Raw genomic sequence first — 57178 nt, forward strand, 5'->3', positions numbered from 1 at the left:
CGCGCGGCGGGGGGCCGGGCGGGGGGCCGCCGTATGGGTAATTGATCCGTTATGCCGGAATTGGGGCCATGGTCCCGACGATCTCACTTCACCTCGCGTTTACGTTAAGTAAGGCATTAGGCAATGAAGTGCCCCGTATGGTCGTACTTTCTGGCGTACATCCGTGACCGTTTCGCCAGATGTACGGAGGTGCGCAACCCATGGGACGGCCGGAGAGACCTCTGGACCCGGCGGACGGTCCTGTCCAGAAGCTCGCTCAGGAGCTGCGCGAGCTGCGCAGAACGGTCGGCAGCCCCTCGTACCGCACCATGGCGAAGGACGCGGGATTCTCCGTGACCACGCTGTCGCAGGCCGCGGCGGGCGAGCGCCTGCCGTCCCTGGCCGTCCTCCAGGCGTACGCGCGGGCCTGCGGTGCCGACCCGGCGGAATGGGAGCGGCGCTGGAAAGAGGCCGACGCGGACCTGGCGGACGCGACGTGCGAGGAGACCGGGGAGACGCCGCCCTACCGGGGCCTCGCCCGGTACGAGGCGGACGACCAGGAGCTGTTCTTCGGCCGGGACCGCGTGGTCGAGCAACTCGGGAAACTGGTCTGCGACCACCGCATCGCCGTCCTCTGCGGCCCGTCCGGCAGCGGGAAGTCCTCCCTGCTGCGGGCCGGCCTGATCCCCCGGCTGCGCGAGGAGATCGCGGCGCACGGACATCCGGCGGTGCTGCGCATCCTCACCCCCGGACCACGGCCCGCCACGACCTACGGCCATCTGCTGACCCCCGCCGAGAACGAGCCCGCGAGCTGGGTCGTCGTCGACCAGTTCGAGGAGGTCTTCACCCTCTGCCGGGACCCCGAGGAACGCTCGCGCTTCATGGACCTGCTGCTGGCGGCCCGGGACCCGGCCGCCCGGCTGCGGGTCCTCATCGCCGTACGGGCCGATTTCTACGTACGCTGCGCCGAGCACCGCGGCATGGCCGACGCCCTGTCGGGTGCCGGACTGCTGCTCGGGCCGATGACGGCGGACGAACTGCGCGAGGCGGTGACCGGACCCGCCCAGGCCGCCGGGCTGCTGGTGGAGCGGGAGCTGACCGCCCGCCTGGTGGACGAGATGCTCGACGAGCCCGGCGGACTGCCGATGCTCTCGCACGCCCTGCTGGAGACCTGGCGCCGCCGCCGGGGCCGGATGCTGACCCTGGCCGGCTACGAAGCCGCGGGCGGGGTACGGGGTGCGATCGCCGCCAGCGCGGACACGACGTACGAGAGTCTCGACGCGGAGCAGGCGCGCGCGGCCCGGCTGCTGCTGCTGCGGATGGTCGAGCCCGGCCAGGGCACCTCCGACACGCGCCGCCCGCTCACCCGCCCCCAACTCGCCGAGTGGGCGCACCCCCATGTCCCGGTCGTGATGGAGCGGCTGGCCCGCGCAAGACTGCTGACCGTGGACGAGGACGGCGCGCAGTTCGCCCACGAGGCCCTGCTCACCTGCTGGCCCCGGCTGCACGGCTGGATCGAGGAGGACCGGGAACGGCTGCGCCACCACCGAAGCCTGACCGAGGCCACCCAGGTCTGGCTGGACCACGACCGCTGCCCCGGCACCCTCTACCGGGGCACCCGCCTCGCGCGCGCCGAGGAACTCTTCCCCGATCCGGAGCTGGATCCGGCGCTGACGGCGACGGAGCGGGCCTTCCTGCTCGCCGCGCTGGACGCCCGCGACGCCGAGGAGCGCACCGTCGTCCACACCAGGCGCCGCTCCCGGATACTGGCCGGCGCCATGTCGGTGCTGCTCATGATGGCGCTGGTGGTCGGCCTGGCCGCCTGGCAGCAGTACGACTACTCCCAGCGCGGCCACATCGAGGACTCGGCCCGCCGCACCGCCGACGTCGCCGACTCGCTGCGCACCACCGACCCGCGCGCCGCCCTCCTGCTCGGTGTCGCCGGCTGGCGCACCGCCAAGCTCCCCGAGACCCACCGGGCCCTGCTCGGCTCGCTCGTGCAGTCCGAGTCGGACGCCTTCACCGATCCCGCGCCCGGCACCCCGGTCCGCTTCCTGGCGAACGCCGGCCGCACGCTGGTCAGCGTGGACAACGGCACCTGGCGCACCTGGGACGTGCGCTCCCATCACCGCGTGGCCACGGGCCGGCTTCCGGCCGATGCCGTGACCGAGTCCGTCGCCCCCGACGCCCGCACCCTCGTCCTGCGCACCGCGACCGGCATCCGGCTGTGGGACATGTCCGCCGGCCACTGGACCGGCGCCGGGGCCCCGCTGCCGATCGTCGCCCAGGTCTCCTTCGCCGGCGACGGCCACACGTACCTCGCCGAGGACGACGACCGGGTGGAGCTGCGCGCGGTCGCCGACGGCAGGGTGCTGTTCCGGATCCGGGCGACCGGCCTGACCGCCCCCGTCGCGAGCACCGGCAACCGCCTGCTCGCCGTCTGTCCCGCCCGAGGGGGCCCGCAGGTGTGGGACACCGGCACCGGACGCGCCGTCCACGGTCCGTGGGAGCGGAGCGACGGTGTCTGCGACAGTGACCACTCCCAGCTGCTGCTGTTCGGCCCCGGCGACCGGCTCGCCACGATCACCGACACCCGGGTCACCGTGTGGGACGTCCGCGCCGGCCGGCAACTGGCCGCCGTCGACGACGAGGCCGTGACCTACGCCTCGTTCAGCGGTGACGGAACGTTTCTGGCGACGGCCGACGCCACCGAGATCCGTATCCGGCGGCTCACCCGGCCGGATGCCCCCGTGTTCCGGCACGCCCTGCACAACCAGTACGTGTACGGCGGCCCGGCCTGGGACGCCGGCGGGCGGGCCCTGCGCTATCTGGAGGGCGGTACCGTCCACACCGTCGATGTCGGCCTCGCGGTCACCCCGGCCTGGCGCGACACCCCCCTCGACGACGTGCGCCTCAGCCCCGACGGCCGCGCCTACGTCACGGCCAGACGGTCCGGCGGCCGGTACCTCTTCCAGATCCGGGCCACCGCCGACGGCCGTCCACTCGGGCACCTGCCCCCGGTGGACGTGCCCGGCTCCCGGGCCTCGGATCTCCCCCCGGACACCTTCCCGCTGACGGCGTTCAGCCCGGACGGCACGGCACTCGCGTACGGCGTCTCAGCCCCCGGACCGCAGACCGTCGGGCAGACGTTCACCGTGTGGGACACGGCTCGCCGCCGGGTCCGCGGCACGCTCGACCTGACCGGGGATCCGGTGCTGAAGCTCGCCCTCGGGCCGGGCGGACGCGCCCTGTACGCAGCCCGCAACGGGGTCCGGGATCCGTATGACGAAGCGTGGGACACCGCGGCCCACCACCGCACGGCCGTACTGCCGGGACTGCCCGGCGATCTCCTGACCGCCCGCCCCGGCGGCGGCCTGCTGATCGGCGACGGACGGCTCGCCGCGCTGCCGTCGGGCCGAGGCGTCGACCACGACCTGGCGCAGGGCGCGCAGATCGCCGCGGCGGCCTTCTCGGCCGACGGCTCGCTGCTCGCGGTCGGCGACGGGTCGGGCCGGGTCACCCTGTGGGACGGGGCCGTGAGCCGGCGCGCCGGAGTGCTCCGCAACGTCTTCCCGGCACCGCTCGGCCCCACCCCGGAGGCGGTGAGCGCGGTGGCCGTCAGTTCCGACGGCCGGATGCTGGCGGTGGGCGGAAGCGACGGCGGTCTCCAGTTGTGGGACGTCGAGACCCGCCAGCCTCTCGGCACCCCGCTGGCCACGCCCGGCGACGGCATCGAGTCGCTGGCCTTCTCGCCGGACGGCACGACCCTGTACGCGGGCAGCCCGCACGTCCCGCTCCAGCGGTATGCGCTCGACCCCGAGCGGGCCGTCGACCGGATCTGCGCCCGGGCGGGCACCGGCCTGACGCGAGGGGAGTGGCGGACGTACGTGCCGAGCGCGCCCTACCGGCAGGTCTGTGGAATCAGCCCGCGAGACGGGGTGTGATCCGCCGGGCCAGCGTGACGAGCCCGTCGGCGCCGTCCTTCGCCCCTGCGGGCTGCGCGAGGGTGAGCACCCAGACGCGGGAGCCGGCCTTCCACACCACGAAGTCGACGCTCTGCGGGGGCTGCAGCACTTCGGTGGTCTCACTGAAAGCTGCCTGTCCCAGGCCGGTGACCTCGGTGACCTTCACGTCGCGCATGCCCGCGGACGCGGGGTCGCCGACCAGGCTGCGCGAGGCGGCGCGTTCGGCGTCGTAGGAGCGGGTGGAGGGGCTGAGCGTCAGCAGGGCCGTCCGGTCGCCGGAGGCGTAGCTGCACGAGTCGGGAGCGGTGCCCTTGCCGGGTGCGACACGAGGGGCCGGGAGGGGATCGGTCAGCACCAGGCGGGCGGCGGCCTCGTCGAGGACGGCGCACAGCCGGGAGGGCGGCAGGGTCCTGACCGAGGCGGCGGCGCTGGGTGCGGCGGAGGGCGAGACGGTCGTCACCTGACCGGCGGTGCTCGTGGCGGTGCTCGGGGAGGCGGTCGGTGAGGTGACGGCCGCCGGGGAAGTACTGCTACCGCTGCCGGAGCAGGAGGCCAGCAGACCGCACAGGACAGCCGTGGCCGCGGGCAGCGCGGCACGGGAAAGGCGGCGCGGAATCATGACGGTATTCCTTGCGGGTCGGTGCGGGGAGGGGCCTGGCCCCCGAGGCGGGGAGGGGGATGAGGAGCCGCCGCAGGGGCCAGGCGGATCAGGTGACTCAGCCGGTCACAGGAACGTCACTTGTAGACGTTGTAGGTCCCGTAGTCCTTCACCCTGAGGTTGGCCGTCCACGTGCCGAACTCGTAGTTGCCGTCCCACCAGTACCGCTCCTGGCCACCGCCACAGCTGGAGTGGTCGGTGCGGAACGCTCCGACGAAGGTGCCCTTCGTCCAGCGGCGCAGCACCAACTGGATCGGCTGGGCATACTGCCCCGGGCTCAGGTTCACGGTATTGGTGAAGGTGGTCGACGTGGACCCGTTGCGCCCGTAGCTGGGGGTGACGCTGGGGAGAATCTTGTTGAGGTAGGGGATCGGGTTGTTGACGGTGACGTTGACATTCCACTGCCAACCCGTCGTCTTCGTCTCGCCCCAGGCGTAGGAGCAGCCGGGGACGTTCGTGGGGCAGCGGAAGGTGGGTCCCCGAAACACCCAGTCCTCCCAGGTGCTCGCGGCCTGGGTCTGCGACTTCGCCCAGGTGGTGTCGCCCTTGCGCATGTCGTAGCCGTCCGGCTTCCAGCACCAGGTGTCCGCCGAGGCGGAACCCGCCGAGGCCAGCAGGACGAGCGGGGTGAGGGCCACGCCCATGGCCGACGCCAGCCGGCGGCGGTTCTTCTTCTTGTTCACTGGGGCTCCTTGCGGGGAGAGGGACAACGGGAACGGGGGTGAGAGAGGGACCGGTGGTGCGAGCGGCGCACTACCGTCAGTGACGGTTGACGACGATCATGTGGTACTGGTCCTGGGTCGTGCTCCAGTCGCCCCACCAGTTGTCGTTCCTGCTCCATCCCTCGCAGCTCCTGCCGCGGTAGGCCACCAGCGAGGCCTTGTCGCTGCTGGAGAACCACACGTTCGTCCAGTAGCTCGTCTTGTGGGGCTCGTTGCCCTGGAGGCACCGCTCCCACCTGTGGCCGTTGGGCTGGGTGACACTGATCCGCCAGCTGTACGCGTCCACGCTCTGGTTGACGATCTTGACGCAGGCGGTGAAGAGGGGAGAGTTGCAGTCGGGGGAGGGGTAGGCAGTGGCACTGGCCCCACCGGCGGCCAGGGTCAGCGACCCACCCACCATGGTGGCGACAGCCAGGGCGCCGGCGAGCTTCTTGCGCAGTGAACGGGACATGGCCCCGCTCCTTTCTCTCTGGGGTGGGGCTACGACACCACCGACTTTCCAGGAGAGAAGGGTTGTTCAGCGATCTGAATCAAAGGTCCAAACAACTCTGGACCTGGCAGAACAAGGCCTGCTGGCGCTACCGAAGATCCGGGGTGGGCTCCGGGCGGCCCACGACGCCCCGCACCACCCCCAGCTCCACCAGGTCCTGTGGCCGGATCCGGAGCTGGTCCGCCGTCGCCTCCACCTCGCTCTCCGGACGCTTGAGGATGGCCGCCGCGAGCTCCGGCGCGATGACGGAGAAGTAGCTGTCCGGCGTGGCCCAGGTGCTGCCGGGAGCGGCGAGGGCCAGGGCGCCGCCCGAGCCGCCCTCGCCGATCAGCAGCGTGGTGACCGGCGTGCGCGCGGCGGCGACCGCGCCGAACAGGTCCGCGATCGCGGCGCCCGCACCCTGCCGCTCGGCGGCGGCGTCGTTGGCGGCGCCCGGGGTGTCCACCAGGGTCAGCACCGGGATGCCGAGCCGGTCCGCGAGGCGGATCAGCCGGGCGGCGGTGCGATAGCCGGCGGGGCGGGTGGCCGTGCCGAGCTGCGCCGCGTACGCGACGGTCCGCCCGTCCTGTGCCCGCTCACCGAACCCGCACGCCATCCCGCCGTCGGTGCCCCCGCAGCGGTCGCCGCTGATCGAGGCACGCCGGGCGAAGTACGCGTCCAGGTAGGCCCCGGCGCGTGGGCGCCCGGGGGCGCGGGTGCGCTGGACGGCGTCCCAGCCGGTGGCGGGGAGGGAGGCGGGACCGGCGGAAGGCGGTGACGGTGGTGTTGAAGGCGGTGACGCGGCGGTCTCCGCCGTGCCGGCGGGGGAGTCGGCGGTGGTGGTGTCGGTGGAATCGGCGTTCGGCTGGGTCGGGGGCAGGGTGGCCTGCGGGGGGCCGGTGTCGATGGCAGCGGTGGCGCCGGTGTCCAACAGGGCCGGGGGCACGGCGGCCTCCACCGGCCCCGGCCCGATCGCACCGGCGCTCAGCAGGCGCAGCCACAGGGCCAGCGTCTCCCGGAGCGCCTCCGGACGTACGACCGCGTCGGCCGCGCCCGCCGCCACCTGCGCCTCGGCCGTGTACGCCGCCGGGTCCGCGTCGGCCGGCCGGACCCGGGAACCCGCGAAGCCGACCTGGGCACCGGTCAGCGCCAGTACGACATCGGCGCCCGCACCCAGGGTCGCCCAGCCGCCGCCGGTCGTCGGATCCCGGAGCACCGCGATCTGCGGCAGGCCCGCCTCGCGGGTCAGCGCCGACTGCCGCGCCACGCGCTGGAGCTGGGTCAGCGCGAGCATGCCCTCCTGCATCCGGCTGCCGCCCGTCGCGACCAGCGGTACGACGGGCAGGCGGTGGGCCCGCGCGTACTCGTACGCCGACTCCAGGCGGTCTCCGGTGCGTTCGCCGAGTGAGCCGCCGAGGAAACCGAACTCGAAGGCGATCAGTACGGCCGGGGTGCCGCCGACGCGAGCGGTGCCGCACACGACGGACTCCTCCTCGCCGGTGCGGGCGGCGGCGCGGGCGCGCGAGGCGTCGTAACCCCGCCAGGCGAGGGGGCCGTCGGGCTGGAAATCCCGCGTGGGGTAAGGGAGTTCGCGGAAGCCCTCGTGGGAGCCGTCGGCGAGCAGGGCGATGATCTCGCGGGCGGAGTGGCGCCCGGGGGTCCGGTCGGTCGTCGGCCCGGCCGCTCGGTCAGTCACCGGGCAGCGCCCGCTTCATGATCTTCCCCATGTCGTTGCGCGGGAGGGCGTCCAGGTAGCGCACGACCCGGGGGCGCTTGTGCGGGGCGAGACGGGCGGCGACATGGTTCGCCAGCTCGTCGGCGTCCGGCGGGGACTGCGGATCGGCGGGGACGATCCAGGCGACGATCCGTTCGCCCAGGTCGGCGTCCGGTTCCCCGGTGACGGCCGCCTCGCTGACGCCCGCGTGCTCCAGCAGCGCGTTCTCGATCTCGCCCGCGCCGATCTTGTAACCGCCGCTCTTGATCAGGTCGGTGGCCTTGCGCCCGACGATCCGTACATAGCCGTCGGGATCCCGCACCGCCATGTCCCCGGTGCGGAACCAGCCGTCGGCGGTGAAGGCGGCCTCGGTGGCGTCGGGCCGGTTCAGGTACTCGGTGAACAGGTTCGCCCCGTGCACCTGGATCTCGCCCACGGTCTCGCCGTCGTACGCCGTGATGGGCGCCCCGTCCTCCTCGACGAGCCGCAGCTCGACGCCCGGCAGCGGTAGGCCGACCGTGCCCGCGCGCGGCTCCCCGTCCGCGCGGACGCTGGTGTTCATCAGCGTCTCGGTCATGCCGTACCGCTCCACGACCCGGCGGCCGGTCGCCGCCGTGATCCGCTCGTGGTCGTGCACGGGCAGCGCGGCGGAACCCGAGACGAGCAGCCGCGCCCGGCCGAGCGCCCCGGCGAGTTCCGGGTCGCCAGGGAGCGCCTCCGCGATCCGGTGGTACATCGTCGGAACGCCGAACAACATCGTCGCCCCGTCGTTCAGCTCCCGGGTCACGCCCTCCGTCCCGAACCGCCCGAGGTGCCGCACCGAGCCGCCGCGTCGCAACGGCCCGAGGATGCCGAGAATCAGACCGTGCACATGAAAGAGCGGAAGCCCGTGCACCAGCACGTCCTCACCGGTCCACTGCCAGGCGTCGGCGAGCGCGTCCAGGGTGGCGGCGATGGCCCGGCGCGGAATGACGGCGCCCTTGGGCGGGCCGGTGGTGCCGGAGGTGTAGACGATCAGGGCGGGGGCTTCGGGGGTGGGCTCGTACGCCGCCGCGCCAGCCGCTGACCCGGTGGACGTACGTACGTCGACGTCGACATCGACGCGATCCAACGCGCCGAAGGCAGCGGGGAGTTGGTCGCCGGGGGCGGCGAGTACGAGCGTGGGTGAGCTGTCCTTGAGGATGTGCCCCAACTCGCTCTCCCCCGACTTCGGGTTCAGTGGCACCGCCGGAACCCCGGCCAGCAGCGCGGCCACGACACCGACAGCCGTCTCCAGCGTCGGCGTCGCCCAGACGGCGACCCGGCCGCCTGCCCCGGAGATCCGGTCGGCGAGGGCGTCGGCCGAGGCGGCGAGCTCGGCGTACGTCAGCGAGCGCTCGCCGAAGCGCAGGGCGGGGTGCCGGTCCGGGGCTCCGGTCGGGCCACCGGTCAACCTGGGGAAGAGAGAGGACACGGGTCGTACTCCTTAACTCGTCACGGCGGTAACTCGTCACAGTGGTCGCAACCATCGCGGGAACAACTTGTCTCCCGATCCCTCCGTACACCATCGGCGGCCGGAAGAAACCCGTTCACGATCACCTCCGGCCGCCCACCGCACCCCTGTCAGTCGTCGCCGCCGGCCAGAACCACCTCGGCCACCACACAACTCACGTTGTCCGGGCCTCCGTTGGCGTTCGCCGCCTCAATGAGGGCGAGCGTGGTCGCGTCCGGGTCGGGGATCGTGGTGAGGAGGTGCCGGATGGTGCCCTCCGGTACGGCCCTGGTCAGGCCGTCGGAGCACAGGAGGTAGCGGTCGCCGGGCCGGGCGTCGTGCAGGCGCAGGTCGGGGGAGGCGGGGGCGCGTGTCAACGCCTTGACGAGCAGGTTGGTTTGGGGGTGGGCGGCGGCCTCCTCGGGGGTCAGCCGACCCTCGTCGATCATCGACTGGACCAGCGTGTGGTCGTGGGTGATCTGGAAGAGTTCACCGTCACGCAGAAGGTACGCGCGGCTGTCTCCGATGTGTACGAGGGCGAGGCGCGACCCGGTCCACACCATCGCGGTGAGGGTGGTGCCGACGTCGTCCGTCCGCTCGTCCCCTGTCGTGGGGTGCTCGGTCTCGGCGACGTCCCGGACCGCCTGGGCGGCGCCCTGGACCGCGTCCTCCAGGAGGTTCAGGACGCTGCCGGCGGTGAGCGGTTCGGCGTCCAGGAACTTCAGGGCCTCGACGGCGGCGGCGCCGGCCGGTGCGCCACCGGGTCCGAAGCCGTCGGCGACAGCCAGGACGCGCGCACCGGCGTACGCCGTGTCCTGGTTGGCCGCGCGGACCAGACCGATGTCGGTGCGGGCGGCGTAGCGGAGTTCGAGAAGATTGCTGCTTGCCATGGGACGGGTGTCCTTCCTCGGCGGTGTCGAGAGATGGTCGACGAGGAACGTGGCGAGATCCCGGCGGGCCGCGGTCTCCGCCTCGACCCGTGCCCAGAAGGCGCGGATCTCCTGGGCGGCGGCCGGCGGCTCCATGGCCCTGACCTGCCGGATACGGGCCAACGGCATCCCCAGCCGGCGCAGCCAGGCCACCAGCCGGGCCTGCTCCAACTGCTCGGGCGCGTAGTAGCGGTATCCGGTGTCGGGGTCGACGCGGGCAGGGCGGAGCAGGTCCAGTTCGTCGTAGAGCCGCAGCGCCTTCGGCGACAGCCGGCTCGCCTTGGCGAACGCCCCGATGGTCAGCGTCTCCGGCTTCGTCATGGAGCACCCCGTTTCCTGGTCCCGTGTCCTGGTTCCCGTGCATCGTCCCGTGCGTGGTCCCGTTGCATCGTGCATGGTTCCGTGCCCGGTTCTCTGAATCCCGGCTTCCCGCCGGTTCCTCGTCCCGTCACCGATGCTGGGGCTTCACCAAAGGTGAAGGTCAAGCGCTTGTTAACCTTCACTCGGTGCCGCCATCAGTGGTGAACCAGCCGTACGCGCCTTACCGCACACCTCGCCGAGGGAGTCCCCGTGGTCCGCATCGCGATCGTCACCTACGACCCCCGTCCGGAGCCCAGCAAGGACCGGGACTTCCCGCTCCTCGTACGGGAGTTGGTGGCGGCCGGGGCCGACGCGGTCGCCGTCCACTGGGACGATCCCGACGTCGACTGGGCCTCCTTCGACCTCGCGGTGGTCCGGTCCACCTGGGACTACTCCTGGCGCGCGGAGGAGTTCGCGGGCTGGCTGGAGCGGTGCGAGAAGCTCACGCGGGTCGCGAATCCGGTCGGTGTCCTGCGCTGGAACATGGACAAGCGGTACCTCGGCGAGCTGGCCGCGGCCGGCGTCCCCACGGTCCCCACCAGCTATCTCGCGCCCGGCGAGGCGCCCGGTGACACCCCCGACCTGCCCGACGACCGCGAGTACGTCATCAAGCCCACCTCCGGCGCCGGCGCCCGCTACGCCGCCCGCTACACACCCGAGGACCGGGAGACGGCCGTACGGCATCTCGCGCGCATGCACGCCGAGGGGTTCACCGCGATGGTGCAGCCCTACGTGGGGAGCGTCGACGTCTTCGGGGAGCGTGCCCTGCAGTTCTTCGGCGGTCGTTTCCTGCACGCCAGCCGCAAGGGGGCCGTGCTGACTCCCAAGGCGGCGTACGACGACGACAAGGTCGCCCATCCCGACCTCGAGGTATGGACCCCGACCCCGGCCGAACTCGCCGTAGCCGAGCGGGCGTTGGCCGCCGTACCGGACAACTCCGGGCTCCTGTACGCCCGTGTCGACCTCGTTCTCGGGGACGACGGTGAACCCCGGGTCATGGAACTGGAGTTGATCGAGCCGAACCTGTTCCTCGATCTGCATCCGGACTCGGTACCGGTGGTCGTGCAGGCCATCCTGCGGGCCGCCGTCGGCCGCCGTCGGCCGCCGGTGACCGTGTGACCCCGTGCCCGTCATGACTGCCCGGCCCGTCAGTCCCTGACCACCACCCGCTGCAACAGCCCCCAGGTGAACTCCGCCGCGCACTCCCGCCGTACCCCTGACCCGTCCGGCGCCGTGAACGCCAGGCCCCAGCGAGTGGGGGCCGTGCCCTCCAGAGGGCGCGCGGGGGCGAACGCGCGGGCGACCTCGTCGACCGTGCAGGACCAGGGGCGCAGATCGTCCGACGTGCGGAGTGCGGGGGAGGGGGCGCCCGGAGCCCGTACCAGCCATTCGTTCCAGGCCACGCCGTTCGGGGCCACGAGCAACTCGAAGCGCAGGTCGGGCCAGAGGGGGACCGGCCAGAGCCACGCCTCGCACTCCAGGTCGCCGATGGTGCGGGGCGTCACCGACTCGGGGGTGCCGAGGACCGAGCGGTACCGGGAGGCGGCGGCGCGGGCGCGCGGGGAGCGGAGCATCGCCTGCCAGCGTTTGTTGGCCTCGCGCATGTCCGCGATCGACACGCCCAGCTCATGGCGGGCGTCCTCCACCAGATCAGGGTTGTGGTCGGCCATGCGGCGCAGCAGCACCAGCTGGAAGTCGGTCACCGTGAACATACGGACCATCGTCGCGTACCGGCCGGAAGACGAGGGTGGTCGGACGAGGGCGGTCACGGACGGCAACGAAGCCATTGCACGCCCATTGCCCGGCGCGGTCCCTTGTAGCTAGCCTGTCATCTGTTCGTCATGCCGATCGTCTGTTGAAATCTCGAACGCCGTCGAAAAGGCGTCGAGATCGTAGACACCCTGAACACAAGAGAGGGGGCCGTCATGGGACGCCTCGTACCTGCCGTGACCCGGGCTCTCGACATTCTTGAGCTTTTTCTGGACGGGGACGGCACGCTCTCCGCCCCGGACATAGTGCGCCGACTCCAGCTGCCACGCACCACCGTGCACGAACTGGTGACGACGCTCGCCGCCCGTTCGTACATTGTGCAGGTCCCCGGCCAGCCGGGCCGCTACCGCCTGGGCGTGCGCCCCTACCAGCTCGGCAGCCGCTACGCCGAACAGCTGGACCTGGCCGCGGAGGGCCTCCAGGTGGCCCGTTCCGTCGCCGAGACGTGCGGCGAGACGGTGCACGTCGCGATCCTCGAGGGCACGGACGTCATCTACATCGCGAAGATGGACTCCTCGCACGCGGTACGGATGGTGTCGGCGGCCGGCCGCCGCCTGCCCGCCCACTGCACCTCCGTGGGCAAGATGCTGCTGGCCTCGCTGCCCGACCACGAGCTTGCCGCACGGATCCCCGACAACGTCCCGCTGCCCGCGATGACGCCGAACAGCATCACCGACCCGGCGGCCCTGCGCGAGGCCCTCGCGGAGATCCGCCGCCGGGGCGTCGCCGTGGAGAACCGCGAGTCGAACCCGGACGTCAGCTGTGTGGCGGCGCCGGTGCACGACCGCACGGGCCGGGTGGTCGCCGCGCTGTCGATCTCCGTCCCGATGATCCGCTGGAGCGACGACCACCGTTCGGAGCTGGAACAGCTCGCCGCCAAGGGCGCCGCCGAACTCTCCGAGCGCCTCGGTTACCGGAGTGTGGCATGACCACGTACGAACCCGGCCTCGACGTCGCGGTCCAGGCGCAGGCGACCCTCGGTGAGGGCCCGACCTGGGACGCGGCGGCGTCGCGTCTGATCTGGATCGACATCCTCGGCTCCCGGGTCCACACCTACGACCCGTCGACCGGCCGTCGCACGGTCATGGCGACGGAGCAGCACGTGGGCGCCGCCAAGCCGCGCGCGGGCGGCGGCCTGGTCCTGAACCTGCGCGACGGCGTGGCCCTGTACGACGGCGAGGGCGCCGACCCCGCCACCGGCTTCCGCTGGCTGCACCACGAGCCGACGCCCGGCCGCCGGGCGAACGACGCGGCGGTGGCCCCCGACGGCTCGCTGTGGGCCGGCACGATGCGCTACGACGAGGCGCCGGGCGGCGGCACGCTGTCCCGGCTGACGGGCGTCGGCGAGGCCACGACCGTCCTGGACGACGTGGCGGTGAGCAACGGCACGGGCTGGAGCCCGGACGGCCGCCTGATGTACTACATCGACTCCCCGACCCGCCGTGTCGACGTCTTCGACGTGTCGGACGACGGGCGGAATGTCAGCAACCGCCGTCAACTGGCGCTGATCGAGGAGGGCGCGGGCTTCCCCGACGGCCTGACGGTCGACGCGGACGGCTGCGTCTGGGTCGCCCTGTGGGGCGGCGCGGCGGTGCGCCGCTACACCCCCGTCGGCACCCTGGACCGCACGATCACCCTGCCCACGCCCCTCGCCACGGCCTGCGCCTTCGGCGGCCCGGACCTTACGGACCTGTACATCACCACGGCCCGCGTCGGCCTGTCCGACCCCCACCCGATGTCGGGCTCGCTCCTGGTCGTACCGGGTGCGGGCAAGGGCGTCGCCCAGCCGGCGTTCGCGGGCTGACCGGACGAGGATCGTACGACGACGGCTGCCCGAGGTCAGGGCAACGGCCGGGCGGGCAACGGGAGTTCCGTCGCCTGCCCGGCCGTTGTCTGACCCGGCCGGTCGTCAGCCGGCCGCCCGTAGCACCCTCACTGCGCCGCCTGCCACTCCTCCGGCCGCAGCGGAGGCCCGCTCAGCGGTCGTTTCAGCGGGCCGATCGCCGTCGCCAGCAGCACAGTTGGCGTCAGCAGCGCCTCCGCGCCGCGTTCCAGCGACGTCACGTCCGTCACCCGGCGCGCGATCCGGCCGTTGCCCGTGGCCGTGCGCATCAGGCGGCTCACATAGGCCGCGAGCAGACGGTCCCGCAGGGTGGGGCCCTTGTCGGTGGCGCCGGGGTAGAAGACGTCCTGACTCGTCGCCAGGTCCCAGGCCGCCGCGACCGGCCGGGCCACCGCCTTCTGGATACGGTGCGACAGACCGGGCGTGCCCCAGCTCTGACGCTGGATCACATCCCGTAGAGCCAGGGCGCTTTGGGCCGCAACCGACATTCCGTGGCCGTATATCGGGTTGTACGCGGCCAGCGCGTCGCCGATCACCGCGAAGTTCTCCGGCCAGGCGGGCATCCGCTCGTAGTAGTACCGGCGGTTCGACGTCGCACGGGTGATGGAGATGTCCGTCAGGGGTTCCGCTCCCGCGAGCAGGTCGGCGATCACCGGGTGGCGCAGCTCCTCGCGGGCGAAGCGGGTGAACTCCGCGCCGTTCGTGGGGGGTTCGCTGCCCCGGGTGCCCGACAGGGAGACCAGCCAGCAGCCGTCCTCGATGGGCGCGAGGACCCCCGCCCGGCCGGGGCCGTCCGCCTTCGGGTCCGCCTGGACGGTGACCATCGGGTAGCCGTGCCACGCGGGTTCGGGGGCGCGGTAGATCCGGCTGGCGTACGCGAGCCCGGAGTCGACGACGCGCTGGGGCGGTTCGGGCAGGCCGAGTTCGCGCAGCCAGTGCGGGGCACGCGAGCCGCGGCCGGTGGCGTCCACGACCAGGTCCGCGTGGAGTGTGCGGCGGCTGCCGTCGGTGCCGCGCAACCGCACCCCGGTGACGGCCGCGTCGGTGCCCTCCAGGCCCAACACCTCGGCGCGCTCGACGAGTTCGATGCGGTCGTCGTCCAGGACGCGCGCGCGGACGGTGGCGTCCAGCAGGTCCCTGCCGCACAGGAACACATGGTGCGACTCGGGCCACCGTCTGAACCAGCCCTGCGGCGCCAGCGCGACCATGTCCGTCGTGACCGCCAGCCGGTGTGCCCCGGCGTCGAGCAGCGACTCGCCGACGCCCGGGACGAGTTCCTCGACGGCGCGGGCTCCGCCGGACCACAGCACATGGACGTGCCGGGCCTGCGGAAGGTTCCTGCGCGGCTCGGGGCCGTCGGGCAGGACGTCACGCTCGACGACGGTCACGCGGTCGGCGAATCCGACCAGCGCGCGGGCCGCGAGCAGCCCGGCGAGCGAACCGCCGAGGACCACGGCGGATCTGACGGGAGACGGCTGATCACTCATATACGTGCAGGCTGCTCTCTACTGTGGCGGACGCGAGGGCGCGCACCGCCTCGATCTCATCGGGACGGCTCAGGACCTGCGACACGGCTTCGATGCCCTGGAGCAGGTCCGCGAGCAAGTCCGTGGTGGGGTCCGTCACTCGGGTCGTGACTCCGGTGCTGACTGGGGTGGTGAACCGGGCGGTGACCTGGGCGGGGACGTGGGGAGAGGGACGGCGGGACAGCGCGCCCGCCTCGATCGCGTCCCGGATCGTCACGGCCGACGCCAGCGCCCGCGCCGGGGCGCGGCCGTACCCGAGGGCCACAGCGGTCTCGTACGCCCTGCGGCGCAGTTCCTCGTCGAAGTGGCGGGCGAGTTGGAGCAGGGCGTCGCGGATGAACGTCTCGCGGCGGGTCAGCCGCAGCTCCGGGGTGGCCCGCAGAGAGAAGGGGACGCCCCTGCCGGTGGCGGTGCGCAGCAGGCCGTACAGCGGAGCGAGGCGCAGATGGGCGCGGCGGACCCGCCAGCGGTCGCGCAGAAACTGGCCGGCGTGCGGCAGCACGAACCCCGTGGCGATCAGGACGGCGGCCACGCCGCCGACGGCCGGGGCGAGTTGGGTGGAGAGCGGGTCCAGGTCGCCGCCCGCCCAGCGGACGACGACGGCCGTGCCCTTCACCGCGTCGAACACCAGGTTGACGGCGTAGCCGACGGCCAGCGACCTCAGGCCCCGGCGCAGCCACACGTCGAGTCCGGCGGTGGGGATCCAGTTCCGGATCAGCCGGTACGTCAGGACACAGGACGTGGTGTGCGCGAGCAGGTAGAGGGCGATCAGCTCGCGCATGAAGGGCGTACGGGCGTAGTACGTGTCCAGGTCCTGCCGGCGCTCCACGGGTACGTCCGCGAGCGCGAACAGCGCCCACAGCGCGACGATCACCCCCGCGTGAGCGACGACGACCCACCGCGTCGCGCGCCGTGTCCCGGCCGGCCGGGCCGCGTGACCGGTCAGACCGTCGCGCCACGCGATCACCAGCAGCAGACCCGCTCCGCAGAACGCGACGATGAAGCTGTACACGAGGGGCGCCGCGATGTTGGGCACGCCGGTGACCCGGTTGGTCCAGGCGACGGACGGCGGGGCCGCGAAGGCGAAGATGCCGCAGGCGAGCAGCAGCAGCCCGCCGACCGCGCGCAGCAGCGGGTCCCGCCACAACCTGACGATGCTGGGCAGCTTGAACACCAGGGCGGTGGCCAGGGCCACGATCGGTGTCCCGAAGACGAGGACGGAGTACGGCTCGTCGGGGAAGCCGGAACGGTTCATCGCCGCGCGGTTCCGCTTCCTTTGGCGCGATAGCCCAGGGAGGCCTGCACACCGCTGCTGCCCGTGCTCGCCGCGCGCCCCTCCACCCACGGCCGGAAGACGGTGGCGAGGCGGTGGCCGAACTCCTCGGCGTCGGCCTCGTCGGCCTCACGGGAACCGTTGCGGGCGGCGACGGTCAGCGCGCCGCCCTGCCAGGACTGCCCGTCGGCCAGGACCCGGGCGGCGGTCGCACCCACACTGTGGTGGTGGCAGTGTCCGGCGTGCAGATGCCACAACTCGTGTCCCAGGATGACGAGTTGCTGCACAGCCTCGGCTCGCTCCTCGACGATGACGAGGTCGAAGTCATGGAACTCCACCCACAGACCGGTGACTTCGATCTCGTCGGGGAAGCGCTCGAACCGCAGCTCGACGCGTCGCCCGCGCCGGGCGCTCATCTCCTCGCACAGCGCCCGGCACAACTCCCGTACCCCCGAAGGGCCGTTGTCCTGCTCCCGCAGTGCCGCGTCGAGGGCGCCGGTCAGGTCGCGCATCGCGCCCCGGGTCCGCAGCCGGTGCGCGACACGGGCGGGCAGCAGAGCGGCCAGCACCGCTCGAGACGCCGTCATCGCTCGGCCTCCTCGCCCACGCTCAGCAGCCCTTCGAGCATCACCGCGAGGGCCTCCTGCCCCCGCGGGGTGAGCCGCCGGCCGCGCAGGGCCAGCGTGACGACACCGTGCCGGGTCGCGAACCGGACCAGCGGGCCCTCCTCGGCGACGCCCAACTCCTCCAGCAGGCGCCGGAGTTCACGGTTCAGAACGATGGGGGCGGGGTCGGTGAAGAACCCGGTGCCCTGCTCGACACCGAAGTACGCGGCGAGCGCGGTGAGATCGGGAACGTTCGGCATCTTCTTGCCGAGGAGCAGCTGACGGGCCCACTCGGGGCTGATCGACAGGGCGCCCGCGACCTCCTTGCAGACGTCGGCGCGCTTCCTGCCGTTCGCCGCGAGCCGCGTCTCGTGGAGGGTGCGCACCCGGCGCCGGATCCGGCCCTCGATGTCGTCGGCGGGCGGCCGCGCGCCCTCGGTCAGCAGCGCCTGGATCTCGCCCTCGGTGAGAGAGGTACGGGCCGACAGGGCGCGTACGTCGAGGATCTCGGCGCGGTCGAGACGCGCCTCGGCGATGCGTTCCTCGAGGCGGGCGAGGGTTTCTGAGAGAGGCTCACTCACGGACCGACCCTATGTGTCCGGACCGCCGCGCACCAGCAGAATCCAACGATCATTGGAGATCGCGGAACGATCGTTGGGTGCACCAGCCATTGACGTGCGGACCCTCGAAAATCTACGGTCCTGTCCGAAGTGACGAGCGGACACCGATATACCGAACACACGGATACGCAGACCGCTCCACGCCCCCCGCCCTCACGCCCCACGCCCCCCACGCCCGACGTGCCAAGCCGACCCCCCCCGCACGCAGTACGCCGAATGTCGGAGAGGAACCCATGTCCCGCACCGCCCGCTTCACGATCGACCCCGCCTTCACCGTCGGTGAGGTCAGTCCCCGCCTCTTCGGATCCTTCGTCGAACACCTCGGCCGTTGCGTCTACACCGGCGTCTTCGAGCCCGGCCACCCCTCCGCCGACGAAGCGGGTCTGCGCACGGACGTGCTGGAACTGGTCCGCGAACTCGGTGTCACCGCCGTCCGTTACCCCGGCGGCAACTTCGTCTCTGGCTACAACTGGGAGGACTCGGTCGGCCCGGTCGACGAACGCCCCCGCCGCCTCGACCTGGCCTGGCGCTCGACGGAGACCAACCGTTTCGGGCTCTCCGAGTACATCGGCTTCCTCCGGAAGATCGGCCCGCAGGCCGAGCCGATGATGGCCGTCAACCTCGGCACGCGCGGGGTCGCCGAGGCACTCGAACTCCAGGAGTACGCCAACCACCCTGCCGGCACCGCCCGTTCGGACCTGCGCGGCGCGCACGGCGACAAGGACCCGTTCGGCATCAAGGTGTGGTGCCTCGGCAACGAGATGGACGGTCCCTGGCAGACCGGCCACAAGACCGCCGAGGAGTACGGCCGCCTCGCCGCCGAGACCGCCCGCGCGATGCGCCAACTGGAGCCGGACCTCGAACTCGTCGCCTGCGGCTCCTCCAGCCAGGGCATGGACACGTTCGCCGCGTGGGAGTCGACGGTCCTCCAGGAGACGTACGACCTGGTCGACTACATCTCCCTGCACGCCTACTACGAGCCCCACGACGGCGACATCGACTCCTTCCTGGCCTCCGCCGTGGACATGGAGTCGTTCATTGACAACGTAGTCGCGACCTGTGACCACGTCGGCGCCCGCCTCAAGTCGAAGAAGAAGATCAACCTCTCCTTCGACGAGTGGAACGTCTGGTACATGTCGGGATGGCACGAGACCGAGAACTCCGACGGGCGGGACTGGGCCGAGGCCCCGCGGCTGCTGGAGAACGTCTACTCCGTCACCGACGCCGTCGTCTTCGGCTCACTCCTCATCGCCCTGCTCCGGCACGCCGACCGGGTCACCGTCGCCTGCCTCGCCCAGCTCGTCAACGTCATCGCGCCGATCATGACCGAGCCGGACGGCCCGGCCTGGCGCCAGACGACGTTCTTCCCGTTCGCGCAGGCCAGCAGGTACGGGCGCGGCAAGGTCCTCGACGTACGGGTGGACTCGCCGACGTACGAGACGAAGAAGTACGGCGAGACGGACCTCCTGCACGGCACCGCCGTACGCGCCGACGACGGCACGGTCACCGTCTTCGCCGTCAACCGTGACCGCACCCGGCCGCTGCCGCTCGAAGTCGTCCTGAACGGCCTGGAGTTGACCTCGGTCGTCGAGCACAGCGCGATCGCCGACGCCGACCCGGACGCCCGCAACACCCTGGACGACCCGGAGCGCGTCACCCCCCACCAGGTGGCCGGCACCACCCTCCGGGACGGCAGCCTGAGCGCCGTCCTGGAACCGCTGTCGTGGAACGTGATCCGGCTCGCGTAGGTCTCCGGCCACCGGACGCGTGAGCGCGCGGATGCGGTCATCGCCCGCGTCGCGACCGCCGACAATGACCCCATGAGGATCTCGGCGCGGGCTGACTACGCGGTGCGGGCGGTGCTGGAGCTCGCCGTACGGCAGGACGACGGGGCCGCCGTGAAGGCGGAGACCGTCGCCGCCGCCCAGGCCATCCCGCACAAGTTCCTGGAGGGCATCCTGGGCGATCTGCGGCGCGCCGGGATCGTCGACTCCCGGCGCGGCGGCAACGGCGGCTACCGGCTCGCACGCCCCGCCGAAGGGATCACCGTCGCGGACGTCATCCGGGCCGTCGACGGGCCCATCGTGTCGGTGCGCGGCGAACGGCCGACCGGCCTCGCCTACACCGGTCCCGCCGAACCGCTGCTCCCGCTGTGGGTCGCGCTGCGCGCCAACGTCCGCAAGGTGCTGGAAGGGGTGACCCTCGCCGATCTGGCGGCGGGGGAGCTGCCGGAGCCGGTCCGGGGGCTGGCCGAGGAACCGGCGGCCTGGGAGAACCCGTAGAGCTGTCCGGCAAAGCCCAAAGCCGCAGCCCAAGTTTCAGCCTTTCAGAGCCGTTTGCCCTGCTCCATCGGAGCGTTCCCCACCCCTTGGTTGTTGACGACCTCCACTCTCCGGATACCTAGACCCCGGTATGAGCCTGTGTTGGGCGGGGTCGATGTGAAGGGTGTGTACCGCGATGAGAGCGCTGGGATCGCGTCGAGGGCGGGGCGTCGGGGCCGTGGTGGCCGCCGGTGTGTCCGGGGTTCTGATCGTGCAGGCGGTGGGCGGCGGCGCGAACAGCGCGGCCGACGACGGCAAGCCGGCCTCCGGACCGGTCGCGAGCGAGGAGTACGCGGCGGCGCTGAAGGTCTCCGCCGACGGCGACTCGGCGACACTGGCCAAGCGGGACACCGAGCCGTTCAGCCTGCTCGGCGTCACCTGGTCCGACCCGTCGGCCACCATGGCGGGCAGGGTCGAGGTCCGTACCCGCGCCGCCGGCACCGACAACTGGACGTCCTGGCTGGAGCTGGGCACGGACAGCGGACCCGGTGAGGAGGGCGCCAAGCGCGCCGGTACCGAGCCCGCGTGGGTCGGCGCGTCCGACGGCGTGGAGGTCAGGGTCGACGGCAGGATGTCCGCCGAACTCCCCAAGGGCCTGCGCGTCGACATGATCGACCCCGGCACCGGTTCGCTCTCGGACCTGCGACCCGCGGGATCCGCGGCGGCCGCGACCACCGAGTCGCCGGACCCGTCGCTCACGCCGGACATGTCGGAGTCCCCCGCACCGACGGCGACAGCGACGGACCCGACGTCCGCCTCCGCGTCCCCGAGCGGCGCGCCCGAGACGACTCCGCCGCCGACGACGTCGGCCCCGAGCGCCCCGCTGAGCACCGGCCCCAAGGCCCTGTCGTCCACCGCTCCCCGGCCGCCGATCACCTCACGGGCCGGCTGGGGAGCGGACGAGACGATGAGCCCAGAGGCGCCGGAGTACCTGACCGGCGGGATCAAGGCGGTGGTCGTTCACCACACCGCCGAGGCGAACGACTACACCTGCGACCAGTCGCCGGCCATGATCCGTGGAATCTACACGTACCACGTCAAAACGAACGGCTGGAGGGACATCGGCTACAACTTCCTGGTCGACAAGTGCGGCACCATCTTCGAGGGCCGCAAGGGCGGGGTCGACAAGCCGGTCTTCGGCGCGCACGCCTACGGCTTCAACAGCCAGACCACCGGGATCTCCGTCCTCGGCAACTACAGCCTGGTCGCCCCGCCGACGGCGGTCCTGACCTCCGTCGCGCGCCTCGCCGCCTGGAAGCTCGGCCAGTACGGCGTCGACCCTGCCGGTACGACCACGCTCACCGCGGGCGCCGCCGGGACCAGCCAGTACAACACCAGGACGTGGAAGACGGGCGACCGGCTCACCTTCCCGACCATTCACGGCCACGGCGACGGCTACGCCACCGAGTGCCCGGGCACCAAGCTCCACGCCCAACTGCCCACCATCCGTGGCTACGCGGCGGGCGCCGTCACCGGCCTCACCCTCAATTCTCCCCGGGCACCGGCACGGTGAACACGACGGCTGTCCCGGTCACCCTCAAGTGGAAGGCCACGGACTCGGCCGCCCTCAAGGAGGTGCGCCTGACGGCCCCGGTCGCCAGGACGTACGGCCCGACGGTCACCAGTGCCCACCTGACCTCCATCTCCGGTGCGCCCACGACCTGGTGGATGACGGCGTACGACCAGGCGGGCAACATGAGGGCGGCCTCGGTCGCCGGTACGCCGATGATCCTCCAGGAGTCCTCGGCGACCCGTACGGGCACCTGGACGACGAAGTCGTCCGCCGGCTACCTGGGCGGCAAGTCGTACTCCAGAACCGCCAAGAACGCCTCCCTGACCTGGACGTTCACCGGCCGCTCGGCAGCCCTCGCGATGTCGCGGGCCTCGGCCTCCGGCCAGGTGAACGTCTTCGTGGACGGCGTCAAGACCGCGACGGTGGACCTGATGTCGGCGACGACGAAGTACCGCGACGCGATCTGGACGAAGAGCTGGAGTGCGAGCGCCAGGCACACGGTAAGGATCGTGGTCGTCGGCACGAGCGGCCGCCCGGCGGTCACCACGGACGGTCTTGTCTACCTGAACTAATTCCCCCTCCGATGGCTGTGCGTTACATCGACGAGCGAAACAGGCCGCGTGCGGGCGGGAATGGCCGGGGATCGACCTGGCTGGTTCCCGCCAGGCCTCCTATGCTGCGACCGCTCGGTCTTCACAGCTCCTTCACTGTTCAATCACAGGTTCGGGTGTAGTTGTGTGCATGTATTTGGCATGCCCATGACTGCCGCCTGAGTGCGTGATTCTCACCCCCCACTCCAACATCGTGTTGAAAGGGAGAACCATGGCTGGTGGCCTGCTCGTCAGCGGCGCGATTGCCGCTCTGTTCGCCGCTGCGATACCCACACAGGGTCCCGGGTCGTCCTTCGAGGACCCGCCCCCGGACAAGATCGTCATCAAGGTCGCCACGGTGAACGGCTCCGGCTGTCCCGCGGGTACGGCCGCGGTGGCCGTCTCCGCCGACAACACCGCGTTCACCGTCACCTACAGCGACTACCTCGCCCAGGTCGGCGGCAACGCGGACCCGACGGCGTTCCGCAAGAACTGCCAGCTCAGCCTGCTGGTGCACGTCCCGGCGGGCTTCACCTACGCCATCGCCAGCGCCGACTACCGGGGCTTCGCCTCTCTCCAGCGGGGCGCGAGCGCCATGCAGCGGGCCTCGTACTACTTCCAGGGCTCGTCGAGCACGGTGGCCCGCACCCACTCGTACAACGGCCCGCTCAACGACAACTGGCAGGCCACCGACGTCACCGACTGGGCCCAGCTGGTCTATGCGCCCTGCGGGGCTCAGCGCAACTTCAACATCAACACGGAGCTGCGGGTGAACAAGGGTTCGTCGACCGGCAGCAGCTTCATGGCGATGGACTCGACGGACGGCGACATCAACACGACCTACCACATGGCGTGGCAGCAGTGCCCTCCGAAGAAGTGAGGGCTGCCTGAGCCGTGAGGGCGTGGTAGGCCCGCCCGGCGGGCGCACGGGTGCGGACACGGTCAGCCGTGTCCGCACCCGGCGGCTCAACCCCAGTTCGGCTCGCCGGACGGCACCGGTCGTCCCGTGTAGGCGTCCAGGAGAACCCGGTCGCCGAGCGGCCGCTTCAGCTCGACCGTAATTTTCTCGTATTTCATCTCGGCGCTGCAGGCCAGATCCTGCTCCACATCGGCGACGCTCGCCGAGAGCACCACGCTGCCGTCCGTCTCCAGTGCCTTCACACGGGCGCCGTCGTCGCAGCCCCCGTGGGCGGCCAGGACGGTGACGGTCCGTCCGTCTCCCGACACCTCCATCAGCCGGGGGAGCCACGTCAGTTCGGTGGTGCGTGCCGCTCCGATCCCCCCGATCGGCGACCGCGGAAGCTTCGACGGGCGCAGGGCGACGCGCCCCAGCGGTTTGTCGTACCCCTCCAACGTGAACAGCCAGGCCGGCACGGATGCCGGGCCTTGGCTCGTCGTGATCGTCATCGCACCCAACTCGGCGCCGGTGACGGTCAGATGAGGTTCCCCGGGGCTGTTGGAGCGGTCCAGGGCGGTGTACGTCTGCCGCGCGTCCAGCAGGGGGCGCGTGAGCGATCCTCCGTCCGCCCACTTCACCTTTCCCTTCTCGGGTGCGGTGGCGGGGAGTTCGCCCTCCAGTACGTAGTTCTGCGAGGAGTGGGCCAGCTTGTCGTCGGCGCTGCGGAAGCCACCGTCAGGCGGCGGTGCCACGTCGCCCATCGGGTGGTAGCCCTCGCGCCAGGCCTCTGCGGCCTTGGAGCCGTCCCAGGCGTCGGCGACCTGCCGGGCGCGGACGGCCGTCGGCGACGGGGTGTCCCGGGCGCGGAGCTCCTTGCCGATGCCGTCCTCCGCCTTCTCGCCGCCGCAACCGGCCGCGAACAGGGCGCCGGTGAGGGTGAGAACGAGGGCGAGTCGGGTCGTGGTGCGAGTGGTGTACGTACGCATGGATCCCCCCGGAGCTGATGCTGTCGGGACTGGGACGCACCGGATGCGGTTTACGTTCGGTTCTGCGGCCCGGGGTCGATCGGGGCCCGCCGTGGGCGAGCCGGGCGCGCCGACGCCCGGGGCAGGGTCCGCGTCCGGCCCGGGCGTCGGCGTACGGAACGGGGTCAGGACTGGAGCACGGGCAGGACCGCCTTGGCTGCCACCCAGCTCGTGCCCGACGCCGCTTCGGCCTTCAGCGCGTCCACGTCGATGCGGGGGCCGGGCCGGCCGGGCGAGATGATCCTGGAGTCCCAGCCGATGTGGCCGTTGTAGGCCTTGCAGGTGATCTGTTCCTCGACGATGGGACGCGGGCCGGGCTCCGTGACCCGCACGGTCACACACACCGGATCCAGCCTGGCCACGGTCGAGTTGTGGGCGTTGACCAGGGTGCTCTTCAGTTTCCCGTGGCCCGGGGAGGGGGTCGTCGAGACGTCGGGTGAAGCGACCTGCCGCCTGGGGCGCCTGCTCAGCCCGCCTGGCCCATACCCGCCGCGTTCGGCCAGCTCTGGGCGGCGGGCCAGCCCGTTGCCGGGGCCGGGGCGAGGCCCGGGCCGGTGGTGCCGCGGACCTGGGCGGCCGTGAGGCCGTTGCGGGCCGGGACGCCGGAGGGGGTGGGCTGCTGCGGGACCATCGGCTGGGGCTGCGGCTGCTGGGGGATCGGAGGCTGCGGCATCTGCGGCATCTGGGGCATCTGCGGCTGGGGGATCTGGGGCTGCGGGACCGGCTGAGGCTGCTGCTGCATGGGCGTCGGCTGCTGCATCTGCATGCCCGCGTTGCCGTAACTCTGCTGCGGCGGGCCGCCGTAGCTCTGTGCGCTCATCGCCGCCGGCATCTGCATGGCGGCGGGCATCTGCATCGGCATGGGGGCCGGGGCGGGCGCGGGCGCGGACATCGGGGTCGGCATGCCGGTACCGGCTGCCGCGGCGGCCGCGAGGCCACCCGGCAGACCGGTACCGGTACCCAGGGCCTGAGCGGCTAGGCCTGGCATACCGCCCCCGTTGGTGGCGCTGACCAGCCGGTCCACCGCCGCCGTGCCCGAGCTGTAGCTGGTCCCTGAACCCAGCTCGGGTACGGCGGCTCCCCTCCTGGTCCCGTAGAGCACCTGTTCCAGGCCGGACATCAGGCGACGGACGTCCACCTGGGGGCGCACCACGAGACGCAGGAAGCGGCTGGACGAGCCGATCTTGTTGCCGCACTCGCGGACGAGGATGCGGTGCTCGGTGAGCATCCGGTCCCGGACCACGGTGCCCTCGGCGCCGACGGGGAGGCGCACGAAGAGGAAGTTGCCCTGTGACGGGTAGACCGTCAGACCGGGCAGGGAGGAGAGCTGGCTGGCCATGTCGAGGCGGTCGCGGCGCACCTGCTGGAGGCTCTGCGCGTACTCCTGGCCGTGCTCCTTGAGCATGAACACCACGTACTCGGCGAAGGAATTGAGGTTCCACTTGGGCAGCATCGAACGGACGCGGCCCGCGAGCGAGGGGTTCGCGACCATGTAGCCGAAGCGGACGCCGTGCAGGCCGAAGTTCTTGCCGAGGCTGCGCAGGACGATGACGTTGGGGCGCATCATCGCCTCCTGTACGACGCTCGGTTCCGCCTCCGCGTCGGCGAACTCGATGAACGACTCGTCGATGATGATCAGGTCGAGGTCGGCCATCGCGTCCATGAACTGCACGAGCGCGTGCTTGTGCAGGAAGCCGCCGTCGGGGTTGTTGGGGTTGCAGATGACGGCGACGCGGGTGCCGCGCGCGCGGATGAACTCGGCGTACTGGGTGAGGTCGAGGGAGAACCCGCTGGACTCCTGGAGCGGGAACATGTCGACCCGCTTGCCGGTCTCCATGGGCTGGTCGGTCCAGCGGCCGAAGGTGGGGACGGGGACGGCGAGGGACTCCCGGACCAGCAAGTGGTCGATCCACGTGATCAGTTCGGTCGAGCCGTTGCCCATCGCCACGGCCTGCGGCGGCAGTTGCAGCAGATTGCACAGCTCGGCGGTGATCGTGTCGGCGCTGCTCGGGTAGTACGTGATGATGTCGCGCAGCCGCGCCGCCATGGTGTCCATCATGGCCGGAGTGGGGAAGTACGGGTTGCACGGGATGCAGAAGTCCACCGGGCCGGTCCCGTCGCTCTCGCGCGCGAGCGCAGCCATCGAGGGGCTGTGCGCCGTGGCGCTGCGAAAGAGCGAGGTGACGTTGTCGGCCATGGAACCTCCGTATGCGGCGGACCCGTTGGGGAGGACGGGGCCTCCAACTCTTGGGTGGCCCGTGCGGGGGAGCACGGGCCGCTCCTAGATACGGATGGCTGTGTGACGTTGTTCAACCACTGTGGTTTCGATGAAAAATTGTGAAGCCGGCGTGAAACCTGAAGCCGACGTGAAACCTGTCAGTCGGCGTGAAACCTGTCAGCTGGCGTGAAACCTGTCAGCCGGCGTCGAACGAGTGTGTCGTCGTCGAGCGGTAGGTCTCGCCGGGACGCAGCACCGTGGACGGGAAGTCCGGCCGGTTCGGCGAGTCCGGATAGTGCTGGGTCTCCAGACACAGCGCGTCGCCCTGGCGGTAGACGGTGCCGCCGGTGCCGACGAGGGTGGCGTCGAGGAAGTTGCCCGAGTAGAACTGGACGCCCGGTTCGGTGGTCGCGATCCGCATCGTGCGCCCGGACTCCGGGTCCCTGAGGGTGGCGATGTGCTGGGGCTGTGCGGTGACACCCTTGTCGAGGACCCAGTTGTGGTCGAAGCCCTTGGCGTACAGCAACTGCTGGTCGGCGGTGCGCAGTTCGGCACCGACCGTTTTGGCCGCGCGGAAGTCGAAGGGGGTGCCCGCGACCTCGGCGAGCTCACCGGTGGGGATCAGGCCGGCGTCGACGGGGGTGTAGCGGGAGGCGGCGATCTCCAGCTCGTGGCCGCCCACCGAGCCGCCGCTCTCGCCGGCCAGGTTCCAGTAGACGTGGTTGGTGAGGTTGACGACGGTGACCTGGTCGGTGGTGGCCTCGTAGTCGATCCGCCAGTCGCCCCGCTCGGTGAGGGTGTAGGTGACCGTCGTGTGCAGCGTGCCGGGGTAGCCCATCTCGCCGTCGGCGCTGGTGAGCCGCAGGCGCAGCCCGACGTCCGTACCCTCCGTGAACGGCTCGACGTCCCACACGGCCTTGTCGAAGCCCCCGCTGCCGCCGTGCAGGCTGTTGTCGCCGTCGTTGACGTCCAGTTGGTACGACGTGCCGTCCAGGGTGAACCGGCCCTCGGCGACGCGGTTGCCGAACCGGCCGATCAGGGCGCCGAAGTAGGGGCTGGAGGCGACGTACTCCTCGACGCTGTCGAAGCCAAGGGAGACGTTGGCGTACCGGCCCTCGCGGTCCGGGATCTCCAGGGACTGCACGATCCCGCCGTACGACAGGACCTTCAGACGGGTGCCGCCGTTCTCCAGCGACCAGCGGTGGATCTCCGTCCCGTCGGGGAGTTTGCCGAAGAGTTCCTTCACGGGGTTCCTGCCTCCATGGGGGAAAGCCGAAGGGTCCCGCGGACCGGTTGCCCGGTTGCCCGCGGGACCCACGACGTGACGACTGCTTGTTAACCGGCCTTGCGCTTGTTCCACACGTCGAACCCGACCGCGGCCAGCAGGGCGAGGCCCTTGATGACCTGCTGCCAGTCGGTGCCGACGCTGAGGAGGTTCATGCCGTTGTTCAGCACACCGAGGACCAGACCACCGATGATCGCACCGAGGACGGTGCCGACACCGCCGCTCATGGACGCGCCACCGATGAACGACGAGGCGATCGCCTCGAGTTCGAAGCTGAGGCCCGCCTTCGGCGAGGCCGCGTTCAGCCGGGCGGCGACCACCATGCCGGCCAGGGCCGCGAGCACGCCCATGTTCAGGAAGACAAGGAAGGTGACCTTCTTGTCCTTGACGCCGGACAGCTTCGCGGCCGGCAGGTTGCCGCCGATCGCGTAGATGTGACGGCCGAAGACGGCGTTGCGCATCACGTAGCCGTAGCCGACCACCAGCACGGCCAGGACGATCAGGATGATCGGCGCGCCCTTGTAGCTGGCGAGCAGCATCGTGACCGTGAGGATCGCGGCGACGATGGCGACGAGCTTAAGCAGGAAGAGGTTCCTGGGCGCCACTTCGAGGGCGAACTCCTGCTGCCGCTTGCGGTCACGGACCTCCTGGATGACCGAGAACGCGATCAGCGTGAAGCCCAGCAGCAGCGTGATGTTGTGGTAGTTGGTGTCCGGGCCGACCGTCGGCAGGAAGCCGTTGCCCATCTTCTGCAGGCCGTCCGGGAACGGGCCGAGCGTCTGCCCCTTCAGGAGCATCTCCGTCAGACCGCGGAAGATCAGCATGCCCGCGAGGGTGACGATGAAGGAGGGTATGCCGAGGTAGGCGATCAGGAAGCCCTGTGCCGCGCCGGCCGCCGCGCCGACGGCCAGGCACAGCAGCAGCGCGAGGGGCCACGCCACATCGTGTTGCACCGTCAGCACGGCTGCGAAGGCGCCGGTGAACGCCGTGAGAGAGCCGACCGACAGGTCGATGTGACCCGCGATGATCACCAGCATCATGCCGATCGCGAGGATCAGGATGTAGCTGTTCTGGAGCACCAGGTTGGAGACGTTGCGCGGCAGCAGCAGGTCACCGTCGGTCCACACCTGGAAGAGGACCACGATCAGACCGAGGGCGATCAGCATGCCGTACTGGCGCATGTTGCGGCGCAGACCGTCCAGCACCAGCTGGAGCAGTCCACCGCCGGAGGCCGGCCCGCCGCTCTTGCCGGGCGGCGCGGCGGCCGGGCTCTTGGTCACATCGGTGCTCATCGCGTTACCTCTTTGTCCTTCGTCATCTGACGCATCAGCACTTCCTGCGTGGCCTCGGCCCGCGGGAACTCGCCCGTGAGCCGCCCGGCGGCCATCGTGTAGATGCGGTCGCACATGCCGAGCAGTTCGGGCAGCTCGGAGGAGATGAAGACGACCGCCTTGCCCTGGGCCGCCAGTTGGTCGATGACCGTGTAGATCTCGTACTTGGCACCGACGTCGATGCCGCGCGTCGGCTCGTCCAGGATCAGCACGTCAGGACCCGCGAAGATCCACTTGCTGAGGACGACCTTCTGCTGGTTGCCGCCGGACAGCTTGCCGACCCGCTCGAAAACGGTCGGGGCCTTGATGTTCATGGACTTGCGGAAGCCCTCGGAGACCTTCCGCTCCTCCTGCTCGTCGACGATGCCGCGCTTGGCCACCTTGCTCAGTGCGGTGAGCGAGATGTTGCGGTTGATCGTGTCGATGAGGTTGAGGCCGTAGTGCTTGCGGTCCTCCGTGACGTAGGCGATGCCGTGCTCGACCGCCTCCGCGACGGACCTCGTACGGATCTCCTTGCCGTCCTTGAGGACCGTGCCGCCCGCGTACCGGCCGTAGGAGCGCCCGAAGACGCTCATCGCGAGCTCGGTGCGGCCGGCGCCCATCAGGCCCGCGATGCCGACGATCTCCCCGCGCCGCACCTGGATGGACACGTCGTCGACGACCTTGCGCTGCTGGTCGATCGGGTGGTGCACGGTCCAGTCGCGGATCTCCAGGGCCGGGGCCGCGCCCTTCTCCGGCTCGTGCGGGGTGCGGTCGGGGAAGCGGTTGTCGAGGTCGCGCCCCACCATGCCGCTGATGATCCGGTCCTCGGTCGTCTCCGCGGACTTCACGTCGAGCGTCTCGATGGAGTGCCCGTCGCGGATGATCGTCACCGAGTCCGCCACCTTGCGGATCTCGTTGAGCTTGTGGGAGATGATGATCGAGGTGATGCCCTGGTTCTTCAACTCCAGGATCAGATCGAGGAGTTTGTCGCTGTCCTCGTCGTTGAGCGCCGCGGTCGGCTCGTCGAGGATGAGGAGCTTCACCTTCTTCGACAGCGCCTTCGCGATCTCCACGAGCTGCTGCTTGCCCACGCCGATGTCGGCGACACGGGTCTCCGGGTGGTCGCTCAGACCCACCCGGCGCAGCAGCTCGGAGGCGTGACCGAGGGTCTGCCTCCAGTCGATGAACCCGCCCTTGGCGTGCTCGTTGCCGAGGAAGATGTTCTCCGCGAGGGAGAGGTACGGCGAGAGCGCCAGCTCCTGATGGATGATGACGATGCCGTGCTGCTCGCTCGCCCGGATGTCCTTGAAGGAGCAGATCTCTCCCTCGAAAAGGATGTCCCCTTCGTAGCTGCCGTGCGGATAGACGCCGGAGAGCACCTTCATCAAGGTGGACTTCCCGGCGCCGTTCTCACCGCAGATGGCGTGGACCTCGCCCTGACGGACGGTCAGTGTGACGTCCGACAGCGCTTTGACACCGGGAAAGGTCTTGACGATCGAGCGCATTTCCAGGACGGGTCCCGCCATGGTCGTGCCTTCCAATCCGTGAGGTTCGACGACGCTTACTTGAGCTGGTCGGCGGTGTAGTAACCGCCCTGGACGAGCTCCTTCTCGTAGTTCGTCTTGTCGACGCTGACCGGCTGCAGCAGGTAGGCGGGGACGATCTTGGTGCCGTTGTCGTACGACTTGGTGTCGTTGATCTCGGGCTTCTTGCCGTGGAGCGAGGCGTCGACCATGTCGGTGGCGACCTTGGCGAGCTTGCGCAGGTCCTTGTAGACGGTCATCGACTGCTGGCCCGCGATGATCGACTTCACCGACGCCAGCTCGGCGTCCTGGCCGGAGATGACGGGCAGCGGCTTGGCCTTGGTGCCGTAGCCGTCCGACTTCAGCGCGGCGAGGATGCCGATGGAGATGCCGTCGTAGGGCGAGAGGACCGCGTCGACCCGGCCACTGGTGTACGTCGAGGTGAGGATGTCCTCCATGCGCTTCTGGGCGGTGGCACCGTCCCAGCGCAGCGTGGTGACCTTGGTGAGCTCCGTCTGACCGGACTTGACGACCAGCTTCTTGCTGTCGATGTACGGCTGGAGCACCTTCATCGCGCCGCCGAAGAAGTACTTGGTGTTGTTGTCGTCGTTGGAGCCGGCGAACAGCTCGATGTTGAAGGGGCCCTTGCCGCTGGCCAGGCCGAGCTTGTCGACGAGGTAGGTGGCCTGGAGCCGGCCGACCTTCTCGTTGTCGAAGGACGCGTAGTAGTCGACGTTCTTCGTGCCGAGGATCAGGCGGTCGTAGGAGATGACCGGGATCTTGGCGTCGGCCGCCTGCTGGAGCACGTTGTTCAGCGACTTGTTGTCGATGGCCGCGACGATCAGCGCCTTGACGCCCTGCGTGATCAGGTTCTCGATCTGCGAGACCTGCTGGTCGGGGTCGTCCTCGCCGAAGACCAGCTTGGTCTTGTAGCCCTTGGCCTGGAGGTCCTTCACGACGTTGGCACCGTCGGTGATCCAGCGCTCGGAGGACTTGGTCGGCATCGCGATGCCGATGGTGGCGCCCTTGACGTCGCCGCCCTTGTCGTCGCTGCCGCCCTCACCGGACTGGCCACAGGCGGACAGGGTCAGGGCGAGGGAGGCGGCTCCGGCTATGGCGGCGAGGGCGGCTCTGCGGTTACGCATGGTCATCATCCTTGATGTGGTGTGCAGGGATCGGTCTCGCGGTGCGAAGGGCGCCCCCGGACAAGAGGCCGGGAAGACCGAGAAAGAGGGTGTGTCGGATTGTGCGTGCCTGTGTCGGCTTCTGTGAAGTGGGGTTTCCGGAACGTTATGACTGAGTGTCGAACCGGTTCAGTGCGCCCGGCAGACGCGAGCCGAGCGGAGCCATGTCGCCGTCCGCCCCGTGCCGCGCGAGCAGGTCAAGGGCGAGCCGGCCACGTCGGACTCTTTCCTTGGCCGTGCTGAGAGCAAGGTCACGCAGATGGTGCCCGTAGGGGTAGATCCCGGGGGCCTTCGACAGACCGAACTTCAGGTAGAGCGGCGCGCCGCGGCGGATCAGCTCGGCGACCTCGTACATCCGGATATAGCCGCCGAGATCGTCGGGGGCCTCGATGTACATGTCCATGGGGGCGGCGGAAACCCGCCGGATCTCGGTGAGATGGTCGAGCGTCAGGTCGCTCGGCACGTTGATCGAGTCGCCGCCGAGATTCTCGTACACGGCGTACGCGGCCGGGTTCACCGGCCCGATCAGCGCCGACACCTTGAGCGTCGTCTCGGCCGGGATGATGCCGGCCTGCCGCGCCCGGTGCAGGGTCCACAGGACCCCCTCGTCGGCGACGAGCAGGCACTGCACGCCCAGCTCGGTCGCGCGTATGGCGTCCTCGACACACCCGGCCACGGCGTCATGGCCCCGGGCGCGCAGTCCGCCGCCCTTGGAGTCGGTACGGGTGGAGCCGCCGATGTCCCAGGTGCCGCGCGGACCGGTGAACAGGCAGAGCTCGATGTCCCGCTCGGCCGTCGACTCCACCATCTCGGTGATCTCGGCGTCGGTGAGCATCCAGATGCCGCTGCCCTGGCTGACCCGGTGGATCGGCACATCCAGCCGCGAGGACTCCTTGAGGACCACGGCGAGCGCCTCGGGTCCCTCCACGGAGGGCACCTCGGTACGCCAGCGGCCCCCGCCGGGGAAGCTGTGCGCCGAGGCGTCGGCGGGATCGAGGGCGGGCGTGCCCAGGCCGAGCGCGGTGAGCGCCGGCTCCCCGGGGCGTCGGGCTGCGGAGGCGGTGGTGTCGGTCACAGTCTGTCCTTCAAAGTCGGCAGGCCGGCGGGTTCGCAGGGTCCGGCAGGTTCGGTATTTCGGACGAAGTTCGCGGCTCTGGTTGCGCAAGACGTTGGATGTGCGCCGGTACGGGGGTGTCAGACGCCCGGTACCGGCGCACGGCTCAGGGGTGTGTCACGGCCGCAGCAGTACCTTTCCGACCTTCGGGTCGCCCGACCCGACCAACTCGATGGCCTGCGCGAACTCTTCCAGCGGGAGCTCGTGGGTGATCAGCGGCAGCGGGTCGAGGAGCCCCGCCCCGAAGACCCGCACCGTGTGCGCCCAGGCATCCGGCGCCGCACCGAACACGGTGTGCACCTCCAGCTGCCGTACGACGAGGTCCGTCGGGTCGAGCCCGACCGCACCCGGCCCCGGGATCCCCGTCAGGACCAGCCGGCCACCGCGCCGTAGCAGGGCGGCGGCGGTGCGCGCGGCGGTCGCGGACCCGGCGGTCTCGATGACGACGTCGAAGCCGCCCGGGAGCTCCTCGCCCTTGATGCGGAAGTCCGTGGCACCGAACTGCTTCGACAGCTCCGCCCGGTCCGGGCGCGTCCCCACGACGAGCAGCTCGGACGGCGAGCTCGCCTTCAGGAACTGGATCGCGAACATCCCGAGCGTCCCGGTGCCCACCACGGCGACCCGCTCACCCGGAAGGGTGTTCGCCTTGAGCGCGGCGGCCGCGATGCACGCGGCCGGCTCCAGCAGCGCCGCCGCCGTGAGATCCGCGTCGTCGGCCAGGACGTGCAGCAGACGCGCGGGCAGCGTCAGCGTGGCGGCCATCGCGCCGGGCTCGGTGAACCCGGTCTCCTCGTAACCCGCCGAGCACAGCGTCGTCTCGCCCACGTGACAGCGGTCGCACACCTGGCAGTTGCGGAAACCCTCGCCGACCACCTTGCGGCCCACGAGGCTCGAAGGCACCCCGGCGCCGACCGCGGTCACCGTCCCGGACCACTCGTGGCCCGGCGTGAGGGGGTAACGGACGTACCCCTCAGGCCTGTTGCCCTGGTACACCTCGCGGTCGCTGCCGCAGATCCCGACGACGTGCACCCGGACGAGGGCCTCGCCGGGCTCGGGCTGACGAGGCTCGTGCGGCACCATTCGGTGCTCGCCCGGAGCCTCGATCACGACAGCGCTGCTCACTCGGTGCCCTTGGGCTTGCGCTGCTCCCAGCCCTCGGCCCAGAGGTCGAATCGTGCCTGCTGCTGCGGGAACTCCGCCGCCGCGTCGACGTCCAGCTCGACGCCGAGTCCGGGCTTGTCGGAGAGGTGGAAGTAGCCGTCCACGACCTCCGGGGCCCCCTTGACGACCTTCTTGATCTCCGCGTCCGCGAAGTCGTTGAAGTGCTCGAGGATCTTGAAGTTCGGGGAGGTGAAGCCGACCTGGAGGGAGGCTGCGGTCAGGACCGGTCCGCCCACGTTGTGCGGTGCGACCAGTGTGTAGTGGGTCTCGGCGGTCGCGGCCAGCTTGCGGGTCTCCCAGATGCCGCCGATGTGGCCGACGTCGGGCTGGATGATGTCCACGGCCTGGCTCTCGAAGAGCTCCCGGAACTCGATCCGGTCGTGGATCCGCTCACCCGTGGCGACCGGGATGTCGACCTTGGCGGCGACCTTCTCCAGTGCCTTCAGGTTCTCCGGCGGGCAGGGCTCCTCCAGCCACGCGGGCTTGAAGGGCGCCAGGTCCTTGGCGAGGCGGACGGCGGTGGAGGGCGAGAAGCGGCCGTGCATCTCCAGCATCAGCTCGGCGTCCGGCCCGATGGCGTCACGCACGGCCTCGATCAGGGAGACGGCGTACATGCTCTGCGCGTGGTCCAGCTCGAAGTGGCCGGTCCCGAAGGGGTCGATCTTGAGCGCCTGGTAGCCGCGCTCCATGACGCCCTGCGCCGCCTTGTGGTACGCCTCCGGGGTGCGCTCGGTGGTGTACCAGCCGTTGGCGTACGCCTTGACCTTGTCGGTGACCTTGCCACCGAGGAGCTGCCACACCGGCACACCCAGGGCCTTGCCCTTGATGTCCCAGCACGCCATCTCGATCACGGCGATGCCGGACATCACGATCTCGCCGGCCCGGCCGTAGTCGCCGTACTTCATGCGCTTGACGAGATCCTCGACGGCGAACGGGTCGGAGCCGAGGATGTGGTTGGTCTGCGCCTCGTGCAGATAGCCGAGGAGCGCGTCTGTGTGGCCCAGCATGCGGGTCTCGCCGACACCGGTGAGGCCCTCGTCGGTGTGCACCTGGACGTAGGTCAGGTTCCGCCAGGGTGTCCCGACCACATGCGTGCTGATTCCCGTGATGCGCACGGTACTCCCTCGTCCTCTTGGCTTGGCTCGTTCGATATTTCGTCACTTGTTCGAAATGCTGTCGCGACAGTAGGGACGCTTTGGGTGGGGTGTCAATGGGGCGCACGTACAACCCTTGCCAGGTTTTGGACTGCCGCCATCCGTTCCCACATTCCGGCACCGGAACCCCTCCTGCCCCCGACTGCCGCGTTATCCAACCGTGACGACCTCCCTGGCGCAGCCCTCTTGACCGCTGCCGATTGTTAGCGCTCACAATGGCGTCCGCATTCACCAATCGTCTACAGTCGCCCCCCGGCGGCATCGGGGGAGGTATGAGCTTCATGTCGGCACTGCCCCAACTTGCCTTACCGTCCGGCGCATTGGGCCTCTCCGGAAGCCTGGCGTGAGGCGGGTGGCGCGAAGGCGACCGCCCCATCGAATGACTTGTCCGCAGACGACCGCCAAGGAGGTGCAGCCGTGAGCAACCCGCAGACCAGCCCCCAGTTCCACTCGCAGAACCGGCCGCCTACCATGGCCGACGTGGCGCGCCGGGCCGGCGTGTCCCACCAGACCGTGTCCCGCGTACTGGGCGATCACCCCAATGTGCGCGACGAGACACGGGCCAGAGTGCTGCACGCCATCGAGGACATGGGCTACCGCCGCAACTCCTCGGCACGGGCGCTGGCGACCCGGCGTACCCTCAGCCTGGGTGTGGTCGCCTCCAACACCACGCTCTACGGGCCCGCCAGTACGCTGTTCGCGCTGGAGCAGGCGGCACGTGCCCAGGGGTATCTCGTCTCGACGGTCAGCCTGCGGGAACTGACGGTCGAAACGGTGTCCGAGGCCATGCACCGGCTCAGTGAGGGTGGCGTGGAGGGGGTGATCGCCCTCGCCCCGCAGCGGTCGGCGGTCGAGGCCCTCTCCGAAGTCCGCCATCCCTTCCCGGTGGTGGCCGTGGGCACCGGCTCCGGCGTGGAGATCCCGAGCGTCAACGTGGATCAGGGGCTGGGCGCCCGGCTGGCCACCAGTCATCTGCTGGCCGCCGGCCACCGCACGGTCTGGCATCTCGCCGGGCCCGACAACTGGCAGGAGGCGGTGGACCGCGCCGACAGCTGGCGGTCGACCCTGGAAGAGGCCGGTGCGGAAATTCCCTCGCCGCTGCGGGGTGACTGGAGCCCGTTGTCGGGTTATCGTGCGGGCCAGGAACTGGCCGGCTGGGTCGGCCGCGGTCTGACCGCCGTCTTCGTCGCCAACGACCAGATGGCACTGGGAGTGTTGTGGGCGCTGCGTGAGGCGGGCGTGCGCATCCCCCAGGACATCGCGGTGGTCGGCTTCGACGACATCCCGGAGTCGGAGTTCTTCGCTCCGCCGCTCACCACAGTCCGGCAGGACTTCGCGGCGGTCGGCAAGCGGGGTATCGCACTGCTGCTGGACCTCATCGAGGGCCGGATGCCCTCCGGGGCCAGGCAGGTCATCATCGAGCCCCAACTCCTCGTCCGCGCCAGCACTTTCCCCTACGCCCCCCAGTCCGGGACCGCTCCCGGCTGAGGCGACACAGACTCGTTCGGCGATCGTCCTCACCCCACCGGTGTGATCGAGATCCCGAACGATGATCGACAGGTTGGACAAATCGCAGCCTGTCGCCCCGAACCCCACGAGAACCAGAAGCACCACCGGTAGGCCCCACGAGTACCGACAAGCCCCACCAGAACCATGAGTACCAGCTGACCCAGCACGGGCCGGCGGCTCTTCAAAGGAGAAGAACATGCTCAACAGAAGGAACTTCCTCACTGCGGCGGTCGGCGTGGCGGCTGCGACGAGCCTTGCGGCCTGTGCCAAGAAGGACGACGGCGGCGGCTCCACCGGCGGTGGCGACGGCAAGATCGTCCTCGGCTTCTCCCAGGTCGGCTCGGAGAGCGGCTGGCGCAGCGCCAACACCGACTCGGTGAAGTCGGCGGCGAAGGAGGCCGGTTACGACCTCAAGTTCTCCGACGCGCAGCAGAAGCAGGAGAACCAGATCTCCGCGATCCGCAACTACATCACCCAGGGTGTGGACGTCATCGCCTTCTCCCCGGTGGTCGTCACCGGCTGGGACGCGGTGCTCAAGGAGGCCAAGGCCAAGAAGATCCCGGTGGTCCTCACCGACCGCTCGGTCGAGACCTCCGACCAGTCCCTGTTCGTCACCCTGGTCGGCTCCGACTTCACGGACGAGGGCCGCCGCGCGGGCAAGATCCTGGAGAAGGTCCTCGAGAAGGCCGGCCACAAGGGTGCTGTGAAGATCGCCCAGCTGGAGGGCACCACCGGTGCCGCCCCCGCGATCGAGCGCGCCAAGGGCTTCAAGGAGGTCATGGACGCCGAGCACGCGAGCGACTGGAAGATCGTCGTGAGCCAGACCGGTGACTTCACCAGGGCCGGCGGCAAGCAGGTCATGGCGGCCTTCCTGCAGTCCAACCCGGACATCAACGTCCTGTTCGCGCACAACGACGACATGGCCATCGGTGCCATCCAGGCGATCGAGGCGGCCGGCAAGAAGCCCGGCAAGGACATCCTCATCGTCTCGATCGACGGCGTGAAGGACGGCTTCGTGGCCATGTCCGAGGGCAAGATCAACGCCATCGTCGAGTGCAACCCGCTGCTCGGCCCCCAGCTCATGGAGGTCGTGAAGAAGGTCAAGAACGGCGAGTCGGTCGAGCGCTGGATCAAGACCAAGGAGGGCGACTTCATGCAGGACCAGGCGAAGGCCGCGCTCCCCACGCGTAAGTACTGACCGACCGCACCCATCGGCAGGGAGCCTCCGCCCGCGCCGGCCCTCCGTACGGAGGGCGGCCCTGGGGGCTCCCTGCGGGCCTGAAGGACATCAAGGGCCCGACCCAACATTCGTGGGCCTGAACGAGATTCAAGGAGCGCTGCCATGGCAGAGCCGCGGCCCGTCCTGGAGATGACGGGCATAGTCAAGGAGTTTCCGGGGGTACGGGCTCTGTCGGGTGTCGACTTCCGGCTCTTCCCCGGTGAGATTCACGCCCTGATGGGCGAGAACGGAGCCGGTAAGTCCACCCTCATCAAGGTGCTGACCGGCGTCTACGCGCTGGACGACGGCACGGTCACCCTCGACGGCCAGCCGGTGCGGATCGACAGCCCGTTCCAGGCACAGCAGGCCGGCATCAGCACCGTCTACCAGGAGGTGAACCTCTGCCCCAACCTGTCGGTGGCGGAGAACATCTTCATCGGACGTGAACCCATCCGCTTCGGCCGCATCCAGTGGACGCAGATGCGCAAGGACGCGGCGGAGCTGGTCGACCGGCTCGGCCTCGACCTCGACGTCACCGCGCCCCTGTCCTCGTACCCGCTGGCCGTGCAGCAACTGGTCGCGATCGTACGGGCGGTGGGCACCGGCGACAGCGACGGCGCCGGAGCCGGCACCAAGGTGCTGGTTCTCGACGAGCCGACGTCCAGCCTCGACCGCGACGAGGTCCTCGAACTGTTCCGCCTGATGCGGCAGTTGAGGGACGAAGGCGTCGCGATCCTGTTCGTCTCGCACTTCCTCGACCAGATCTACGAGATCTGCGACCGCATGACCGTCCTGCGCAACGGCACCCTCGTCGGCGAGCACATGGTCAGCGAGCTCGACCAGGTCGGGCTGATCCAGCTCATGATCGGCAAGGCCATGGACCAGCTGGAGGGGCTCCAGGAGCACCACGCCGAGGTCGGTGAGACGCTGCTCGAGGCGGACGGCCTCGGCAGGACGGGCGGTATCGCCCCCTTCGACCTCCAGATCAAGAAGGGCGAGGTCCTGGGCCTGGCCGGCCTGCTCGGCTCCGGCCGTACCGAACTCGCCCGCCTGCTCTTCGGCGCCGACCAGCCCGACAGCGGCACGGTCACCATCGGCGGCAAAGCGGTCTCGATGAGCGCCCCGAACGACGCCATCGGCGCCGGGGTCGCGTTCTGCTCCGAGAACCGCAAGACCGAGGGCCTCGTACCGGAGCTGACGGTACGGGAGAACATCATCCTCGCCCTCCAGGCGGCCCGCGGCTGGATCCGGCCCATCCCGGCCGCCCAGCGTGACGAACTCGTCGCCAAGTACATCAAGGCCCTGGACATCCGCCCCGCCAACCCGGAGGCCCGGGTCGGCCGGCTCAGCGGTGGCAACCAGCAGAAGGTGCTGCTCGCCCGCTGGCTCATCACCCAGCCGAAGCTGCTGATCCTCGACGAACCGACGCGCGGTATCGACGTCGGCGCGAAGGCGGAGATCCAGAAACTCGTGGTCTCGCTCTCCGAGGAAGGTATGTCCGTGCTGTACATCGCGGCCGAACTGGAGGAAGTACTCCGGCTCAGCCACACCATCGGCGTGCTGCGCGACCGCAAGCTGGTCGCCCAGATCGCCAACGGGCCCGAGATCACTCCCACCCGGATCCTGGAGACCATCGCGAGCGGAGAGCACCAGTGACCACCACTCCCCGTTGGCGCGCGCTGACGCAGCACAACCTGTTCTGGCCGGTGGCCGTGCTGGTCGTCCTGCTGCTGATCAACGTTCCCTTCACACCCGGCTTCTTCTCGATCAAGATGACGGACGGCCACCTCTACGGCAGCCTCGTCTCGATCGTGCTGTTCGGCTCGCCGCTCATCCTGGTCGCGGTCGGCATGACCCTGGTCATCGCCACCGGCGGCATCGACCTCTCGGTCGGCGCGGTCGTCGCCATCACCGGCGCCCTGACCTGCTCGTACATCAGTGACGAGGCCAACCAGGACTCCCTGTCCGGAGTTTTCCTGGCCATGGGCATCGGCCTGATCGCCGCCGTCGTCTGCGGTCTGTGGAACGGCTTCCTGGTGGCCCGGATGGGCATCCAGCCCATCATCGCGACCCTGATCATCATGGTCGCGGGCCGAGGCGTGGCCCAGCTGATCACCGACGGCCAGATCATCACCATCAACAGCGAGCCGTACAAGCTGATCGGCGGCGGCTACTGGCTGACCCTGCCGTTCTCCATCTTCGTCGTGGCCGCGGTCGTGGCCATCACGGTGGCCCTGACCCGCCGCACGGCCCTCGGCCTGCTGGTCGAGTCGGTCGGCGGCAACGCCGAGGCCAGCCGGCTGGTCGGCATCAGGTCCATGCGCATCAAGATCATGGTGTACGTGTTCTGCGCCCTGTGCGCCGGTATCGCGGGCCTGATGATCAGCTCCAACACCTCGGCGGCGGACGGCAACAACGCCGGCCTGTGGATCGAGCTCGACGCGATCCTCGCCGTCGTCATCGGCGGTACGTCACTGACGGGCGGCCGGTTCTCCATCGGCGGCACCGTGGTGGGCGCCCTCGTCATCCAGACCCTGACCACCACGATCTACACCATCGGCGTACCGACCCAGACCAACCTGGTCTTCAAGGCCGCCGTCGTCATCGTCGTCTGCCTGCTGCAGTCCCCGAAGTTCCGCGCCAAGGTCTTCGGCGCCAAGTTCCGCTCCGGTACCGGCACGAAGGGCGGCGGCACCTCGTCCGCCACCCCGGCGGACGGCGCCTCGACCACCGCGGCAGCCCCCAAGATGGAGGTGTCGTGATGAGCACGGCCACCAAGACCCCCACGGCCCCCGACAGCCGTCGTACGCCGTCCAAGGCCGCGCGACTGCTCGGTGACCGGCGCCTGCCCGTCGTGGTGACCGCCACGCTCTTCCTCGTGATGTACATCGTCGGTCTGACCCGCTACCAGAACTTCGGTTTCGGCGAACCGCAGGTGTTCCTCAACCTGTTCATCGACAACGGCTACCTGCTGGTCGCCGCGGTGGGCGCCACGTTCGTCATCCTCTCGGGCGGCATCGACCTGTCCGTGGGTTCCGTGATCGGCTTCACGACCATGCTCACGGCATGGCTGGTGGAGAAGCAGGGCCTGCCCATCCTGGTCGTCATCCCCATCGCGCTGGGCGTGGGCGCCCTCGGCGGCTTCCTGATGGGCTATGTGATCCACAACTTCGAGATCCAGCCCTTCATCGTGACGCTCGCCGGCCTCTTCCTCTTCCGGGGCCTGTGCCTGATCGTCAGCAAGGAGTCGATCGCCATCGACGACTCCTCGGTGAGCAGCATGGCGCAGGCGCAGGCACAGCTGGGGGTGGGCTTCCTGTCGATCGGCGCGATCATCGCGCTGGTCGTCCTGGCCATCGCCTTCTACGTCCTGCACTACACGCGCTTCGGTCGGCGCGTGTACGCCATCGGCGGCAACGAGAACTCGGCCATGCTGATGGGCCTCCCGCAGGGCGGCACGAAGATTGCCGTGTACACGGTGAGCGGCTTCTGCTCCGCCCTGGCGGGCCTGCTGTTCACCCTGTACATCCAGTCCGGCGACCCGCTGCACGCGACCGGCATGGAGCTCGACGCGATCGCCGCGGTCGTCATCGGCGGCACCCTGCTGACGGGCGGCTCGGGCTATGTCGTGGGCACGCTGTTCGGTGTCCTCGTCCTGGGCCTCATCAAGAGCATCATCCAGTTCGAGGGGACGCTCAGCTCCTGGTGGACGAAGATCGCGACGGGCGTGCTGCTGTGCGCGTTCATCCTGATCCAGCGGGCCATGACGGCCCGTAAGAAAACCTGACCCACCGGGGAAGCCCTCTCCGGCCCGGAGCGGTCCGTCGCACGTACGCCGTGCGACGGGCCGCTTCGGCATGCCCGAAGCGCTCGGACAGGCAAACACGAAGCGCAGGTTCCACACCGAATATTCACAGGCCCCCCTAGGAACGCCCCCGGTGCGGAACCTATTCTTCCCGCGTCATGGACTACTGCCATCAGTGCCAACGGCACCTCAACGGCGCACTCGCCTGCCCGGGGTGCGGCTCAGCGCCAGCACCTCCCCCCGCCTACGTGGAGGAAGCCGACGCGCGCCCGCAACCGGCAGCGGACGCCTTTGCCGGGGCCGCCGACGAGGCAGTGCGTCCCGGCCGGGCGGCGGGCCGGAAGGCGGCTCGCGGACGCGGGCGCGAGACGACGGCAGCCGAGGCCCCGGACGCCTACGAGGCCGAGGGTGAGTACGAGGCGGAGTACGAGGCGGAGTACGAGGACGCCGGGCGCGCGAACGGCAGTCGACGTGACCGCAAGGCCGCGGCGCACCGGCGGCGACGGAAGCGGGCGCTGCTCGTCGTCGCGGGGTTCGTGCTCGCGGCGGGCGGGCTGAGCCTCGCCGAGCTGGGCAAGGACGCGCCGGGATCGAACCCGAACAGCGCGACGACCGACGGCGATTCGGTGGACGGCGCGACGCCGGAGGCCGCCGACACGCAGACGCCCCGGTCCGACGGGAAGCCGGCCTCGGCGGACGACAAGGCGTCGGCCTCCGCGTCCGCGAAACCGTCGACGTCACCGTCCCCGTCGGCGTCGGAGAGCTCGGGATCACCGTCGCCGTCGGTCTCACCGAGCGCGAGCAAGGACGCCCCGTCGGGACCCATCGGCTCGCCGCCGACACCGACGAGGGGACAGTCGACGTCGGCACCGGCGGACCCGACGACCCCGTCCGCGGACCCGACGACCGCGGATCCGACTCCGGAACCGGCGCCTTCGGAGACGTGCGAGCAGTTTCTGTGGTGGTGCGCGTAGGCGGAGCCGGCTTTGGGCGGCCCAGGAAAGGGCCTACGCCTCCACCATCCGCACCAACAGCCCCCGCAGCAGCACCCGTTCCTCCTCCGACAGCCCGGCCAGCGGCTCCCGTGCGAAGCCGAGGGAGTCGCGCAGGCTCCGTGCGACCCGGTGTCCCTCGTCCGTGCAGGCGGCCAGCTTCACCCTGCGGTCGGTGGGGTCGGGGCGGCGCTCGACCAGGTCCCGGGACTCCAGGCGGTCCACGATCCCGGTGACGTTCGACGGCTCGCACCGCAGTTTCCGTGCCAGCTGCCGCATCGGCAGGGCACCCAGTGAGAGCAGGCTCAGCAGGCGCGCCTGCGCCCCGGTGAGGGAGTGCCGGGTGGCAGCCTCCTCGTACTCCTCGTGATAGCGGGCCACGACCGCGCCGATGAGGTCGACGACCTCCACGCTCAGGGGGTCCATGCGGTGGGTCTTCTCTGGAGTGGCCATGCCCTCCAGGCTACCCCGTTACTTGACAACATGAAATATTCAGCGCCATTATTGTTTCACGTACTGAAACAACTGAGCCGCACCGGAAGGCCACCTCATGTCCGAGACCCCCACCCCCGCCCTCCCCGCCGTCAGCCGCGAATGGCACCTGCTCAGCCGTCCGGTCGGCTGGCCCAAGGCCGAGGACTTCGCCCTGGTCGAGGCCGAGGTCCCGCAGCCCCGCGAGGGCCAGGTGCTGGTGCGCAACCTGTACGTGTCCGTGGACCCCTACATGCGCGGCCGGATGAGCGACGCCAAGTCCTACGTCGCCCCCTTCGAGCTCGGCAAGGTCATGCAGGGCGGGGCCGTCGGCGTGGTCGTCGCCTCCAACGCGGAGGGCCTCTCCGTCGGTGACCACGTCCTGCACTTCCTCGGCTGGCGCGAGTACGCGGCCGTGAACGCGAAGGACGCCGTCAAGGTCGACCCCGAGGCCGCGCCGCTGTCGACGTACCTCGGTGTCCTCGGCATGACCGGTCTCACCGCCTACGCGGGCCTCCTGCGCACCGCCTCCTTCAAGGAGGGCGACGTGGTGTTCGTGTCGGGCGCGGCCGGCGCCGTGGGCGGCCAGGTCGGGCAGATCGCCAAACTCAAGGGCGCCTCCCGGGTCATCGGCTCCGCCGGTTCCGACGAGAAGGTCAAGCTGCTGGTGGAGGAGTACGGCTTCGACGCCGCCTTCAACTACAAGGACGGTTCGGTCGCCTCGCAGCTGCGCGACGCCGCCCCCGACGGCATCGACGTGTACTTCGACAACGTGGGCGGCGACCACGTCGAGGCGGCCATCGGCGCCCTCAAGCACGCCGGCCGGATCGCCATCTGCGGCATGATCTCCGTCTACAACAACACGGAGCCCGCCCCCGGCCCGAAGAACCTCGCCCGCCTCATCGCCACCCGTGGCCGCATCGAGGGCCTCCTCGTCGGCGACCACTACGACCTCCAGCCGCAGTTCGTCGAAGAGGTCGGCGGCTGGGTCCGCTCCGGCGAGCTCAAGTACCGTGAGACGGTTCTCGAGGGCATCGAGAACAACCTCGAGGCGTTCCTCGGGGTGCTGCGCGGCGACAACACCGGCAAGATGATCGTCAAGTTCTGATCCGTACGACGCCGAAGGCCGCACCCCTGGACGCTTCCGTCCGGGGGTGCGGCCTTCGTTCGTCGTGGCCGGGGCGCGGATCAGCCCCGCGACCTACCGGCCGACGCGGTCGGCGCGCTCAGCAAAGCGCGTGCCACCTGCGCGAACTCCCCCTTGGGGTGGTCCCGGAACAGGGGCTCGGTGCCGAACAGGACCGCGTGCGGCCCGCTGACCACCGACGCCTTCCCCGCCGCTGCCGTCGGCCCCCCGGACCCGTCACCCAACGACCGCCAGTGCCCGGCGACAAGAAGCCTCCCGGCCCCGTACGACTGGTCGACCCGCACACCCGGCCCCAGGTCGGTGAACCAGACGGGCGCGTACACGAACCCGTGGTCCGGCGCCCCGGCGGTGACCGGGCTCCGGCCCGAATTCACCACCCGTACAACGCCGTTGGCGTCCCCGTTGCCCTCGACCGCCTTGACCGCCAGCATCCCGGCGGCGGAGTTCAGCGCGGCCCCGGCAGCACCCCGGCCGACCAGCCCCCGGGAGTGGAGGAAGGCGTCAAGTGCCGTACGGGCAGCGGGTTTCAGGCCCTCGTACGACAGGTCCTGCGACACGAACAGCACATCCGCCCCCGCCCAGTCGAAACCGGCGTTGAGGACGGCCGTCGACACCGGCGTCACCTCGAAGTTCATCTCACGCAGCGCGAACAGCTCACCGGGCGCGACGGCCGCCGCGACCCGGGTACGACGCAGGGAGGCCGTACCGGTCGCCTTCGTCGCGTCGAAGGCCACGCCGTACGCACGGGCCGCCGCGACCGCCTTCGGGCGCGCCGACGCCGGGACGATCGCACTGCCGTCCGCTGCCCGCCGTACCGAAACCCCGTCCCGCAGCAGGGAGTTGAGGGCGGCGATCTCACGCGGGTCGTCCAGCCGCAGCCGCAGCCTGCCGTACGGAGCGACGTACCCGGCCCGTGTCGCGGCGGTCACCTTCCGCAGTGGCAGGCCCAACAGACGGCCCCTGCCGACCGGTTGGACGGTCGCACCCCACAGCCTGCCGAGGCTCCAGCCCGAGATGTCATACATCACCGACACCTTGGCGCTGATGTCGCGCCCGTCGGCGAGCAGCACGTTGGCGAGCCCGCGCTTCGGCTGGCGCATGTCGACGACGTACGAACCCTTCGCGTACGTCCGTCCGCCGAGCCGGAAGGCGTGGCCGGCGCGGGTGACCTTGACGTCGTTGGCGAGCAGGTGGTCGACCAGCCGGGCGGCGGCGGGCGCGGAGCGCTGCGCCGAGGCGCCCGCCGGAATGACGTACGCACGGGGGAAGGTCGTCGTGTAGACGTCCTCCGGCCCGATCCCCGGCACGCCTGGGACGGTCGCCGCCGACACCGGCACCTGGGCGGCTCCGGCGGCGCCGCGCCGGAAGACCTCGATCTGGTCGGTGACGAGCGAAGTCCGGTGATCCTGGACGTAGTTGAGGGTCGCCTTGATGGCCGCACCGGCCACGGCGACGTTGATCGCGGAGCGGCGGCGCAACTCGGCGACCGGCAGGGTGTCGTAGGCGCTGTTGTTGACCGTCATCGGGATCTCGACGGTGTGCGCGGCGACCGTGCCCTGGAAGGCCGCGTACTGCGGGGTGAAGACCGGCGGCCAGTCGTCCCAGCCCTCCTTCTGGTCCCTGAACGGGATCTGGGCGGGCTCGACGCCGTCCCGCTGAGCGGTGTAGCCGAGGCCGTTGACCGCGGCCTCCATCCCCAGGGCGTTGGCGTAGGTGTTCTTCAGGAACAGGTCGTACTCGTAGTTCTCGCCGTGCGGGGGAGTGGTCGGCTCGATGAGCGTGCCGTTGACGTATCCGTGCAGATCGAGCATGACGGTCGGCTGCTTGTCGATCTCGATCTGCCGCATCGCCCGCCCCTCGGGCTGCGAGGAGGTGACGAAGTCCCGGTTCAGATCGAACCCGTTGGCGTTGGCCCGGGTGCCGGCGATCCGGCCGTCCGGATTGGCGGTGATGTTGAAGTAGATGCGGCTGTGCGCGAGCAGGTCCCGCGTCCTGGCGTCGGTGGCGGTCGCGAGCCGCTCGACGAGCTTCAGGGAGGCGTCGGTGCCCTCCCACTCGTTGCCGTGGATGTTGTTGTTGAAGAAGACGGGAGCCTTGTAACTCCGTTTGATCGCCTGGCTCTTGGCGGCGACCGCGGGCGCGTTCTCGATCAGCCGGCGCATCCGCTCCTGGGCACGCGCCTGGGCCGCGCTCTCCGGCGCGGTCACCGTGACGAGATACAGCCGGTGCCCGCCCGCCGAACGCCCCGCGACCTCGACGCTCACCCGGTCGCCCAGCTTCTGGAGGTCGTTCAGCTTCGGGGCGATGCCGTGGTACGGGATCAGGCCCAGCTTGATGGACTTGTCGGCCGGGTTCACCGGGTCGGGGGACAGGACCTGTTCGCGCGGGTAGCCGCGCCCGGTCCCGGTGAGGCCGTCGACGGGCGCTGTGAGGGCACGGGCGGCGGCGCCGGCCGGGATCGTCGCGGCACGCGCGTCGGCCGGCCGTCCGCCGTCCGCCCCCGCGCCCTCACGGGTCACGGGCTTGCGGTCGGCGGTGGCGGTGTGGGGGGTGAGCAGGAGCGAGCCCGCCGTGGTGACGGCGAGGGCCGCGAGCAGAACAGGCCTCGGTGGAACGGGTCTTGTACGTCGCACGCGTACCTCTTCCATTGCTTCCTCTACGTCCTTTGCTTCGTGGGCTTGCCGGACTTGCTGAGTTCGGTACGCCGAGATCTACCTTGTCGACTCAACGCCAACAAGAGGGTCTCCGCGCCACGCATGCCCCGTATGGCGCATGCGTGGCCTCCTGTACACCGCCGATAGAGTTCACCCATGAGCGATCTCGTGACAGGTTTCCGCTACCTCCTGAAAGGCCAGCGCTGGGTCGCCCGACACGGCAAGCAGTACGGATTCGGGCTGCTCCCCGGCCTCCTCACCCTCGTCCTCTACCTCGCCGCCCTGACGGCCCTCGCCCTCTACGGCACCGACCTCACCGCCTGGGCCACCCCTTTCGCCGACGACTGGTCGAGCCCCTGGCTGGGCCTCTTCCGCGGCTTCCTCACCGCGCTCCTCATCGCCCTGGCCCTGCTCCTGTCGGTGCTCACCTTCACCGCGGTGACCCTCCTCATCGGGCAGCCCTTCTACGAGAACCTCTCCGAGAAGGTCGACCGGGACGTGTCCCCCGACGGCACGGCCCCCGAGTCGGGCCTGCCGCTGCACAGGGAGCTGTGGATCTCGGCCCGCGACAGCCTCCGGGTCCTCGTACGGGCCCTGTGCTGGGCGCTGCTCGTCTTCGCCCTCGGCTTCGTCCCGGTCGCCGGACAGACCGTCGTCCCTGTGATCGGCTTCCTCGTCACCGGCTTCTTCCTCACCGAGGAGCTGACCGGAGTCGCCCTTCAGCGGCGCCGGGTCGAACTCCGGGACCGGCTGGCCCTGTTGCGCTCCCGCAAGCTGCTCGTGTGGGGCTTCGGTACGCCGCTGGGGCTGGCCTTCCTGGTGCCGTTCGTCGCCGTCTTCCTGATGCCGGGCGCGGTCGCGGGCGCCACCATGATGGCCCGCGACCTGCTCGGCGAGGAGACCCGGGAGCCCGCCGACGACACCGAGGACGCCGAGGATCAGGACACGCCGACCCCGGCATCCTGACCGGCTCAGCCGCCGGACGCGTCCACGGCCACGGTCAGGATCGACCGCACCTGGGCGATGATGTCCAGCCGGTTCCGCACGAACTCGGGATCGGTCACGGCCCCGGTGTCCGGGTCGGTGTTGTCGGCCCCGAACTGCAGCACGGGCGTGTGCACATGCCCGCCGGGAAGCGTGGCGCCCAGACCGAGCCGGTCGCGCAACAGGGTTGCCCGGTAGGCGATCTCGTTGGAGAGATAGTCCCCGCCGCCCCCGGCCCGCGCCGTCGACCCGGCGGTGGGCCCGTCGGCCCGTTCGACGGGATCGTTGCCGCCCACCGGTATCTCGGTCACGCTCGTGTTGTCGTACACCGGGAAACGCCCGGTGTTCGCGGCGACAACCGCCTTGTACGGCAGCGTCGTTGACGTCCACTGGGGCTGCGTGGCCGGGTCGGTGACCGGTACGGTCCCGGTCCGGCCGATGTTCTCGTTGTCCTCGAAGCCGCCCCGCCAGGCCCCGTTGGTCCGCTCCACGTCGAATCGCCCGACCCGCCCCTGACTCACGGTGGCGAACAGATCGACCTTGGGCAGATACGGCTTCAGCGTCCGCTCCACCGTGCCCTGCGCGAAGTCCTCCCAGCGCACCGGGAACACCGCTGTCTCGACCCTGACCCTGCCGTGTGCCGTCTCGATCACCGTGCCGTCGAGCGCGAGCGCGGTGGCCCCGGACGGGTTGGAGATCCGTATGTCATGGTCGAGCGTGAACGGATCGAATCCGGTGACGAGAACCCGCTTCGACGCCTCGCAGCCCGGATACCGGATCGACGACTGCCCGCGAGAGTTCCGCTCCAACTCGCCCAGCAACTCCGCCCTTTGGCTGCCTTCCAGCCCGAACGACGGCTTCCACAACCGCAGTTCACGGGTCATCCCCAACCGCGCCCAGTACAGGGGCCGGTCGTCGTCCCGGCTCAGATCACCGCCGGCGGGCCCGCGCCCCTGCGCCCGGTCGACGGCCCGCCGCCACAGCGCCGCTCCCTGACGTACGACGAGTGCGCGGGCGTCAGCGTAGGAGTTCGCGCTGCCGAGCGCCCGCGCGAACTCCGTTGCCACGGAGTCGAATCCGGAACGCCGGAGGATCTCCTGCGGCGCCGCCCTGTCGAGCCGCTGCTCCTCGACGGTGGGCGCGGCGGGGGCGTCGGCGGCCGACGCGGTGGCGGGCACCGCGGGCCCGGCCAGCAGCGCGAGTCCGAGTACACCGATCCGTACATGTGGATGTCTCAAGGGAGTTCAGGCCTTCCGTCGCCGTGGGGGAACCAGCAGTGAGGTGCTGTCGACGGCGGCAGTATCGCGTGACGGAAGTGGTCTACGCCATACGGCGCGACCCAGGGGGAGTCACAGGCTAGGCAACCGCCTTCCTGCCGGTGATCCCGCGATACGCGATCTCGGCCAGCCGCGCCTGTCCGTTCCGGCTCGGGTGGAACCAGTCCCAGGGGCTCAGCTGCCGCGTCCCGAAGTCGTAGTCGAAGACCGCGCCGCCGTCGAACCGGCACAGCCGGTCCGTGGCGCACACCTCCTTGAGCACCGAGTTGTACGCCTCCACCCGCCCCTGCACCTCGTCCCGCCGCGCCGTCGCCACCGTGTCGACCGCGTCCGGATCGCCCAGCATCGACGGACAGATCCCCAGCTTCCACACCGCCTTGCCCAGCACATTGGTCCGCCCCTGCGACCAGAGCCGCTTCAGATCCGGCACGCTCGCCACGTACACCTGGCTCTTCGGCGCTCCCGCACGCAGCGTGCGCAGCGACTTCTCGAACGACGACCGGAACTCGGCCACCGACGTCATCTCCCCTGCCGACGGCCGGCACGCGTCGTTGGCGCCCGCCATCACCGTCACCAGCGCGGGCTTGTGGACGGCGGCCTTCGTCATCTGGGCGGGCAGATCGGCCATCCGGGAGCCGCTGACGGCGTAGTTCCAGCTCCGCCGAGCCGCCCCGGACGCCCCCAGCAGCCGTAAGGCCAGACTGTTCACCTCCTTGTCGCTGCCGGTCGCCCAGGACACCTCCGGGCAGTCGGACAGCACCGAGCAGGCGTCGAAGCCACGGGTGATGGAGTCGCCCACAGCGACCATGGAGGCGGGACTGCTGTCCCACACGGGCGTCGGGCTCGCCGACGGCCTCGCCTTCGCCCGCGTGCCGTCCGGCTCTGGGGACGCGCCACCGGCGGCGTCACACCCTGCGGCGCCCAGCACGGCCGCCGAGACGACAGCGACGACGGTCCGCGAACGGTGACTTCGTTTCCGCATCCTTCGGGTCCCCTCGGTCGGCGTGCAACGGCTCTCGCACATAACAACGCACGAAAGTTCCCGACCCGAAAACAACTAATGGTCCACACACTGCAACGTCGCACACCCGTACAAGCGTCCCCCTGGGTGAATGGCGGGCGTTTCATGGCCCTGGGACCGACGGTACGTCACACTCCTTGCGCCGCCGCACGGTAGCCTCGCCATCAACGCGGCTGTCCGCCACCGCCGCTCAGCCAGTTCGCAAGATGTCCCGCTCTGTCCGGAGGTTGCAGTGACGACACGTGGAGTTCTGTACGTGCACTCCGCGCCGCGCGCGCTGTGCCCGCACGTCGAGTGGGCCGTCGCCGGAGTGCTCGGCACACGCGTCAGCCTCGACTGGATCCGCCAGCCCGCCGCACCGGGCACCTGGCGCTCCGAGTTCTCCTGGAAGGGCCAGGTCGGCACCGCCTCCAAGCTCGCGTCGGCCCTGCGCGGCTGGCAGTTGCTGCGCTTCGAGGTCACCGCGGAACCCTGCGCCACCGCCGAGGGCGAGCGCTACAGCTGCACCCCCGACCTCGGCATCTACCACGCGGTCACCGGCATCCACGGCGACATCCTCATCCCCGAGGACCGCCTGCGCGCCGCCCTCACCCGCTCCCAGCGGGGCGAGACGGACCTGGAGGCCGAGTTGGCCAAACTTCTGGGCAAACCCTGGGACGACGAACTCGAGCCCTTCAGGTACGCGGGCGAGGGCGCCCCGGTGAGATGGCTGCACCAGGTGGTGTGACGGTACGTACGAAGGCGGCCCGCCCGGAATGTCCGGGCGGGCCGCCTTCGTACGTACTGGTAGTGGTCTTCAAGCGACGAATACCGCAACCATCAATTGAGGAACCCCCACGGCGGGTAACCACCTCCGCGAGAGCGGCGCCGGTTTAGGCGCAAGGGTGGGTCCTGAACGCCAGCACCACGTTGTGCCCACCGAACCCGAACGAGTCGTTGAGCGCGGCGATACGGCCGTCTACCGGCAGCTTGCGGGCCTCACCTCGCACGATGTCCGCGTCGACCTCGGGGTCGAGCTCCTCGACGTTGATCGTCGGAGGTGCGACCCGGTGGTACAGCGCGAGCACCGTCGCGACGGTCTCGACCCCGCCCGCGCCGCCGAGCAGATGCCCGGTCATCGACTTGGTCGCGGACACGGCCATGTGGTCGACGTCCTCGCCGAACACATTGCGCAGCGCCTTCAGTTCGGCCACGTCACCCGCGGGCGTCGAGGTCGCGTGCGCGTTGACGTGCACGATCTCCGCGGGATCCAGGTCGGTGCTGGCCAGCAGGTTCCGCAGGGCCGCCGAGATACCGCGCCCCGCCGGCTCCGGCTGCACGATGTCGTGGGCGTCGGCCGAGATGCCCTGGCCGACCGCCTCCGCGTAGACCCGGGCACCGCGCGCGGCGGCGTGCTCGGCGGACTCCAGGACGACCACGCCGGAGCCCTCACCCATCACGAAGCCGTCGCGGCCCGTGTCGTACGGACGCGAGGCACCCGTCGGGTTCTCGTTGTTCTTGGACATCGCCATCATGTTGCCGAACGCTGCGATGGGCAGCGGATGGATGGCCGCCTCGGTGCCGCCCGCGATGACGACGTCGGCGCGGCCGGTACGGATCATCTCGATGGCGTAGCCGATGGCCTCGGCGCCCGACGCGCAGGCGGAGACCGGGGTGTGCACACCGGCGCGGGCGCCTACGAGCAGGCCCACGTTGGCGGAGGGGCTGTTGGGCATCAGCATCGGGACGGTGTGCGGGGAGACGCGGCGTACGCCCTTCTCCTTCATCACGTCGTACTGGTCGAGCAGCGTCGTGACTCCGCCGATGCCCGAGGCGATGACGGCACCGAGACGGTCGGGGTCGACGGCCTGGTTCTCGCCCTCGCCCGCCCGGTCGGTGAAGCCCGCGTCGGCCCACGCCTCCTTGGCGGCGATCAGCGCGAACTGCGCCGACCGGTCCAGTCGGCGGGCCTGGGGCCGGGGAATGATCTCGGTCGGTTCCACGGCGATCTGCGCGGCGATGCGAACGGCCTGCTCGGCCGCCCACTCCTGCTCCAGGGCGCGGACACCGGACTTGCCGGCGACCAGACCCTCCCAGGTAGAGGCCGCGTCACCACCCAGCGGTGTGGTTGCGCCGATACCGGTGACGACCACGGTGCGATTGGTCGGGCTCACGGGAATTCCTTCTCCAACTGATACGGGAGGACAACCCCCGCGTAGGCGGGGAGAACGGCGCCACCGCCAGGCGGCGGGGCTGAGGGACCGATCAGGAGATCGGCCCCCGTGACCAGCCCTGACGACCGGCCCTGATGACCAGTCCCGGCGAACCGGTCCTGGCGACCAGGGCCGGTGAATCAGTCCTGGTTCTTGAGGATGTACTCGGTGGCGTCGCCGACCGTCTTGAGGTTCTTGACGTCCTCGTCGGGGATCTTGACGTCGAAGCGCTCTTCGGCGGCGACGACGACCTCGACCATGGACAGCGAGTCGACGTCCAGGTCGTCGGTGAAGGACTTGTCCAGCTGGACGTCCTCAACCGGGATGCCGGCGATCTCGTTCACGATGTCGGCGAGACCGGCGACGATCTCTTCCTGAGTGGCGGCCATGGCAGGCGCTCCTTCTTGTGTATCTATCCAGAGAGTTGGCAGTTGTCCCCGTTCCGGTTCCGAGGATCCGGTACGGGTGCCTAGGGGAGGGTAACGACCGTCGCGGCGTACACGAGACCCGCCCCGAAGCCGATGACGAGCGCGGTGTCGCCGCTCTTCGCCTCGCCGGTCGCCAGAAGCCGCTCCATCGCGAGCGGGATCGAGGCTGCCGACGTGTTGCCGGTGGTGCGCACGTCGCGCGCGACCGTGACGTGCTCCGGCAGTTTGAGGGTCTTCACCATCGAGTCGATGATCCGCTCGTTGGCCTGGTGAGGAATGAAGACGTCCAGGTCGTCCGGGGTGATCCCGGCCGCGTCCAGCGCCTCCTTGGCGACCTTCGCCATCTCGAACACGGCCCAGCGGAACACCGCCTGGCCCTCCTGCGTGATCGCAGGAAACTTGCCGGAACTGTCGTACTCGTTCCACGGTACGGTCTGCTTGATGGTGTCCGACTTGTCGCCCTCGGAGCCCCACACGGTCGGACCGATGTGCGGTTCAGTGGAGGGGCCCACGACGACCGCGCCCGCGCCGTCACCGAAGAGGAAGGCGGTCGCCCGGTCCTCCAGGTCGGTCAGGTCGGACAGCCGCTCGACGCCGATGACCAGGACGTACTCCGCCGAACCGTCGACGATCATGCCCCGGGCCAGGGTCAGCCCGTAGCCGAAGCCCGCGCAGCCCGCCGAGATGTCGAACGCGGCTGCCTTGGCCGTGCCGAGCTTGTCGGCGATCTCGGTGGCCACGGCCGGGGTCTGCTTGAAGTGCGAGACGGTCGCGACGACCACGCCGCCGATCTGCTCGGCGCTGATCCCCGCGTTGGCGATCGCCTTGCCGGACGCCTCCAGGGACATCGCGGCGACGGTCTCCTCGTCGGAGGCCCAGTGCCGGGTCTCGATGCCGGAGCGGGAGCGGATCCACTCGTCGGACGAGTCGATAGTCTCCAGGATCACCTCGTTGGGTACGACCCGGACCGGCCGGTAGCCGCCCACGCCCAGGATGCGCGCGTACGGGGCACCCTTACTGGGCTTGATCTTCGACATTGCTCGGGGCTCCTTTCAGGCGCCCGCCGCGTCGGCGGCAGAGGTCGAGGTCGATGACGCGGCGATGAGCTCACGAGCGGCGTCGAGGTCGGCGGGGGTCTTCAAAGCCAGCGCCTTCACGCCGGGCAGCGCGCGCTTGGCGAGACCGGTGAGGGTGCCGCCCGGGCACACCTCGATGATCGCGGTCGCGCCCAGCGCCTTGAACGTCTCCATGCAGAGGTCCCAGCGCACCGGGTTGGCGACCTGCCCGACCAGCCGGGCGAGCACCTCGGAGCCGTCCGGGACCGTCTGTCCGTCCTTGTTCGAGACGTACGTGATCTTCGGATCGCCGGGCATCAGCGACGTGGCGGCAGCGGCGAGGGCGTCCACCGCCGGAGCCATGTGGAGCGTGTGGAAAGCCCCGGCCACCTTCAGCTGGACGACCTTGCGCACCCCTTCGGGCTTGTCCTCGACGAGGGCCTCGATCTGCTCGACCGTACCCGCGGCGACGATCTGCCCGGCGCCGTTCATGTTCGCCGGAGTCAGCCCGAGCTTCTCCAGATGCGCGAGGCTCACCTCGGGGTCACCACCGAGAAGCGCAGCCATACCGGTGTTCGTGACGGCGGCGGCCTCGGCCATGGCCAGACCGCGCTTGCGTACGAGGGTCAGGGCGGCCAGATCGTCGAGCACACCGGCGAAGGCGGCGGCGGTGATCTCACCGACGCTGTGACCGGCGACGGCGCCGGGAACGAGGTCGCCGCCCATGGCACCCAGTGCCGAGGCGGACAGTATCCCGGCCGCGACGAGCAGCGGCTGGGCGACAGCGGTGTCGCGGATCGCGTCGGCGTCGGCCTCGGTGCCGTAGTGGACGAGGTCGAGCCCGATGGCGTCGGACCACGCGGCGACGCGCTCGGCGGCACCGGGCAGTTCGAGCCAGGGAGTCAGGAAGCCGGGCGTCTGGGCGCCTTGGCCGGGAGCGACGAGTACGAGCACTCTCACACTCTCTCTTGGGGACGGGCACGGCCGCCCGTGGGGACAGGGACGAAGAACAGCAGGGGGTTTTGTAGACCCCCGACAAAACCCTAGGGTTGGTGATCCCCGTCGGCCAGGCGCCCGAGGATCAGCGCGATCCGCAGTGTGAATGCGGATCGTACATCTGAAGGTGACCATCCGGTGACGTCAGTCACACGTCGGAGCCGGTAGCGCACGGTGTTCGGGTGAACAAAGAGCATTCGTGCCGCGCCCTCCAGGCTGCTCGCCTGTTCCAGATAGACGGCGAGGGTTTCCAGAAGCGCGGACCCGGCCTCCTCCAGCGGTCTGTAGATCTCCTCCACCAACTGGTCGCGCGCCCCCGGGTCACCGGCGATCGCGCGCTCCGGCAGAAGATCGTCGGCGAGCACCGGACGCGGTGCGTCCTGCCAGGCCGAACAGGCCTTCAGCCCCGCGGCGGCGGCCTGTGCGGAGCGGGTGGCGGCGAGCAGGTCGGGCACGATCGGCCCCGCGACCACGGGCCCGGCGGCATAGGGTCCGATCAGCGCCTTGGCGACGGCGAGCGGATTGTCGTCGCCGCCCGCGATGACGACGAGCCGATCACCCAGCACCCCGGTCAGGACCTGCAACTTGGCGTGCCGGGCGGCCCGTCGGATCGCCTCGACGGTCAACTCGCTGTCCCCGTCGGGTGCGGTGCCGAGCAGCACGCACACATGGTCGGGCGAGTTCCAGCCAAGCGCGGCGGCCCGCGACACGGCTCCCTCGTCGGCCTCGCCGCTGAGCACGGCGTTGACGACCAGCGACTCCAGCCGGGCGTCCCAGGCACCCCGTGCCTCGGCCGCCTGGGCGTACACCTGTGCGGTGGCGAAGGCGATCTCGCGGGCGTAGACGAGCAGCGCCTCACGCAGCATGTTCTCGTCACCGGGAGCGGCCACCTCGTCGATGGCGCTCTCCATGACCTCGATGGTCGTACGGACCATCTCGACCGTCTGGCGCAGGGTGATCGCCCTGGTCAGCTCACGGGGAGCGGTACCGAAGACGTCCGTGGAGATGGCCTGCGGAGCGTCGGGATGCCGGAACCACTCGGTGAAGGCGGCGATACCGGCCTGGGCGACCAGCCCGATCCAGGAACGGTTCTCCGGGGGCATCGCCCGGTACCACGACAGCGTCTCGTCCATGCGCGTGATCGCCTGCGCGGCGAGAGTCCCGGACGACTTCTCCAGCCGCTTCAGGGTCCCCGGGTGCGGATGTTCGGGACGTGCGGGGGGCGCGGGGTGGTGGGATTCGGGTTCGGGCACGGAACAAGACTGCCTTATCAGGACGGGAGTGTGCGGCGCCGGGTCTACGGTGGGTGTGTGATGGACGTACGGCGCGCGGACGACCGCTATCCCGGGGGTGACCCGGCGGCCGGTATCGAATCCTGGCACGCCTTTTCCTTCGGCTCCCACTACGACCCGGACAACCTGCGTTTCGGCGCGATGATCGCCTGCAACGAGGAACGCCTCGAGCCCGGCGCGGGCTTCGACGAACACCCGCACAGCCATACGGAGATCGTGACGTGGGTGACGGAGGGGGTCCTCACCCACCGCGACTCGACGGGCCACAAGACCACCGTCCACCCCGGGGACGTGCAACGTCTGAGCGCGGCGGCGGGCGTACGCCACGTCGAACGCAACGAGGGGGACACGCCCCTGACCTTCATCCAGACCTGGCTGGCCCCCCTCACGGCTGGCGGCCCCCCGTCCTACGAAACGATCCGCGGCATAGCCGACGCGACCCCGTACGCGATCCCGGCGGCGGGCACCCTGCTCCACATACGCCGCCTACACCCAGGAGAACGCACAGCCCTCCCGACGGCCCCCTTCGTATACGTCCACGTAGTACGGGGCGAGATCCACCTGGGCCCCGAGACACTGACCCCCGGAGACGCGGCACGGATCACCGGCCCGCCAAGCCCGGAGGCAACGGCACTAACGGCGGCGGAGCTGCTGCTGTGGGAGACGACCGCATCTATCCAGCCCAGGCCCAGCCATCTCAGCCCGTCCGGCGTTTGAGGACGAGCGCGTTCAGCGCGAAGGGGGGTCTGGGGGCGCAGCCCCCGGGGACGGGACGGGTAAGGGCGGCGGGGGCGAAAACACCCCACCCCTCAGCCCCGCCCCTCCCCCACCACCGCATCCGTGAAGCCCGGCCAAACCCCCACCGCCCACGCCCCGAACGCCCGATCCGTCAGCGCGACACACCCCACCCCCACCACCGGATCGACCCACAGA

At 70.3% G+C, this 57178-nt stretch carries 47 protein-coding genes and 1 pseudogene; 18 read left to right on the forward strand and 30 right to left on the reverse strand.

From position 1 onward, the window contains the following. Positions 1-200: 200 nt before the first annotated feature. Positions 201-3923, forward strand: a complete 3723-nt coding sequence (locus tag ADL01_RS27765) for a helix-turn-helix domain-containing protein (protein ID WP_053744743.1) — start codon at positions 201-203, stop codon at positions 3921-3923. On the opposite strand, the gene ADL01_RS44910 is transcribed toward ADL01_RS27765, so the two are convergent. From ADL01_RS44910 to ADL01_RS27795, 6 genes are all read right to left on the reverse strand, one after another. Next, on the reverse strand, positions 3901-4563 hold the full coding sequence (locus ADL01_RS44910; RefSeq protein ID WP_053744744.1) for a hypothetical protein: 663 nt from the start codon (positions 4561-4563) through the stop codon (positions 3901-3903). The two genes, ADL01_RS27765 and ADL01_RS44910, sit on opposite strands and share 23 nt — an antisense overlap. Before the next feature lie 116 nt (positions 4564-4679). Further along, the gene (locus tag ADL01_RS27775; protein WP_053744745.1) at positions 4680-5285 is read right to left on the reverse strand and encodes a hypothetical protein; all 606 of its coding nucleotides are present in this window, start codon (positions 5283-5285) and stop codon (positions 4680-4682) included. 76 nt (positions 5286-5361) lie between these two features. Then, complete coding sequence (locus ADL01_RS27780; protein ID WP_053744746.1) at positions 5362-5775, reverse strand: hypothetical protein; 414 nt, start codon at positions 5773-5775, stop codon at positions 5362-5364. 127 nt (positions 5776-5902) lie between these two features. Further along, positions 5903-7489: a carboxyl transferase domain-containing protein gene (locus ADL01_RS27785; protein WP_053744747.1), complete on the reverse strand. Its 1587-nt coding sequence runs from the start codon at positions 7487-7489 to the stop codon at positions 5903-5905. Continuing rightward, positions 7482-8960 (reverse strand): acyl-CoA synthetase, encoded by a 1479-nt coding sequence (locus ADL01_RS27790; RefSeq protein ID WP_053744748.1) that lies wholly within the window; start codon positions 8958-8960, stop codon positions 7482-7484. Before ADL01_RS27790 ends, ADL01_RS27785 begins: the two co-directional genes overlap by 8 nt. Positions 8961-9109: 149 nt before the next feature. Then, complete coding sequence (locus ADL01_RS27795; protein ID WP_053744749.1) at positions 9110-10228, reverse strand: MerR family transcriptional regulator; 1119 nt, start codon at positions 10226-10228, stop codon at positions 9110-9112. Positions 10229-10477: 249 nt separating this feature from the next. On the opposite strand from ADL01_RS27795, the gene ADL01_RS27800 reads away from it, so the two are divergent. Next, positions 10478-11386, forward strand: a complete 909-nt coding sequence (locus ADL01_RS27800) for an ATP-grasp domain-containing protein (RefSeq protein WP_053744750.1) — start codon at positions 10478-10480, stop codon at positions 11384-11386. Between the two features lie 29 nt (positions 11387-11415). Here the strand turns inward: ADL01_RS27800 and ADL01_RS27805 are convergent, their stop codons facing one another. Then, complete coding sequence (locus tag ADL01_RS27805; RefSeq protein WP_053744751.1) at positions 11416-11988, reverse strand: hypothetical protein; 573 nt, start codon at positions 11986-11988, stop codon at positions 11416-11418. A 204-nt stretch (positions 11989-12192) separates the two neighbouring features. Here ADL01_RS27805 and ADL01_RS27810 point away from each other — a divergent pair, with 204 nt between their 5' ends. Together ADL01_RS27810 and ADL01_RS27815 are read left to right on the forward strand one after the other, a co-directional pair. Beyond that, positions 12193-12966, forward strand: coding sequence for an IclR family transcriptional regulator (locus tag ADL01_RS27810; protein WP_053744752.1), 774 nt, complete (start codon positions 12193-12195; stop codon positions 12964-12966). After that, on the forward strand, positions 12963-13841 hold the full coding sequence (locus ADL01_RS27815) for an SMP-30/gluconolactonase/LRE family protein (protein ID WP_053744753.1): 879 nt from the start codon (positions 12963-12965) through the stop codon (positions 13839-13841). The genes ADL01_RS27810 and ADL01_RS27815 overlap by 4 nt, the downstream gene beginning before the upstream one ends. A 128-nt stretch (positions 13842-13969) precedes the next feature. Here the strand turns inward: ADL01_RS27815 and ADL01_RS27820 are convergent, their stop codons facing one another. From ADL01_RS27820 to ADL01_RS27835, 4 genes are read right to left on the reverse strand one after another with little or no spacing between them, the layout of a single operon-like run. Further along, the gene (locus tag ADL01_RS27820) at positions 13970-15367 is read right to left on the reverse strand and encodes an NAD(P)/FAD-dependent oxidoreductase (RefSeq protein ID WP_199834949.1); all 1398 of its coding nucleotides are present in this window, start codon (positions 15365-15367) and stop codon (positions 13970-13972) included. Beyond that, the gene (locus ADL01_RS27825) at positions 15360-16661 is read right to left on the reverse strand and encodes an MAB_1171c family putative transporter (RefSeq protein WP_053744754.1); all 1302 of its coding nucleotides are present in this window, start codon (positions 16659-16661) and stop codon (positions 15360-15362) included. Before ADL01_RS27825 ends, ADL01_RS27820 begins: the two co-directional genes overlap by 8 nt. Next, positions 16658-17266, reverse strand: a complete 609-nt coding sequence (locus ADL01_RS27830; RefSeq protein WP_234354817.1) for a toxin-antitoxin system, toxin component family protein — start codon at positions 17264-17266, stop codon at positions 16658-16660. The genes ADL01_RS27825 and ADL01_RS27830 overlap by 4 nt, the downstream gene beginning before the upstream one ends. Further along, entirely contained in the window at positions 17263-17865 is a 603-nt protein-coding gene (locus ADL01_RS27835) for a hypothetical protein (RefSeq protein ID WP_053744755.1), read from the reverse strand. The genes ADL01_RS27830 and ADL01_RS27835 overlap by 4 nt, the downstream gene beginning before the upstream one ends. A 272-nt stretch (positions 17866-18137) precedes the next feature. Here ADL01_RS27835 and ADL01_RS27840 point away from each other — a divergent pair, with 272 nt between their 5' ends. The 4 genes and pseudogenes from ADL01_RS27840 (at position 18138) to ADL01_RS27855 (ending at position 23208) form a co-directional block, all read left to right on the forward strand. Continuing rightward, positions 18138-19652, forward strand: a complete 1515-nt coding sequence (locus tag ADL01_RS27840; protein WP_053744756.1) for an alpha-N-arabinofuranosidase — start codon at positions 18138-18140, stop codon at positions 19650-19652. A gap of 72 nt (positions 19653-19724) precedes the next feature. Beyond that, positions 19725-20186, forward strand: a complete 462-nt coding sequence (locus tag ADL01_RS27845) for an RrF2 family transcriptional regulator (protein ID WP_053744757.1) — start codon at positions 19725-19727, stop codon at positions 20184-20186. A 175-nt stretch (positions 20187-20361) separates the two neighbouring features. Next, positions 20362-22310, forward strand: a pseudogene (locus ADL01_RS27850) (peptidoglycan recognition protein). 250 nt (positions 22311-22560) lie between these two features. Further along, a complete protein-coding gene (locus ADL01_RS27855) occupies positions 22561-23208 on the forward strand; it encodes a DUF4360 domain-containing protein (protein WP_053744758.1) in 648 nt (215 codons plus the stop codon). A gap of 86 nt (positions 23209-23294) precedes the next feature. Here the strand turns inward: ADL01_RS27855 and ADL01_RS27860 are convergent, their stop codons facing one another. The 10 genes from ADL01_RS27860 to ADL01_RS27905 form a co-directional block, all read right to left on the reverse strand. After that, positions 23295-24212, reverse strand: a complete 918-nt coding sequence (locus ADL01_RS27860; protein ID WP_053744759.1) for a hypothetical protein — start codon at positions 24210-24212, stop codon at positions 23295-23297. Positions 24213-24376: 164 nt separating this feature from the next. Then, positions 24377-24613, reverse strand: a complete 237-nt coding sequence (locus ADL01_RS27865; protein ID WP_159049661.1) for a hypothetical protein — start codon at positions 24611-24613, stop codon at positions 24377-24379. A gap of 104 nt (positions 24614-24717) precedes the next feature. Next, the gene (locus ADL01_RS27870; RefSeq protein WP_053744761.1) at positions 24718-26448 is read right to left on the reverse strand and encodes a pyridoxal phosphate-dependent aminotransferase; all 1731 of its coding nucleotides are present in this window, start codon (positions 26446-26448) and stop codon (positions 24718-24720) included. Positions 26449-26665: 217 nt separating this feature from the next. After that, positions 26666-27787 carry an aldose epimerase family protein gene (locus tag ADL01_RS27875; RefSeq protein ID WP_053744762.1) on the reverse strand — a complete coding sequence of 374 codons (1122 nt, stop codon included), beginning with the start codon at positions 27785-27787 and terminating at the stop codon, positions 26666-26668. A 17-nt stretch (positions 27788-27804) separates the two neighbouring features. After that, the gene (mmsB, locus tag ADL01_RS27880; RefSeq protein ID WP_053744763.1) at positions 27805-29046 is read right to left on the reverse strand and encodes a multiple monosaccharide ABC transporter permease; all 1242 of its coding nucleotides are present in this window, start codon (positions 29044-29046) and stop codon (positions 27805-27807) included. Further along, positions 29043-30593 carry a multiple monosaccharide ABC transporter ATP-binding protein gene (mmsA, locus tag ADL01_RS27885; RefSeq protein ID WP_053744764.1) on the reverse strand — a complete coding sequence of 517 codons (1551 nt, stop codon included), beginning with the start codon at positions 30591-30593 and terminating at the stop codon, positions 29043-29045. The genes mmsB and mmsA overlap by 4 nt, the downstream gene beginning before the upstream one ends. 35 nt (positions 30594-30628) lie before the next feature. After that, complete coding sequence (gene chvE, locus ADL01_RS27890; protein ID WP_053744765.1) at positions 30629-31735, reverse strand: multiple monosaccharide ABC transporter substrate-binding protein; 1107 nt, start codon at positions 31733-31735, stop codon at positions 30629-30631. 145 nt (positions 31736-31880) lie between these two features. After that, positions 31881-32849 (reverse strand): hypothetical protein, encoded by a 969-nt coding sequence (locus ADL01_RS27895; RefSeq protein WP_053744766.1) that lies wholly within the window; start codon positions 32847-32849, stop codon positions 31881-31883. A 156-nt stretch (positions 32850-33005) separates the two neighbouring features. Further along, positions 33006-34010 (reverse strand): zinc-dependent alcohol dehydrogenase, encoded by a 1005-nt coding sequence (locus ADL01_RS27900; RefSeq protein WP_053744767.1) that lies wholly within the window; start codon positions 34008-34010, stop codon positions 33006-33008. Next, positions 34007-35164 (reverse strand): mandelate racemase/muconate lactonizing enzyme family protein, encoded by a 1158-nt coding sequence (locus ADL01_RS27905; RefSeq protein WP_053744768.1) that lies wholly within the window; start codon positions 35162-35164, stop codon positions 34007-34009. The genes ADL01_RS27900 and ADL01_RS27905 overlap by 4 nt, the downstream gene beginning before the upstream one ends. A 510-nt stretch (positions 35165-35674) precedes the next feature. On the opposite strand from ADL01_RS27905, the gene ADL01_RS27910 reads away from it, so the two are divergent. The 6 genes from ADL01_RS27910 to ADL01_RS27935 all read left to right on the forward strand — a co-directional run bounded on the left by ADL01_RS27910 (position 35675) and on the right by ADL01_RS27935 (position 42710). After that, complete coding sequence (locus ADL01_RS27910) at positions 35675-36691, forward strand: LacI family DNA-binding transcriptional regulator (protein ID WP_053744788.1); 1017 nt, start codon at positions 35675-35677, stop codon at positions 36689-36691. 217 nt (positions 36692-36908) lie between these two features. Further along, positions 36909-37910: an ABC transporter substrate-binding protein gene (locus tag ADL01_RS27915; protein ID WP_053744769.1), complete on the forward strand. Its 1002-nt coding sequence runs from the start codon at positions 36909-36911 to the stop codon at positions 37908-37910. 144 nt (positions 37911-38054) lie between these two features. Then, positions 38055-39587: a sugar ABC transporter ATP-binding protein gene (locus ADL01_RS27920; protein ID WP_053744770.1), complete on the forward strand. Its 1533-nt coding sequence runs from the start codon at positions 38055-38057 to the stop codon at positions 39585-39587. Further along, complete coding sequence (locus ADL01_RS27925) at positions 39584-40693, forward strand: ABC transporter permease (RefSeq protein ID WP_053744771.1); 1110 nt, start codon at positions 39584-39586, stop codon at positions 40691-40693. Before ADL01_RS27920 ends, ADL01_RS27925 begins: the two co-directional genes overlap by 4 nt. Then, positions 40693-41718: a galactofuranose ABC transporter, permease protein YjfF gene (gene yjfF / locus ADL01_RS27930; RefSeq protein WP_053744772.1), complete on the forward strand. Its 1026-nt coding sequence runs from the start codon at positions 40693-40695 to the stop codon at positions 41716-41718. The genes ADL01_RS27925 and yjfF overlap by 1 nt, the downstream gene beginning before the upstream one ends. 176 nt (positions 41719-41894) lie before the next feature. After that, a complete protein-coding gene (locus ADL01_RS27935; protein WP_063783597.1) occupies positions 41895-42710 on the forward strand; it encodes an SCO2400 family protein in 816 nt (271 codons plus the stop codon). A gap of 33 nt (positions 42711-42743) precedes the next feature. On the opposite strand, the gene ADL01_RS27940 is transcribed toward ADL01_RS27935, so the two are convergent. Continuing rightward, positions 42744-43181: a MarR family winged helix-turn-helix transcriptional regulator gene (locus ADL01_RS27940; RefSeq protein ID WP_053744774.1), complete on the reverse strand. Its 438-nt coding sequence runs from the start codon at positions 43179-43181 to the stop codon at positions 42744-42746. Positions 43182-43278: 97 nt separating this feature from the next. Between ADL01_RS27940 and ADL01_RS27945 the strand changes: the two genes are divergently transcribed. Continuing rightward, positions 43279-44307, forward strand: coding sequence for an NADP-dependent oxidoreductase (locus ADL01_RS27945; RefSeq protein WP_053744775.1), 1029 nt, complete (start codon positions 43279-43281; stop codon positions 44305-44307). Between the two features lie 80 nt (positions 44308-44387). Here the strand turns inward: ADL01_RS27945 and ADL01_RS27950 are convergent, their stop codons facing one another. Then, entirely contained in the window at positions 44388-46979 is a 2592-nt protein-coding gene (locus tag ADL01_RS27950; RefSeq protein ID WP_078960792.1) for a M14 family zinc carboxypeptidase, read from the reverse strand. A 177-nt stretch (positions 46980-47156) separates the two neighbouring features. On the opposite strand from ADL01_RS27950, the gene ADL01_RS27955 reads away from it, so the two are divergent. Then, on the forward strand, positions 47157-47966 hold the full coding sequence (locus ADL01_RS27955; protein ID WP_053744777.1) for an EI24 domain-containing protein: 810 nt from the start codon (positions 47157-47159) through the stop codon (positions 47964-47966). Between the two features lie 5 nt (positions 47967-47971). On the opposite strand, the gene ADL01_RS27960 is transcribed toward ADL01_RS27955, so the two are convergent. Beyond that, a complete protein-coding gene (locus tag ADL01_RS27960) occupies positions 47972-49222 on the reverse strand; it encodes a pyroglutamyl peptidase (protein ID WP_053744778.1) in 1251 nt (416 codons plus the stop codon). A gap of 118 nt (positions 49223-49340) precedes the next feature. Continuing rightward, on the reverse strand, positions 49341-50243 hold the full coding sequence (locus tag ADL01_RS27965; protein ID WP_053744779.1) for an SGNH/GDSL hydrolase family protein: 903 nt from the start codon (positions 50241-50243) through the stop codon (positions 49341-49343). Between the two features lie 271 nt (positions 50244-50514). On the opposite strand from ADL01_RS27965, the gene ADL01_RS27970 reads away from it, so the two are divergent. Next, positions 50515-51009, forward strand: coding sequence for a DUF3145 domain-containing protein (locus ADL01_RS27970; RefSeq protein WP_006374635.1), 495 nt, complete (start codon positions 50515-50517; stop codon positions 51007-51009). Positions 51010-51154: 145 nt separating this feature from the next. Here the strand turns inward: ADL01_RS27970 and fabF are convergent, their stop codons facing one another. The 5 genes from fabF to ADL01_RS27995 form a co-directional block, all read right to left on the reverse strand. After that, the gene (fabF, locus tag ADL01_RS27975) at positions 51155-52435 is read right to left on the reverse strand and encodes a beta-ketoacyl-ACP synthase II (protein ID WP_053744780.1); all 1281 of its coding nucleotides are present in this window, start codon (positions 52433-52435) and stop codon (positions 51155-51157) included. A gap of 179 nt (positions 52436-52614) precedes the next feature. Next, positions 52615-52863 carry an acyl carrier protein gene (locus tag ADL01_RS27980; RefSeq protein WP_053744781.1) on the reverse strand — a complete coding sequence of 83 codons (249 nt, stop codon included), beginning with the start codon at positions 52861-52863 and terminating at the stop codon, positions 52615-52617. A gap of 80 nt (positions 52864-52943) precedes the next feature. Next, positions 52944-53939, reverse strand: coding sequence for a ketoacyl-ACP synthase III (locus ADL01_RS27985; RefSeq protein ID WP_053744782.1), 996 nt, complete (start codon positions 53937-53939; stop codon positions 52944-52946). A 15-nt stretch (positions 53940-53954) separates the two neighbouring features. Continuing rightward, a complete protein-coding gene (locus tag ADL01_RS27990; RefSeq protein WP_053744783.1) occupies positions 53955-54911 on the reverse strand; it encodes an ACP S-malonyltransferase in 957 nt (318 codons plus the stop codon). Between the two features lie 89 nt (positions 54912-55000). Then, complete coding sequence (locus ADL01_RS27995) at positions 55001-56206, reverse strand: PucR family transcriptional regulator (protein ID WP_053744784.1); 1206 nt, start codon at positions 56204-56206, stop codon at positions 55001-55003. Positions 56207-56266: 60 nt separating this feature from the next. Here ADL01_RS27995 and ADL01_RS28000 point away from each other — a divergent pair, with 60 nt between their 5' ends. Further along, complete coding sequence (locus ADL01_RS28000) at positions 56267-56962, forward strand: pirin family protein (RefSeq protein WP_053744785.1); 696 nt, start codon at positions 56267-56269, stop codon at positions 56960-56962. Positions 56963-57178 lie beyond the last annotated feature (216 nt).

It is taken from the genome of Streptomyces sp. NRRL WC-3618 (assembly GCF_001280005.1).
Taxonomy (GTDB): Bacteria; Actinomycetota; Actinomycetes; order Streptomycetales; family Streptomycetaceae; genus Streptomyces.

Excerpts from the sequence above, each read along its gene's own strand:
- ADL01_RS27765 (WP_053744743.1), top strand. The coding sequence starts at position 201 with ATGGGACGGCCGGAGAGACCTCTGGACCCGGCGGACGGTCCTGTCCAG.
- ADL01_RS44910 (WP_053744744.1), bottom strand. The coding sequence starts at position 4,563 with ATGATTCCGCGCCGCCTTTCCCGTGCCGCGCTGCCCGCGGCCACGGCT.
- ADL01_RS27780 (WP_053744746.1), bottom strand. The coding sequence starts at position 5,775 with ATGTCCCGTTCACTGCGCAAGAAGCTCGCCGGCGCCCTGGCTGTCGCC.
- ADL01_RS27795 (WP_053744749.1), bottom strand. The coding sequence starts at position 10,228 with ATGACGAAGCCGGAGACGCTGACCATCGGGGCGTTCGCCAAGGCGAGC.
- ADL01_RS27805 (WP_053744751.1), bottom strand. The coding sequence starts at position 11,988 with ATGGTCCGTATGTTCACGGTGACCGACTTCCAGCTGGTGCTGCTGCGC.
- ADL01_RS27810 (WP_053744752.1), top strand. The coding sequence starts at position 12,193 with ATGGGACGCCTCGTACCTGCCGTGACCCGGGCTCTCGACATTCTTGAG.
- ADL01_RS27815 (WP_053744753.1), top strand. The coding sequence starts at position 12,963 with ATGACCACGTACGAACCCGGCCTCGACGTCGCGGTCCAGGCGCAGGCG.
- ADL01_RS27820 (WP_199834949.1), bottom strand. The coding sequence starts at position 15,367 with ATGAGTGATCAGCCGTCTCCCGTCAGATCCGCCGTGGTCCTCGGCGGT.
- ADL01_RS27825 (WP_053744754.1), bottom strand. The coding sequence starts at position 16,661 with ATGAACCGTTCCGGCTTCCCCGACGAGCCGTACTCCGTCCTCGTCTTC.
- ADL01_RS27830 (WP_234354817.1), bottom strand. The coding sequence starts at position 17,266 with ATGACGGCGTCTCGAGCGGTGCTGGCCGCTCTGCTGCCCGCCCGTGTC.
- ADL01_RS27840 (WP_053744756.1), top strand. The coding sequence starts at position 18,138 with ATGTCCCGCACCGCCCGCTTCACGATCGACCCCGCCTTCACCGTCGGT.
- ADL01_RS27845 (WP_053744757.1), top strand. The coding sequence starts at position 19,725 with ATGAGGATCTCGGCGCGGGCTGACTACGCGGTGCGGGCGGTGCTGGAG.
- ADL01_RS27855 (WP_053744758.1), top strand. The coding sequence starts at position 22,561 with ATGGCTGGTGGCCTGCTCGTCAGCGGCGCGATTGCCGCTCTGTTCGCC.
- ADL01_RS27860 (WP_053744759.1), bottom strand. The coding sequence starts at position 24,212 with ATGCGTACGTACACCACTCGCACCACGACCCGACTCGCCCTCGTTCTC.
- ADL01_RS27870 (WP_053744761.1), bottom strand. The coding sequence starts at position 26,448 with ATGGCCGACAACGTCACCTCGCTCTTTCGCAGCGCCACGGCGCACAGC.
- mmsB (WP_053744763.1), bottom strand. The coding sequence starts at position 29,046 with ATGAGCACCGATGTGACCAAGAGCCCGGCCGCCGCGCCGCCCGGCAAG.
- mmsA (WP_053744764.1), bottom strand. The coding sequence starts at position 30,593 with ATGGCGGGACCCGTCCTGGAAATGCGCTCGATCGTCAAGACCTTTCCC.
- chvE (WP_053744765.1), bottom strand. The coding sequence starts at position 31,735 with ATGCGTAACCGCAGAGCCGCCCTCGCCGCCATAGCCGGAGCCGCCTCC.
- ADL01_RS27910 (WP_053744788.1), top strand. The coding sequence starts at position 35,675 with ATGGCCGACGTGGCGCGCCGGGCCGGCGTGTCCCACCAGACCGTGTCC.
- ADL01_RS27915 (WP_053744769.1), top strand. The coding sequence starts at position 36,909 with ATGCTCAACAGAAGGAACTTCCTCACTGCGGCGGTCGGCGTGGCGGCT.
- ADL01_RS27920 (WP_053744770.1), top strand. The coding sequence starts at position 38,055 with ATGGCAGAGCCGCGGCCCGTCCTGGAGATGACGGGCATAGTCAAGGAG.
- yjfF (WP_053744772.1), top strand. The coding sequence starts at position 40,693 with ATGAGCACGGCCACCAAGACCCCCACGGCCCCCGACAGCCGTCGTACG.
- ADL01_RS27935 (WP_063783597.1), top strand. The coding sequence starts at position 41,895 with ATGGACTACTGCCATCAGTGCCAACGGCACCTCAACGGCGCACTCGCC.
- ADL01_RS27940 (WP_053744774.1), bottom strand. The coding sequence starts at position 43,181 with ATGGCCACTCCAGAGAAGACCCACCGCATGGACCCCCTGAGCGTGGAG.
- ADL01_RS27945 (WP_053744775.1), top strand. The coding sequence starts at position 43,279 with ATGTCCGAGACCCCCACCCCCGCCCTCCCCGCCGTCAGCCGCGAATGG.
- ADL01_RS27955 (WP_053744777.1), top strand. The coding sequence starts at position 47,157 with ATGAGCGATCTCGTGACAGGTTTCCGCTACCTCCTGAAAGGCCAGCGC.
- ADL01_RS27965 (WP_053744779.1), bottom strand. The coding sequence starts at position 50,243 with ATGCGGAAACGAAGTCACCGTTCGCGGACCGTCGTCGCTGTCGTCTCG.
- ADL01_RS27980 (WP_053744781.1), bottom strand. The coding sequence starts at position 52,863 with ATGGCCGCCACTCAGGAAGAGATCGTCGCCGGTCTCGCCGACATCGTG.
- ADL01_RS27985 (WP_053744782.1), bottom strand. The coding sequence starts at position 53,939 with ATGTCGAAGATCAAGCCCAGTAAGGGTGCCCCGTACGCGCGCATCCTG.
- ADL01_RS28000 (WP_053744785.1), top strand. The coding sequence starts at position 56,267 with ATGGACGTACGGCGCGCGGACGACCGCTATCCCGGGGGTGACCCGGCG.